This is a genomic window from Amycolatopsis sp. NPDC043889 (assembly GCF_056435645.1).
In genome coordinates this window covers 56,731-99,720 of record NZ_JBWKEC010000030.1, presented here as the reverse complement: position 1 = coordinate 99,720, position 42,990 = coordinate 56,731, and the positions used below count along the sequence as shown (strand labels likewise).

Here is a 42,990-nt window from a genome sequence, read left to right as displayed (position 1 = left end):
CCGCGCTCCCGCCCGAAGGCACGGTCCCGTTCGAGGGCAGGGTGCCGTCGGGATCGCGCGGCGGCGCGGGTTTCGAGGACCCGTCGTCGATGGCGAAGGTCACCGGATATCACGTCGGCGAGACGGTGCTCTGGGGTCTCGTCGTCGGCGTCACCGGCTCGCTGATCCCGATGGCCGTGATCGTGCGCGGCGCCCGGAAGGGCAAGTGGGACAGCCACCATGTCACCGATCGCGCCGGACGGCTCGTCCCGTTCGCGGTCTGCATCGGCTCGCTGACCGCCGGCTTCGCCGTCTTGATCGTCGGCGGTGCCCCGCACGAGATGATCGCGCTCGCGGCCGCCGAGCTCGTCTGCCTGGTCGCCGCGCTCGCGATCACCTTCGGGCTCGAGTTCAAGATCTCGATGCATGCGATGGTGGCGGCGGGTGCGGCCGTGATGCTGATCCGTGTCTACGGCCCCTGGCTCGCACTGGTCTTCGTCGGCGTCGCCTGGGTCTGCTGGTCCCGCGTCGAACTCGGAGATCACACCAAAGCCGAGGTCACGGCCGGGATGGCCGCGGGTGTCGTCCTTGGCGGTGGGGTTTATCTGTGCTTGACGTGGTTTTGGCCTGAGCCACGCCGTATAGGTCGTTATACATTTAACCTAATCGCCTGATGCCTTCGGCGAGTTCGGCGACGTCGGCCGCGGCGGCGAAGCCGAGCCGGAGGAACGGTCCGGCTGGTTCGGCGGCGAAGAACCGGTCCCCCGCCCCGACCACGACTCCCCGCTCCCTCGCCGCGCGGGCGACCGCGTTCGCGTCACTCCCCGCCGGTAGCCGCACCCACAGGTGGAGTCCGCCCTCGGGCAGCCGCGCGACAGTCCACTCAGGACGCTCCCCTGCCAGCGCCGCGGCCGCCTTTCCGCACCGCTGCCGTAGTTCGGAGCCCAGTTTCCGCACGTGACGTTCCCAGGACGGCGCGCTGAGCAGTTCGAGGGCGGCCTCCTGCAGTGGACGGGAGACGAAGAAGTCGTCGACCTGCCGGATCGCCTTCATCCGGTCGAGGACCGGCCCTCGCGCGATCACCGCGCCGATCCGAAGACTCGGCGCGGCGGCCTTGGTCACCGATGTCAGATGGACGACCGTGCCGTCCCGGTCGTCGGTGATCAGCGGACGCGGTGCGGTCACCCCATGGGAGAGATACCGGGCGAAGTCGTCCTCCAGGACGAACGCGCCCGCCGCCCTGGCGACGTCCAGCACCCGCGTGCGCCGTTCGGCCGCGAGCACCGTCCCGGTCGGGTTGTGGAAGGTGGGCTGGCAGCAGAAGAGCCGGGCGCCGGTCATCGCGAACGCCTCGGCCAGCAGATCCGGGCGGACTCCGTCGTCGTCGATCGGCACCGGCACCGGCCGGAGTCCCGCCGCCCGGGCGGCGGCGAGCGCTCCCGGATACGTCGGCGATTCGACGAGGACCGGGCTTCCGGGCGCCGCGATCGCCCGGAACGCCATGGACAGCCCACTCTGCCCGCCCGCGGTGATCAGGACGTCGTCCGGCGAAGCACCGGCCGGCCCCGCGAACACCGACCTCAGCGCGGGCAGACCGGCGGCCGGCGCGCGGTCCCAGGCGTCCGGACGGCGGCCCGCCCGCGCCAGCGCCGCACTCAGGAAGCGAGTCGCCTGCAGTGACCGGTGCGGATAGCCGCCGTCGAGGAGGATGGCGCCCTCCGGTGGCGGGCCGAGGGCGCCGGTGAGGGATCTGGTGTCGACGCTGCGATCGGTCAGCGCGACCGTCTGCCACGCCGTGTCGAGCGGTTCGCCCACCGTCGTCGCCTTCGGCGCCACGTAGGTTCCGCTCCCGGGGCGGGTCACGACCGTGCCCTCGGCGGCCAGCAGGGCGATCGCGCGAGAGACCGTTCCCGGGCCGACCCGGTAGCGCTCGATCAGCTCCCGGCTACTGGGCAGCCTCTCCCCTGCGGCCGCAGTGCGGATGAGCGAACGCAACTGGGCGACGAGCGCGGAAGTGCTACTATCCGACATGAAGCAACATGATAGTGCTACTGAGATTCTGGTGAGATCACTACTGGACGTCCCGGCCCTGCGAGCCGATACCCCGGGCAGCGAGAAGGTCGTCCACTTCAACAACGCGGGCTGCGGGCTCCTGGCGAAGCCGGTACTGGCCGCGATGCTCGATCACCTGAATCTCGAAGCCGAGACCGGCGGGTACGAGGCCGCCGCGGCGCGCGCGAGCGAGGTCACCGGCTTCTACGACGAGATCGCGGCCCTGATCAACGCGAGGCCCCGCAACATCGCCTTCGCGGCGAGCGCCACCCACGCCTACTCCACCGCGCTTTCCTCGATCCGCTTCGAGCCCGGCGACGTCGTGCTCACCACCCGCAACGACTTCATCTCCAACCAGATCGCGTTCCTGTCGCTGCGGAAGCGGTTCGGAGTCGAGGTCGTGCACGCACCGGACTCGCGGGAGGGCGGTGTCGACGTGGAGGCCATGGCCACCCTGATGCGCTCGAGGAAGCCGAAGCTGGTCGCCGCAACGCACATTCCGACCAACTCGGGCCTCGTCCAGCCGATCGCCGAGATCGGGCGGCACTGCCGGGAGCTCGGCCTGCTCTACCTGGTCGACGCCTGCCAGTCGATCGGCCAGTACCCCGTCGACGTCGAGGAGATCGGAGCCGACCTGCTCACTTCGACGTGCCGCAAATTCCTGCGTGGTCCGCGCGGTTCGGGGTTCCTGTTCGTCTCCGACCGGTTCCTCGACGCCGGGCACGAGCCGTTGTTCATCGACATGCACGGAGCCCGCTGGAGCGCGCCCGGCGCGTACGAACCGGCGAAGTCGGCTTCCCGGTTCGAAGAATGGGAATTCCCGTACGCCACCGTGCTCGGCTGCGCCGCCGCCGCTAGGTATGCCCGTGAGGTCGGTCTAGAGGCGATCTCACGGCGCACGCCCGCGCTCGCGGCGAGACTGCGGGGCGGGCTCAGCGCCATCCCGGGCGTCGAAGTGCTCGACCGGGGCCCGGAGTTGGGCGCGCTGGTGACGTTCTCCATCAAGGGCTGGGAAGCGGTGCCCTTCAAGGAGGCGATGGACGCCCGCCGGATCAATTCGGCGCTGAGCTACCGGGAGTTCGCGCAGTTCGACTTCGGAGACAAAGACGTCGAGTGGTGCCTGCGGCTGAGCCCGCATTACTACAACACCGAACGGGAAGTGGACGACGTGGCCGCTGCCGTCGCCGAGCTGGCCGCCTGAGCGCGGTTCCCCGCCTGGACACTGGGGGTGTCCGGGCGGGGAACCGTCGGGAGGTCAGGCGCCCGCGAGGCCGCGGCGCTTCAACAGCGGCTCGATCTCCGGATCGCGGCCACGGAACGCGCGGAAGGCCGCCATCGGGTCGACACTGCCGCCCCGCCCGAGGAGCTCGCGGCGGAAGTGGTCGCCGTTCTCCCTGCTGAGCCCGCCGTTCTCACGGAACCACTGGACGGTGTCGGCGTCGAGGACCTCGCTCCAGATGTAGGAGTAGTACCCGGCGCTGTAGCCGCCACTGAAGATGTGCGCGAAGTACGTGGTGCGGTAGCGCGGCGGCACGGCTTCCAGCGCGACACCGGCCTTGGTCAGCGCCTCGGCCTCGAACCGCTGGACGTCCTCGACGTTGTCCTCGGTGCCCAGCGCGTGCCACGCCTGGTCGAGGAGGGATGCCGCGAGGTACTCGGTGGTCGAGAAGCCTTCGCCGTACTGCTGCGACGCCAGGAGCTTGTCGATCTGCTCCTGCGGCAGCGGCTCACCGGTCACGTGGTGCTTGGCGTAGTTGGCCAGCACCTCGGGCCAGAGCATCCACATCTCGTTGACCTGCGAGGGGTACTCGACGAAGTCACGCGGGACGTTGGTGCCCGAGAACATCGGGTACTCGACATCGGAAAGCAGCGAGTGCAGCGCGTGCCCGAACTCGTGGAACGCGGTGACGACCTCGTCGAAGGTCAGCAGGGTCGGCTCCCCCGCCGGTGGCTTGGCGACGTTGAGCACGTTCACCACGACCGTCTTCGTGCCCAGCAGCCTCGTCTGGTCGACGAAGTTGTTCATCCAGGCGCCGCCGCGCTTCGAGTCGCGGGCGTAGTAGTCGAGCAGGAACAGGCCGAGTTCCGTGCCGTCGGCGTCGAAGACCTCGAAGATTCGGACCTCGGCGTGATACTTCGGCAGGTCTTTCCGCTCGGTGAAGCTCAGGCCGTACAGCTTGGACGCGGCGAAGAACACGCCGTCGGTCAGCACCCGGTTCAGCTCGAAATACGGGCGCAGCGCGGCGGTGTCGACCTCGAACCGGTCCTTGCGGACGCGTTCGGCATAGAACGCCCAGTCCCACGGCCGCAGGATCGCGCCGGGGATGTCGGCTTCGAGGTAGCGCTGCAGTTCTTCGGCCTCCGCCTTGGCGTTGGCGACCGCAACGGGCGCGAGCCGTTCCAGGAGACCGACAGCGGCCTGAGCGGTCTTCGCGGTCTCGTCCTCGATGACGTACGAAGCGTGGTCGGGGAAGCCGAGCACGGCGGCCCTTTCCGCACGCAACCGGACCAGCTGGGCCACGACCTCGTTGTTGTCGAACTCGTTGCCCCGGTTGCCACGGGAAACCGATGCGGTGAAGATCCGCTCGCGCAGCGCGCGGTCTTCCAACGAAGCCAGCGCGGCCTGCGCCGTCGGCAGGGTCAGCTTGAGGACGTACTTGCCCTCCTCGCCGGCGGTTTCGGCGGCCGTGGCGATCTCGTCCTCGCCGAGACCCGCGAGTTCCGCGACGTCGTCGACGACCACGGCCAGTTCGTTGGTGTCCTTGAGCAGGTTCTGCTGGAACCGGGTCGACAGCGTCGAAATCTGCTCGTTCAACTCGCGCAGACGCTTCTGGTCGGCTTCGGGAAGACCGGCGCCGGCGCGGCGCACGTCGGTGTGGTGACGCTCCAGCAGGCGTAGCGATTCGGCGTCGAGGCCGAGTTCGTCCCTGCGCTCGAACAGCGAGTCGATCCGGGCGAACAGCGCCGGGTTCAGGTTGATGGCGTCGGCGTGCGCGGCCAGTCGCGGTGCCATCTCGGCCTGCACGCGCTGGATCTCGTCGTTCGCGTTCGACCCGGCGAGGTTGAAGAACACGCTGGAGACGCGGGACAGCAGCCTGCCGGATTTCTCGAGCGCGACGATGGTGTTCTCGAAGGTCGGCGGCTCGGCCGAGCCGGCGATTTCCTCGATCTCGGCGGCGTGCTCGGCCAGGCCCGCTTCGAAGGCGGGAAGGAAGTGCTCGTCGGCGATCCGGTCGAACGGAGGAAGGGCGTAGGGCAGCTCACTCGGCGCGGCGAACGGGTTGTCCTGCGAAATCATCGGTGTTGCTCCCGGGTCGTCGAATCTGCTGGTCTGGCCACCTTACGGGCAGCGAGGGGCCGGTGGATGCCGTCCGTGGCGGTGACGCCACCGATGGCGGTGGTCACGCTCCGGTGGTACCGCCCACCACCGCGTCGGAGCTGCGTTTTCCCTTGCCGCGCTTGGCTTTGGCCTTCGGTTCGGGTGGGGCGACGCCGGCCAGGTCGCCGCCGTTGTCGTTGACGCGCAACACGAACGGACGAGTCTCGGTGTACCGGACGACCGAAACCGACGCCGGATCGACCACGATCCGCTGGAAGGAATCGAGATGCTGGCCGAGCGCGTCGGCGAGGATCGCCTTGATCACATCGCCATGGCTGCATAAGAGCCACACCGCGTTTTCGCCGTGCTTCGCGGTGATCCTCGCGTCGTGCGCGCGAACGGCGGCGACCGCCCGCGCCTGCATCTCGGCGAGCCCTTCCCCGCCAGGGAAGACCGCGGCCGAGGGATGCGCCTGCACGACGCGCCACAGGGGTTCCTTGAACAGATCCTTGAGCGCGCGCCCGGTCCATTCGCCGTAGTCCACTTCGGACAAACCGGGCTCTTTGAGCTTGTCCAGACCGCGTGCCTCGGCCAGCTTCGCGACCGTCTGGCGGCAGCGGAGCATCGGCGAGACCACCAGCTCGGCGAGCGGGACCGGCGCCAGGCGCTCGACGAGCGCGGCGGCCTGCGCCCGGCCGGTGTCGTCAAGGCCGACCTTGGGCGTGCGCCCGGCCAGGACGCCCGAACCGTTCGCCGTGGACTTGCCGTGGCGCAGAAGGATCACAGTACTCACGTGGCCCACCCTACGTGTCGTGCTTTGCCCGGCTACGCGATTCGTCCTCTGGATGCGGTCCTTGCGCGTGCAAGGACCGCATCCAGAGGACTAAATGCGTGAGGATCTACAGGTGCGGGCCCGCGCCGGGGTCCAGGACACCGGTGAAGATCAGCACGAACAGCAGGACACCGAGTACGAGCCGGTAGATCACGAACGGCACGAAGCTCTTGGTCTTGATGTAGGACATCAGCCAGGCGATGACGGCGTACCCGACGCCGAACGCGACCAGCGTCGCCAGGATCGTCGGCCCCCACTGCGCCGGGGCGCCGTCCTTGCCGATGTCGGTCAGCTTGTACAGCCCCGAGCCGAACACCGCCGGCAGCGCCAGCAGGAACGAGTACTCCGCGGCCTCCGCGCGGGTGTAGCCGAGCAGCAGACCGGCGCTGGTGGTGCCGCCGGAACGCGAGACACCCGGGATCAGCGCCAGCGCCTGGGCGAACCCGAAACCGAGGCCGTGCGGCACGGTCAGGTGGTCGAGGGTCCGCTGCTGCTTCCCGATGCGGTCGGCCACCAGGAGGATCAGGCCGAACACGATCAGTGTCGTCGCGGTGATCCGCAGGTCACGGAAGGTTTCGTCGATGGCGTCCTGCAGCAGCAGGCCCAGCACCACGATCGGCATCGAGCCGACGATGATCAGCCAGCCCAGCCGGGCGTCGGGGTCCTGGCGCCAGTCCTTCTTGTAGATCGAAAAGAACCAGGCGCGGAGGATCTTCCCGATCTTGGCCGAGAAGTACAGGATGACCGCGAGTTCGGTACCGATCTGGGTCACCGCGGTGAACGCGGCGCCCGGGTCGTCCCAGCCGGCGAGCGCCGCGGTGATCCGCAGGTGCGCGCTGGAGGAGATCGGCAGGAACTCGGTCAGGCCCTGGACGAGACCCAGGACCAGCGCTTCGAACCATCCCATCAGGCGACACCGGCCGTTTCGATGGCTTCGGCCGCGATCTCGAGGGCGCGTGCGGAGCCCTCCGGGTCCGGCATGGCGGGCGCGACGGTCAGCGTCGTGACGCCGGATCCGGCGAAGGCCTGCATCCGTTCGGCGATGCGCTCCTTCGGCCCCAGCAGCGACGTCGCGTCGATGAACTCCAGCGGGACGGCGGCCATGGCGCCCTCGTAGTCCCTGCCCAGGTACTTCTGCTGGACGTCGGCGGCTTCGCGCTCGAAGCCCATCCGGCAGGCGAGCTGGTTGTAGAAGTTCTTCTCCCGGCTGCCCATCCCGCCGATGTACAGCGCCGCGTACCCGCGGACAGCGTCGGCGCAGGCCTTCCAGTCGTCACCGACAACGAGCGGGACGGTGGGGACGACGTCGAAGCCGTCGAGGGTGCGTCCGGCCTTGTCCGCGCCGGCCTGGATCAGTTTCAGCTGCTCACCGGCGTGCTCGGGCGAATAGAACACCGGCAGCCAGCCGTCCGCGATCTCGCCGGTCAGTTCGAGGTTCTTCGGGCCGATGGCGGCCAGGTACACCGGAATCTCGTCGCGAACGGGGTGCACGGTCAGGGTCAGCGCCTTGCCGGGCCCGCCGGGCAGGGGCAGCTGGAAGTGGTCGCCGTCGTACCGGACCCGCTCGCGGCTCAGCGCCTTGCGGACGATCTCGACGTATTCGCGGGTGCGGCCCAGCGGCGACGCGAACTTCACGCCGTGCCAGCCCTCGGAGACCTGCGGGCCGGAAACACCGAGGCCGAGACGGAACCGGCCGCCGGAAAGCGTGTCCAGGGTCGCGGCGGTCATCGCGGTCATCGCCGGTGTCCGCGCCGGGATCTGCAACACCGCGCTGCCCACGTCGATCCGTGAGGTCTGCGCCGCCACCCATGAGAGCACCGTCGGCGCGTCCGAACCGTAGGCCTCCGCGGCCCAGACGACCGCGTAGTCCAGTTCGTCCGCCTTCTTCGCCAATGCCAGGTTGGCCGCGTCGTTTCCCGCGCCCCAATAGCCCAAGTTCAGTCCGAGTCGCACGGCGTGAATGTATCCATCGGAGTGTCACTCCTCCGTTCAGGGTGTTGACAGCCGATGACCCGCACGGTGGTACTCGATCACGACACGCTCACCTGCTCCGCGTCCAGCACTTGCCTTCCGGCTAGGCTCGCCCGTCGTGGAAAAGCGACAGCTCGGCCGGTCGGGACTTCGGGTCTCGCGGATGGCCCTCGGGACCATGACGTGGGGTGGCGACACCGACTCGGAGGAGGCGGCCAGCCAGCTGGTCGCGTTCGTCGACGCCGGGGGCACCCTGGTCGACACCGCCGACATCTACGGCGAGGGCGAGAGCGAACGCGTCCTCGGGGCGTTGCTCGGCGATCTCGTCCCCCGGGACGACATCGTGCTCGCGACCAAGGCCGTGGCCCGCCGTACCGACGGCCCGTTCGGTGGCGGTGCCTCACGCGGCGCCCTCTTGAGCGCGCTCGACGGCTCGCTGCGACGGCTCGGCACCGACCACATCGACCTGTGGCAGCTGCACGCGTGGGACACCACCGTACCGGTCGACGAGACCCTCGGCGCCCTCGAGTACGCCGTGACCAGCGGCAAGGTCCGCTACGTTGGTGTCTCCAACTACTCGGGCTGGCAGCTGGCGACCGCCGCGGCCCGCGGCTCCGCCGCCGCTCCGCTGGTCTCGACGCAGGTCGAGTACTCGCTGCTGGAGCGCGGGGTCGATCGCGAAGTCGTCCCCGCGGCGGAGCACCACGGCATCGGGCTCCTGCCGTGGGCGCCGCTCGGCCGGGGCGTGCTCACCGGCAAATACCGCAGCGGGACCCCCGCCGATTCGCGCGGCGCTTCGAGTGTTTTCGCGGGCTATGTCGAACATCACCGGACCGATCGCGCGGCCCGGATCGTGCAGGCGGTCGCGACGGCCGCGGACGGCCTCGGCACCTCGCCGCTGGCGGTCGCGCTGGCGTGGGTCCGCGACCGGCCCGGAGTGGTCGCGCCCGTGGTCGGAGCCCGTGACACCGGTCAGCTGACCGGTTCGCTGACGGCCGAGGAGATCACGCTCCCGCCCGCCATCCGCTCGGCGCTCGACGACGTCAGCGCGATCGAGGTCGGATACCCGGAACGCGGCCTCTGAGCCGTCTCGAATACTGGATTAGGTGACTGTTGGGTGACGCTGACGTGACGTGGTGGAGTTCCAGGAGGATGCTGGACAAGTCCGTTCGACGAGTAGCAGGTGGAGGCACCAAGGTGGGTCGGCTGTCCGCCGTTTCCCGGATCGCGATCCCGCTCGCCGGTGTCCTGGTGCTCTCGTCCTGTAGTACGGACGACACGCCGAACGACTCCTTGCAGATCGTGCAGAACCCCGTCGCGGCCACCGCGGCGGTCTCCCCCGCGGTGACGGTCAAGCCCGCGGGGTCGGTGTTCGCGGTGCCGGGTGTGAAGGCGCTGGTGACCGACGAGGCGAGCAAGACGCTGGTCGCCGCGGTTTCGGAGCCGCCGTCGCTGCGTATCTATGATCTCGCCGCCCTGGACTCCCCTAAGACGACCGTGGCCTTGCCGGGTCCCGCCGAGCGGCTCACCGTCTCCGGTTCCCAGGTGCTCGCCAGCGTCCCTGGCAAGAGCATGCTGGCGAAGGTCTCGCTGCCCGGTGGCGCGCTGGAGACGGTCCCGGTCGCGGGGCAGCCGTCGGCCGGTCTCGCCGACGGTGAAGCGACGCTGGTCTCGGTGCGGGACCGCAAGGCCGTCGAGGTGCTGTCGAAGAACGCGGGACCGAAGACCATCACCGGCCAGATCTACAGCGCCGACGACGTGCTGAACACCGGTGACGGCGTGGTCGTGCTCGACAAGCTCCGCACCGCCCTGTTCGCCGTCGACCTCGACGAGGGCAAGATCGGCGAGGGCCTGCGGGCGGGCGACGGCGCGGCCAACGCCGTCACCGACGATCTGGGACGCGTCTTCGTCACCGACGCGCGGGCGGGCGCGCTGCTGGCGTTCTCCACGACGCCGTTGCTGCTGCGCCAGCGCTATCCCGTGCCGGGCGGGGCGTACGGCATCGCCTACGACCGCACCCGTGGCCTCGTCTGGGTCACGCTCACCGAACGCAACGAGGTAGTCGGTTTCGACGTCCGCGGTGGAGAACCGATCGAGAAACACCGGTTCCCCACCGTGCGGCAGCCAGATTCGGTCACCGTCGACGAGCAGGGCGGCCGTGTGGTCGTCGGCTCGGCCATCGGAGAAGGGATCCAGGTGATCACGCCATGACAGTCGTGGACGAGGCGGTGGTCGAAGGGGATTGGGAGTACCGGCGGTTGCAGCTTCCGCCCGGTGTTTCCCGGCGGGCGGCGGCGACGCAGCTGTCGATCCACGCCGAGTTCGCGGGCTGGGAACTGTCGACCGTCCGGCTCTACTCCGATGGGACCAGGAGGGTGTGGTTGCGCCGCAAGCGCACCGCCACACCCCTGCCCGGCCTCATCACTTGAACACCCGGCCGAGCCACTCGGCCCAGAGCGCGTCCTGTTCCGCGGAGTCGACGTCGCCGAACAGGTGATGCATCGCGCACATCGGCCCGGCGAAGCCGCGGACGAACCTCAGTAGCGCGTCCGCGGTCCGGATCCCGACCGTCTGCGCGTTCGCGAAATAGACCTCGCCGTCCACAGTGGACACCGGGCCGGTGGACAGGCGGACCCGGTCCCCCGTCCGCGGCCGCCCGGCGAGGCCGAGTTCCCGGCCCAGCGTCGGCCAAGCGCTGTCCCAGTCCGCGATCATCGGCCCGAATACGGTCACCGGCACCGCTTTCCGGCCGGCGAAACGGTTGAGGTACTCGACGAGGGTGCGGAGGAACAGCTCGCCGCCCGCGGTCATAGCCTCGAACTCGTCTTCCCAGTCGTCGCCAGGCAGGAAGCCGCTTGTCACGGTCCGCAGCACGGTGCTGCCGCCGGACCGGCCCTCGATGAGGAACTCGTAGGCGACGAAGCGTCCGTCCGGCGCGGGTTCCGTGCCGTAGACCAGGCGTTCCAGCGGGTCCCACGCCGTGATCGCCGAGGTGGGTTCAAAGCCGCCGAAAGCGGTCTTCACAGTGCCGCCGACGCCGCCGTCGACCTCGTTGCGTCCCATGAACCATGACGTGATCCCCGGCCCGGTCGCGATGGCGTCCCAGACCTGTTCCGGCGTCGCGTCGATCTCGACGCGGTCGGTGATCTCGAATTCGTGGCCCATTCAGCGCTCCTCGGGCTCGGTGCGGACGCTCGGGTGGACGGCGACGACGATCCGGTGATCGCGGCCCTGTTCGGCGCCTTCGTCGTGGTACTTGCTCACCAGGTTCGTGATCGCGACGGTGAGCTCTTCGGCGAACGCGGCCCTGTCCGCTGCGGAGGAGAACCGCACCTCGCCGTCGATCGCGAAGGTCGCGACCCGTTTGCGTGCCTTGGTCGCTCCGGTGATCAGCAGGCCGACGTCGCGCACCAGCCTGCCGGCCACGGCCAGCAGCCAGCGTGCGGACAGGCGGTCCGGCGACTGGGCCGGATCTGGTTGCACGGCTGAGAGCGCCGTCGGCGAGATGACGTACGACGACGCCGTCGCGCGCATCATGCGCTCGGTGACGTTGCCCTTCCGCCGTTCCTCGACCAACTCCACGAGCCCGTGCTTCTCCAGCGCGCGAAGGTGGTAGTTCACTTTCTGTCTCGGCAGATCGACCCGCGCGGCCAGCATCGTGGCCGACGCCGGTTCGGCGAGTTCGGCGAGCAGCCGGGCCCGGACCGGATCCAGCGACACTTCGGCCGCTTCCGCGTCCTCGATCACCGCAACGGAGAACATGCCAAGAACGTGCCACCGAAAACAGATTTTGTCAAGACAGTTCGGCTTGTCGGCGGGCCTGGTTCGCCAGCGCGAGCAGGCGGGGAATGACCTGCGGGGCCGCCTCGAGCGGGACGACGTGCCCGACGCCGGGCAGGACCACGGCCGTCCCGTTCTCCACCGCGCCCGCCAGTTCCTCGACGTCCGCCGTCGGCACGAGCTTGTCCCGCTCCCCCACGATCGCCGTCACCGGCACAGCCCCGACCTGCGACAGCGCCGATTCCCGCGTGTAGGCGTCCAGTGCGGGGCGGAAGGCGGACACCGTCTGCGGCCAGTTGCCGCGGATCATCCGCACGGTCAGTTCGACGTCGGCGGGCACCGGGTCGTCGCCGAAGAGCCACCACCTCAGCCCGGCGGTCACCGCCTTGCTCGTGTGCTCCCGTACCAGGCCGATCAGTTTCGTCCCGAAGACGATCTCCAGGTCACGGCCGAGCTTCCCGAGCGCGTTCGGCCAGATCGCGTCCGGGGTGACGCCGCCCGCCGACATCGCGAGCAACCCGATCCCGGCCGCCCTCGCCGCGAAGACGTCCGGGTGGCGCTGGGCGAGCGACAGGATCGCGAGCCCACCCATGTCATGGCCGACCAGGACCACCTTGCCGCCGGGGACCACCTTGTCCAGCACCTCGGCCAGATCGTCGGCGAGCTTCCCCATGGTCGCCGACGACGCCCGGACCTCACCGGATTCTCCGTGGCCGCGCTGGTCGTAGGCCACCACGGCGAGAGGTTCCTCGGACGCCTCGGCGAGCACCGGCGCGATGGCACGCCAGCTGCGCCTGTCGAGGGCGTACCCGTGGAGGAGCACCACGGTCACCGGCGCCGACGGATCACCCCAGCGCTCGAAGTGCAGGGGTGTCCCGTCGGCGGCCAGCAGACCGGGCATCAGGCAGAGCGGAGGAAGCGGTCGAGTACGCGCACGCCGAACTTCAGCGCGTCGACCGGGACACGCTCGTCGACCCCGTGGAACAGCGCGGAGAAGTCTAGGTCCGCGGGCAGCTGCAGCGGGGCGAAGCCGAAGTTGCGGATCCCGAGCGACTGGAACGACTTCGCGTCGGTGCCCCCGGAGAGCATGTACGGGAGTGTGCGGGCGCCCGGGTCCTCGGCGAGGACCGCGTTGGTCATCGCGTCGACCAGGGCACCGTCGAAGGTCGTCTCGACCGGCGGCAGCTCCATCCACTCCTTCTCGATGTCCGGGCCGAGGATCTCCTCCAGTTCGGCGTTGAACGCCTCGAGCCTGCCAGGAAGGATCCGGCAGTCGACCGAAGCCTCCGCGACGGACGGGATGACGTTCGACTTGTAGCCCGCGGTGAGCATCGTCGGGTTCGCCGTGTCGCGCAGGGTCGCGCCGATCATCCGGGAGATGTTGCCGAGTTTGGCGACGGAACCTTCGATGTCGTCCTCGGGGAAGTCCCAGCCGGTGATCTCGGTGACGCCGTCCAGGAACTCGCGGACGGAGTCGGTCATGACCAGCGGGAAGCGGTGGTTGCCGAGCCTGGCGACGGCCTCGGACAGCTTGGTGACGGCGTTGTCGCGGTGGATCATCGAGCCGTGACCGGCGGTGCCGCGCACCCGCAGCTTCATCCAGCGGATGCCCTTTTCGGCCGTCTCGATGAGGTACGCGCGGACGTTGTCCTTCAGCGTGATCGAGAAGCCGCCGACCTCGCTGATCGCCTCGGTGACGCCTTCGAACAGCTCGGGCCGGTTCTCGACCAGCCACTGGGCGCCGTACTTGCCGCCCGCCTCTTCGTCGGCCAGGAAGGCGAAGACGAGGTCACGCGGCGGGACGATGCCGTTGATCTTGTAGTGCCGGGCCAGCGCGAGCGCCATGCCGCACATGTCCTTCATGTCCACCGCGCCGCGGCCCCAGACGTAGTCGTCCTGGATCGCACCGGAGAACGGGTGCACCGACCACTCCGAGGCGTCGGCGGGGACGGCGTCGAGATGACCGTGGATCAGGAGCGCGCCGCGCGACGGGTCGGCGCCCGGCAGCCGGACGATCACGTTATGGCGGTCCTTGCCCCCGGACTCGACATAGGTGATCTCGTAGCCCGCGTCGGTGAGCTTCTCGGCGACGTACTCCGCCGCGGCGCGTTCACCGACCAGCGTGTCGGGGTCACCCGTGTTGGTGGTGTCGATGCGGATCAGTTCACTGGTGAGGGTGACTGCCTCTTCGGCGGCTGCTTCGATCAAATTCGGTTCGGTCACCAGGCATTCCTACCATTGGCGGAGCCCGCCGACCCGCTGCCACCGCCTGGTGGACGGCGTGTGAAGACCCACTCAGGCGGCTGCCGCCGCGTCATGGGCAGGCAGCGGGTGATCGCGCGCAAGCAGACAAGCACCTTCGCCGCTGAACGATCACGGCACCGTAGCACCGCTGTGCGCGAGATGCGTCAATCCGACCCGAGCTTCTGGGGCCGCTGCCCGACCTGCCAACAGACGTGGCAGTTGAGCCTGAGTCCTTGCCTGCGTTGCACCCTCGGCCAGCGAGTACGCAGCCTCCTCGGCGACCGCGCCGAGCTCGCGGCACCGCACCACGCGATCACCCACGTCGAACGGCCCGACACTGCCATGGGCTGGCTCGCACGCCCCAACGTCAGCGCGCTACTCGCCGCACTTGGCCGGGATGACCGCCCGCTCACCCACGAGGTGCTCGACGAGCTACCCGCCAGCGAGACCCTGGCCCACCTACGCAGTGTCCCGGCCGCCACCGGCACCCTGCCCTCCGCGGGACGAGCGCCTTGTCGTCCTGGAACGCTGGATCGGCGACCGGGTGGCGCGCTGACCGACTGGACGGATCGAGGTCACGGCGGCGGCCCGCCTCCACCCGAAGCACTGACCGGCAAGCGGCAGTTTTGGCGCGCGGGGGTCACAACCGCACCGCATTCTGTGACACTTTGACGGGCTGTGTCCCGCTGTGACAGCGCGAGAAGGGAATCTGCTGTGTCCGGAATGCTCAACAGACGCAAGGCGCTCGCTCTCGGTGGTGGTGCCGCGCTCGGCGTCCTGGCCGCCGGTGCCGACACGGCTTCCGCCGCGACGGGATGGATCCGGCTGCCGATCGTCACCGCCAACATCGGCCGCGACAACCTCGGGGCGCGCGAGGCCGCGATCGACGCCGTCCGCAACTGTGACCCCCTGGTGCGGCCTCTGGTCGGCTGGCAGGAGATCAACGAGGGCGACACCGGTGAGCCCGCGATGATCGACCACTACTTCGGGCCCCTGTACAACAACGCGTTCCTGCGGCACAACACGTCGTTCCGGATCCCGATCTCGATCCCGCAGCCGTGGGCGGTGGCGAGCGCGAAGACCACGTATGTGCACGGCGGCATCAGCGGGGTGACCCCGCCGCGCTGGATCAACGAGGTCGTGGTGCGTCACCAGAGCTACCCGACGCTCCAGTTCGCGCTGATCAACTCGCACTACATCGCCAACGCGTACAACGGCGACCAGCGCACCGACCTGCGCGACGAGTGGAACGAGCACAAGAGAATCCACGCCAGTCGCGTGCTCGCACACCACAACGTCGGGCGCCTGGTCTTCTGGACCGCGGATACCAACAACCCGAACTACTACAAGGCCACCAGCCTGGACGCGGAGCGCCGGTGCTTCGGCACCGGTATCGACCGCATCAACTGGCTGGCGGGCAACGGCGTCGTCCAGGAGCAGTTCATCGACACCAAGACTGTGGACATGCGCGTGGACGGGCATGACGCCCGGGTCGCCGTCTTCCAGGTCCGCCTGGCCTGACGGCACGCACGGGCCGGGCGCCGCCCCGCCCGGCCCGTGCCATGGCTGAGGTCTCGAAGGGGCAGAACCCTCGTCCGCGGCGAGCCGGTCTATCCGGTGTTCGCCGGATAACGGCCGTGCAGGAGTGCGTTGACTGTTCGCGCCTGAAGGCGGGGCTGTAGCGGTCTGAGCGTCGTGGCCGATATCGACGGTTGACGGTCGTGGCGACGTGAGGGGTTCGGTGTGATCGAGTCGGTCGAGCTGGTGGTAGCGGCGTTGGCCGCGGGTGCGGCGGTGGGGGCGCGTGAGACGGCGTCGAACGCGGTGAAGGACGCTTATTCGGGGGTGAAGACGCTGGCCCTCCGCACGTTGCGCCGTGGCGATTCCGTGCCGCCCGAGGTGGTGGAGGCGGTCGAGTCCGACGCGATCACGCCGATCGAGGACGGGGCCGCGCGGCGACGCGAACTCACCGCGGCCTTGGCCGCGGCGGACGCGGGGGCGGATGACGAGCTTGTGGCGGCGGCGCTCAAGGTCCTGGAGCTGACCGATCCCGCCGGAACCCAGGAGGGAAAGTACCGGGTGCTGATGCACGGCAACAAAGGCGTGCAGGTCGGCGACCACAACACTCAGACCAACACCTTCGGCTGACACCGTCGCCGATGCCCTCGAACCCCTACGGTTCCGACGGAGAACCGGCCGCCGCGTACGAGATCCGCGGCGGCCAAGGCGTGCAGGTGGGAAACCACAATGTCCAGCACAACACCTATGCGCAGCACGTCCACGTACCCGCGGTCGTCACGCCGATGGAGCAGATCGACACACCGGCCGGTCTGGTCAACCTGCCGAAACGGTCCGCGATGTTCGTCGGCCGTGGCGGGGACCTGCAGCGGCTGCGGGAGGCGATCACGGCGTCCTCGTCGGGATCGGTGGTGGTGACCGCGGTGCACGGCTTGGGCGGGATCGGCAAAAGCACGCTGGCCGCGCACTACGCCGACACGCACCGCGCCGGCCACTCACTGGTGTGGTGGATCACCGCCGACGCCCCCACGTCCATCGAGACCGGCTTGGCGCGCCTGGCGGTCGCGCTGCAACCCGCAGTGGGAACTCTGCCGCTGGAGCAGCAGACCGAGCACGGCCTGCGCTGGCTGGCCACCCACAGCGGCTGGTTGCTGATCCTGGACAACCTTCCTGGACCGAATGACGCGGCGACGCTGCTGGCTCGCCTGCCCGGGGGCCAGGTGCTGATCACCAGCCGGCGCACCACCGGCTGGCACGACATCGCCACCACGCCGCTCTCGCTCGACGTCCTGGAACCCGGCCAGGCGCACGAACTGCTCACCCGGATCCTGACCCACCACGACCCCGCCGCCGGCACCGACGGCACGGACACCTTGTGTGCCGAACTGGGATTTCTGCCGCTGGCCATCGAGCAGGCCGGCGCCTTCATGGCCGAAACCGGTTCCACGGCCGGCGAATACCTCGACCTGCTCGGCCGATACCCGGCCACCATGTACGGCGAAACCGCCGAGGGCGGGAACACGCAGCGGACCATGGCCCGGATCTGGCGCGTCACCCTTGATCGGCTCGCCGACACTCCGTTGGCGGGCAAGGTGTTGCGAGTGCTGGCCTGGTACGCCCCCGACGACATTCCCACCACGCTGCTGAACGAGATCGATGACGAGCTCGCCGTGACCAAGGCGTTGGGACGCCTGGCCGCCTACGCCATGATCACCCGCAACGGTGCAGTGATCAGCGTGCACAGGCTCGTGCAGGCGGTCACCCGCACCCCCGACCCCGATGACCTCCATCGCAGCCCGGTCGACGTCGCATACGCACGCGACCACGCCACCAGCGCTCTGAGCCGGGCACTCCGACCGCTGAATCCCGAGGCGCCCCAAGACTGGCCAGGGCTGCGGGTCCTGGTGCCCCACGCTCAATCACTCATCGGCAACACCGCCCCTGAGGACGACACCGGCGACACCATCTTCGTCCTCGGCCAGTTGGGGCGATTTCTGGGGAACCAGGGAGCAGTGGCGATGGCGACGGGATACTTGGACCGTTGCCTCATAGACTGTGTGCGGGTGCTGGGTCCTGACCACCCCGGCACTCTGACCTCCCGCAACAACCTCGCCGCCGCCTACGAGTCGGCAGGGGATCTCCGACAGGCGATCCGGCTGTACGAGGCCGCTCTGGCCGATCGCGAACGGGTGCTGGGCCTCGACCATCCGGACACCCTGACCTCCCGCAACAACCTCGCCTACGCCTACCGGTCGGCGGGGAATCTCGAATACGCGATCTCGCTGCATATAGGCACCCTCGCCGATCGCGAGCGAGTGCTGGGCCTCGACCATCCGGACACCCTGACCTCCCGCAACAATCTCGCCGGCGCCTACGAATCGGCGGGGGATCTCCGGCAAGCGATCCGGCTGTACAAGGCCGCTCTGGCCGATCGCGAACGGGTGCTGGGCCTCGACCACCCGGACACCCTGACCTCCCGCAACAATCTCGCCGGCGCCTACCGGTCAGCAGGTGATCCCGGGCAAGCGATCCCGCTGTGCGAAGCGACCCTCGCCGACTGTGAACGGGTCCTGGGCCCCGACCACCCCAGGACGTTGACGTCCCGTAACAATCTGGCGGGCGCCTACGAGATGGCGGGGAATCTCAGGAAGGCGATCCCGCTGTACGAGGCCAACCTCGCCGACCGCGAGCGCCTACTGGGCCCCGACCACCCCAGTACTCTGACCTCCCGCAACAATCTCGCCGCCGCTTACGAGATGGCGGGAAAACTCGAGCAGGCGATCCCGCTGTATGAAGCGACCCTCGCCGACTGTGAGCGGGTGCTGGGCCCGGACCACCCCGACACTCTGATCTCCCGCAACAACCTCGCCTACGCCTGCTGGCTGGCAGGAGACCTCGGGCGGGCGATCCCTTTGCACGAGGCCACTCTCGCCGCCCGCGAACGGGTACTCGGTCCCAGTCACCCGCACACTCTGTCCTCTCGACACAACCTCGCCGGCGCCTACGAATCGGCGGGGGATCTCCGGCAAGCGATCCCGCTGTACAAAGCCACCCTTGCCGCCTACAAGCGGATACTGGGGCCCGGCCACCCCGAAACCCGGGCCGTACGCGCCAATCTTCGCCGCGCCCGCGGAAGGTGACACCTCGAAGAACGGCCCAGTGATGCGCTCGTGTCCCGTCGGACCGGCGGAAGTGGCCGGGAGCGGGGCACGCTTTCGGCCACCGATCTGCTACGCGGGCGGGGTTTGGTCCACTCGGCGTTGATCCGCGTGCCTGGGCAGGTCGCCCTCGTGCTGCGCGCGACCCGTGGTTTCGGGCTGTCGATACTGACCAAAGTTCTTCCCCCACGCTCAGGTTCCGAGGATCTGCCGTCGGCCTTCAACGACCCCGAAGCCATGATCGGCTGGGTATCCTTGCGTGAAAACGGCTGAGTCCGACGGGACCGATGGCGGTTCCAGGAGTCCGTGGGACCGATACCTGCGGACGCCGATTCGCGAGACCGCCGCTCATTGGGAGCGACTGGACGGCTGTGCGTCTCGAGTTCGCCACGGAGCAGTGTGGTTTGTCGCTGCCATCCCACAGCCGCCGGAGTGGCAGCGCGTGTTCGTCGGAGGTGACGAGATCATGGTTGTCTCCTCGCCCGAGAGGATGCGCGACATGGGCTTCGGCGACACCACATTCCTTTAATAGTTCAGTTACACGCTCGACGGCATGAGCAGACAGTGGCGGGAACACACGACCCGCGGCATGAGCGGACGTTTGACTCAGTGAACGGGCCGGAGGGGAAACCGCGATGCCGGCCACCCCGCAGCCGTCAACGCGCCTTGTTTGTCAGAACCAGAGCCTGCTTTCGCATGATCAGGGCCGATGGACGTGGTGGACCTAAAGGACGTTCGAGTACGGCGATCAGCAACGGGCGACGAAGTACCGCACGGGTGACGGGATTTCGAGGACGCCAGATTCCGTCACGAACTCGGCTGCTTCGGCCGCGATCTCTTGTGCGACCGTCTCGTGGTGCTCCGCGGGCATCGTGTCCCACATCATCCGCATACCGTGCGTCCAGGTCCAACTGACGAGCTGATCCGGTGAGTCCGCCCGCAGGAGGACGTCCTCGACGTGGACGGCGACATCGGAGAAACCGGCGCGCCGGAGGTCCGCGGTCGCCTTTTCCGCGCCACCGAAAGCTTCCTCTTGCGGGTAGACGCGGGCCGAGACAGAGAACCTGGCTGCGGCCGCCGCGATGGACCGCAGCCCGAACACTCGGGGCTCGGGTTCGAGTACTGACGCCGGCGCACAGACCGCCAGGCGTCCGCCGGGAGCCAAGAGGGTCCGGTACCGGCCGTAGGCGGATTCCAGGTGCGGCACCATGTGCACACTGTTGCTGCCGATGACGGCGTCGAAGTAGCCGGGTCCGAAGCCGGGAGCGGCGCCATCCATGACCGCGACGACCGCTCCGGTGGCGTGTCTGCTTCGCAGATTCGCCGCCGTCTTCGCGACCATGGCCGGAGAGACGTCAATCCCGACGACCTGCCCGGAGGGGCCGACCGCATCGGCCGCCGCGAACAGCGCCGCGCCACGGCCGCAGCCGATGTCCAGGACGTACTCACCGGCACTGAGCGCGGCCAGCTCGACGAGCCGTGCGGCGATCGGGCGGAAGTACTCGACGCCGTTCTGGTCGTAGGCCCCTGCCACCGTGTCGAAGGTCTGCCGCATCGCTGTGTCGGGTGACGACGTGTTCATGGGCTTGTTCCTTTCGCAACCGTGAGCGGGTCGGGCCTCAAGCGAAGGTCAGCATGGCCACACCACCCATCACAACCAGCGCGCCGGTGACCCGGCGGCGAACATGGCCTTCCCCGAGGAAGTACCAGCCGAAGATGACCGCGGTCACGATGCTCAACTCCTTCACTGGAGCGATTACGCTGACCGGTGCCCACCGGATCGCGAAGAGCACGAGGACATACGCGGTCGGCACCAGCGTGCCGACCACCACGATTTCGCGCCGGTGCGCCGACCAGAGCTCTCGCAGTGCCCGGGTGCGCGCGAGCGCGACCGGAGCCAGGACAAGCACCTCCCCGACCGACACGCCCCAGAAGACGAGCAGCGGTGAAAGACCGAAGCCGCTGACGACGTTCTTGTCCCACAATGTCGCCAGCGCGTTGGCAAGACCGATCAGCACCCCGAACCCGGCCGCGGACACCCTCGCGGCGCGGCCGATCGGGCCGGGCGACCGGTCCACGGTGATGACCAGGACCCCGCCGATCACCGTGGCCGCGCCGAGCAGGGCCAGCGGGCTCGGCCGCTCGCCGAGCAGCAGCACGGCCGCGGCGATCGCGAATACCGGTGCCGCGCCACTGGACAGCGGGTAGACCACTGACAGATCCGATGTACGGTAGGCGCGTTGCAGCAGCAGGTAGTAGCTGAGCTGCAGGCAGGTGCCGACCACGGCCGACAGCGCCCAGTGCCCGAGGTCGACCGGACCGCCGAGGATGAGGGCACCGATCCCCAGCGGCAGTATCAGCACACTGCCCACGGCCATATAGGAGAAAACGAACAGCGAACCCGACATGCCCATTCTCTTCGCGATCACGTTCCAGCCCGCATGGGCGAACGCCGCGACGAGCACGAGCAGCACAGCCAGAACTATCAACGGGGCACCTTTCGCGGTTTTCGATGCGGGGCGCCACCTGCCCCCAGGTACGGCCGACGCGGCCGATCATGCGCTGTGACCGGCCGCGCCGGCCTGGTCGGCTAGACCGAGACCAGCTCGTAGACACCGGCCGACGCGCACAGCGCCCGGTCCGAAACCCACTCACTGCGGTCCGAGACCCAGTTCGCCCGGTCCGAGACCCAGTTCGCCCGGTCCGAGACCCAGTTCGCCCGGTCCGAGACCCAGTTCGCCCGGTCCGAGACCCAGTTCGCCCGGTCGGACACCCAGTTCATCTCCATTGTTCCTCCTTTCACTGAATCGAATCGGCTCCCGGCCGCCAGCCCCGGCACGAGGAGTGCGGGAATGGTTTCCCGTCAGGCGGACGGGAACGAAGGCGCCCGGCAGTGGCGCGAGCGCGGAATTCCTTTATGGACGAAAGGCGGTGGGCGCAAAAATGGCCGTCAGCCCCCCAATCCTCGCTTCCGGTGGATCGCGCCTCAGCATTTCTAACACGCGGATTTGGTGTCGATCAATCGGCCGCCGGTGCCCGACTTCGTCGCCCTCTGTCGTCAGCAGGCGGATCCGTTTCCACCAAACGGGTTCCGACACACCGGTCCGCGGGCCTGGCGATCGGCGTATCCGCGCTACGGATTCCGCCTTGCCGCAGAAACAAAACTACCGATTTGTGCTACGAAAGGAAAAACAAGCAAGCACTTTCCAATCGATGATCGTCCACTCGATCAGCGGATTCCCCCGCCTTTCGTGGTCTGCTTCCATGGAGAAGGTAAATTCTCGCCGGTGTCACCCTGGGGGGCTGGACACCGGCTCTCACAGTGAGTTCCCCCGAGGATCGATATGGCTTCCTACAAGGACGTCCTCGTCACCGGCGGCGCCGGATTCATTGGACGCAACATGATTGCCGGGATGGTCCGTGACGGGTACACCATCACGGCGCTGGACAACTACAAGATCGGCGGGAAGGAGTTCGTCGACGACGAGATCCGCAACGAGGTCAATTGGGTCGAAGGCGACTCCCGCGACTATTCCCTGGTGGCGAAGCTGACCAAGGGTATGGACGGGGTCATCCACCTCGCCGCGCCGTCCTCCTTCCTGATGTACGAGGAAGACCCCACCGACGGCGCGTCGGTCACCACACAAGGCTTCCTCAACATCCTGGAGGCCGTGCGCCGCAACGAGGTCGGCAAACTGGTGTACGCCAGCACGAGCGCGGTGTACGAGGGAAACCCGGTGCCCTACACCGAGGAGATGACCCTTGCCCCGCCGGATCTGAAAGCGCTTTCGAAGAAGTGGAACGAAGAGGCGGCCCGGCAGTACTCCGACCGCTACGGCATCACCGCGGTCGGGCTGCGCCCGTTCAGCGTCTACGGGCACGACGAGTTCAGCAAGGGCGGCTACGCGAACGTCATCTCGCTGTTCGTCTGGGCCGCGCTCAGCGGGCAAACGCCCGTCCTCTGGGGGAACGGGCAGCAGACCCGCGATTTCATCTACGTCACCGACGCCGGCCGCGCCTTTCAGCTCGCGCTGGAAGGCGACCTCAAGACCGACGAGTTCAACGTCGGGACCGGGCTGGAAACGACGTTCAATCGCACCCTCGACCTGATCGGCGCCGAACTGGGCATGGACCTCACGCCCCGCTACGTACCGACGCCCATCGCGATCTACGCGGAGCGGCTGTGGGCGGACACGCGCAAGGCCGAGAACCTCCTCGGTTTCCACCCGTCGGTCACAGTCGAGGAGGGTATCCGCCGGGTGATCGCGTCCGCCAAGGAAGCACGCGATCGCTGGCCGGAACTCGGTACTCGGCAGATGTACTTCGAGAGCCTGCCGGCCTGACGGCGCGGGTGGGACGGGATGACGACGATGAAGCGGGTACTGGCGCTGACCGACGCGCCTGACGACGTCAGTATCTTCTGTCAGGACACGGAACTGCTGATGTTCCGGATCGAGCAGCTGCCGGCGGCCAGACACGACTTCAAGTTCTTCGAGCAGGTGTACACCAGACTGCGCGAGGCCTGCGATCTGTCCACCGTGGACATGGTCGTGGCGGAGTACACCGAGGCGCTGCCTTTGCTGTACCTGATGAGGCGGGACGGCCACTCGTGCCCGGCGCTGATCATCCCGCACACGAATCCGTACCCGCTCAATATCCTGTGCCACCTGATGCTGGTCGCCGAGACCGCGCATCACGGCGACCTGGTCCTGTGCGGCTCGACCAATGCCGCGGCCGCCTACGAGCAGGTCGCCGGGATCCCCGCCCGCAACATCTGCACGTTCGGCATCCGCGACATCTACCGGCCGGGAGACCGTACGGCGGCCAGGGCCCGGTTCGGGCTGCCACCGGACCGGCCGATCCTGCTCTATACCGGCCGGTTCATGACCGACAAGGGAATCGGCGCCCTGCTCGAGGCGTACCACCTGCTGCGCCGGAGCGTGCCGGACGCATTGCTGACGATGTCGGTGACACACATCGACGCGGTGCTGTACAACCAGCTCGCCGTACAGCTCGAGCACGTGGTGCTGTTCCAGCGTCTCTCGCGGGAGGAGACGGTGAGCCTGTACAACGCGGCGGACCTCTACGTCTCCGGTGCCACCAGCATCTTCGAGACCTACGGGAAAGCGCCGCTGGAGGCGATGGCCTGCGGACTGCCCGCGGTGCTGCCGCGCTGGGACGGCTTCCCGTACTTCGTCGGCGAGCACAACGGCGCACTGGCCGCGGTCCAGCACGGGGATACCGGCCGGACCAGCCCGTTCGACTTCGCCGCCGTCGACCCGGCCGACCTCGCCCGGCAATGCCGCCGGGTGCTGGACCGCGGCAAGCTGACGGACTACCGGACGCCTGCCTGGGCCACCTACGAGGAGACCATGCGCGTACTCCGCGGCGTGGTCGGTGAGCTCACCGACCACCCGCGGCTGGCGGTACCCGTGGCCCCGTCCGCGGCGTTACACCGTGAGCGCTACTCACCCGCCGTCCGCGCCTTCCTCGACCATTACCGGTTGGAAACGCTGGAAGACCTGACCGTCCGGACGACGGAGCTGGGCCTGATCGACCGCCGCGATCCGGGTGACCGGACTGTCCTCAGTGGACTGCATGATGAGATCTTCGGCATCATGGCCGCCGATCCCGGCCGTGCCGGTGACGACGAGAAGGCCGGGGTGACCGGATGACCGCAGGACTGGGACTGGCCGACCAGCGCAGCGACTACGCCTCCCTGGTGCGCTGGTGGACACGGATGCGGGACTCGAAGCCGGTGCATTACGACGCGGAGCTGGGGAACTGGCACGTGTTCCGCTACGACGACGCGGTGCGCGTCATCGGCGACCACGAGACGTTCTCGTCGGACCTGCGCTCGGCTGTCCGGCAGCCGGAGCAGTTCGCGATCGTCGCGCGCGGCGCGTTCAACGGCTTCGACCCGCCGGAACACACGAAACTGCGGTCACTGGTCAGGACCGCGCTCACGCCCCGGATGATCGCCGGTCTCGCGCCCCGCATCACCGCCATCGCGCACGAGCTGCTCGACTCGATGGCCGGGCGGCGCCGGGTGGAGCTGGTCCGCGATCTGGCCTACCCACTGCCGCTGATCGTGATCGCCGAGCTGATGAACATCCCGCTGGCCGATCGGTACCGCTTCCGCGCCTGGGCCGACGCGCTGTTCTTCCAGGGCCGCGGGGACAAACCGGTGGTGGTGCCGACCGAGGAGATGTTGCGCTCGGTCGAACCGCTGATCGGCGAGATGAACGCCTATTTCCTCGACCACATCCGTTACCGGCGGCGGCATCCGGGCGGCGACCTGATCAGCAAGCTCGCCGCCGTCGAGGTGGCCGGTACCCGGCTTGCCGACGAGGAAGTGCTGGGCGTCTGCGGCTTCCTGCTGGTAGCCGGGCACATCACCACCACACTGGTGCTCGGCAACGCCGTGCACCTGCTGGCCACCCGGCCGGACCTCGCTGCGGCACTGCGGTGCCAGCCTGGCCTGATCCCTGCCGCCGTCGAGGAGGTCCTGCGCTTCCGGGGGCAGCTGCCCGCGACCCCGCGCCGGACCACCCGCGAAGTCACCCTCGGCGGCCAGGCCATCCCGGCGGGTGAGGTACTGCTCGTCTGGATCGCCTCCGCGAACCGGGACGAACGCCAGTTCGCGCAAGCGGATCGCTTCGATCCGCGGCGCGAACCCAACCGCCATCTGGGATTCGGGCGGGGTATCCACTTCTGCGTCGGTGCCCCATTGGCCCGGCTCGAGCAGCGCATCGCCCTGCGCGCGGTGCTCGAGCGGTGGGACTCGTTCTCACTGGACGGCCGCGTGCGACCCGAGGACGTGCGCAAGGCCATCGGGTTCCGGACTCTTCCCCTCGAAGTTTCCTGGGCCGGCTGAGCCTCCTGCCGGCAGTCAGCCGACGTCGAAGCAGACCAGGAACAGACCCTGCTCCGGCAACAGCCCGGCGACGCCGTCCGGCCGCAGCCCGGCTTCCCGGCCGAGCCGGGCGAACTGTGCTTCGGTGCGCTCGGCAGCGTCCAGCAGGAGCAGCATGGCCAGGTCTCGCTGGCTCGCCACGAACTGACCAGGATCGTCACCGGCTGCGGGCACCTCGTCCAGCACTCGCTCGACGAGCACGACCTGCCCGCCCGCGACCACCGCTGCCCCGCAGCGGCGCAGGATCGCGACCGCGGCCTCGTCGGGCCAGTCGTGCAGGATGTTCGCCAGCAGACAGACGTCCGTCCCGCCGGGCAGCGGATCGAAGAAGCTGCCGCCCACCACCGTCACCCGATCCGACACCCCCGCCGCCCGCAACACCGGGTCCGCGGCGCTGACGGTGCCGGGCAGATCCACCAGCGTTCCGGCGAGCCCGGGGTGAGCGGCCAGTACGGCCGCGAGGACGTGCCCGGTCCCGCCGCCGACGTCGGTCACGTGCCGGACACCCGACCAGTCGTACCGTCGCGCCACCTCGGGGCCGAGCGTGGCGGCGTGCGCGGCCATCGCCGTGTCGAAGGACCGGCCGAGCACCGGATCGGCGGCCAGGTCGTCCCAAAAGCCGCGTCCGAACAGGCCGGCCCACACGCTTTTGCCCGTGCGCACCGCTTCGGGTAGTGAGGCGATCGCCTCGTCACCACGACGGGCAAAGGCTTCGCGCTGGTCCAGTGCCTTCGCCAAGCCTGCCGGGTGGCCGCTGCACAGGACCGCCCCGAGCTCTCCGAGTTCGACGCGATCTGCGGCGGGCGCGCGGAACACCTCCAGCAGCACGAGATACCGGACCAGCCGCCGAAGGGCAGTCACATCCGCGCCGGACCCGCGCGCCAGGCCGGCGAGGTCATTGACGCCGTCGGCCACCAGGTCCGGCAGTCCGAGCGTAACCGCGGCCCGCAACGCCCACGGGGTGAACAGGGTCGCGCCGCGGGCCACCCTGACCACCGCATCCCGGTCGGTATCCCTGTTGCTCAACGTCTCTCCGTTCAGGTGTGGTTTTTGATGATCCGGTCCAGTGCCTCGGCTCCGCGGTCGACGTCGCCGAAGTCGTTCAGCACGCCAGGGGCGAACCGGACCGCGCTGCTGCGATACGGCGTCTGCCCGGCGACGACCCCTTCGGCGAGCAGGAGGTCGACGACGGTGGCCGGGTCGATGCCGAAAACGTCGAAGCACACCATCCCGGACGTCAGCCCGCCCACGTCAGGCGTGCGCACGTGGACACCGGCTACGTCGGCGAGCGCACCGCGGCAGTGCGCGTTCAGGTCGTGGATGCGGGCGGCCACCCAGGGCTTTCCCAGCTCCTGTTGGAAGTCGAAGGCTTCGGCGAGCGCCCACCGGTGCTCGTAGGCCGGGAACCCACCCGGGGTGCAGAACCGTGCCGCCGGCGCCTTGCCGTCCGGCACGGAACCCAGGTACCACGGCCAGAACACTTCGACGTCGAACGAGGTGATGATCGGCCGGATCGCGGCCCAGCCCCGCTCACTGCCCCAGACCAGGCCCGTTCCCCGAGGCCCGAAAAGCCATTTGTGGCAACCTGTGGCAAAGAAGTCGCAGCCGAGCTCGGTCACCTCGAAATCCTCGACGCCCATACCGTGCACCCCGTCGACGCAGGTCAGGACCTCGGTACCGGGTGTACGCCCGGCGTTGACGGCCGCGACGACCTCCGCGATACGGGCCAGCGGCAGCTTGACCCCGGTCCCCGAGTGCACCCAGGTCAGTGCCAGCAGCCTGGTCCGGTCCCCGATGCCGCGGGTCACGGCATCGACAATCTCGTCCTCGGTCGCCGTCCGAGGGTCCTCGTAGAGCTCGATGGTCCGGTGGGAGGCGCCGCTCGATTCGGCCTTGAACCGCAAAAGTTCCCTGGCCGCGTAGTGCTCGTGCGAGGTGCTCAGGATCTCCTCGCCGGGCCGCAGCATCATGCCGGTGAACACGACGGCGAGGCCCATGGTGGTGCTTTCGGTGAGCGCGATCGTGTCCGGCTCAGCACCGAGGTAGCGTCCCGCCTTCTCCAGGACCCGGCGCTGGAGCTCGTCGCGATGGTGGAAGTACAACGCCGGGTTGCTGTCGAGGCCCTGCCGGTGCCGTTCGATCGCCTCGCGGACCGGCCGCGGGTGTGGGGCCAGCACTGAGAGTCCCAGGTGCACGTAGGCCGGGTCGAGGTCGAACTGGGCCCGCAGCTCGGGCCAGTGGGGCTCGGCCGTCACTTTTCGATGCCCCAGCGGCGGGACTCGACCGGTGTCAGCTCGATCAGCTTCGCTCCGCGCCGGATCGCCTCCTCGTCGAGGGTGGCGATGTTCGCGGGCGACGGGTTGGGCGAGAGTCGCTGCTCGTGGGCTTCGGCGATCTGGTAGATGTCGAAACCGTACTGATTGCGCATGATGCGGTAGCCGAGTTCGTTGATCATGCAATTCGTGCTGCAGCTGCCGGTGTTGTGGGGTACCTCCCAGCCGATGGCCTCGAGGTCGGCGATGATGCGCTCGGTCGGCGGCTTCGGCACGAACTCGTAGAAGGGCACCAGAGCGGTTCCGCTGTCCCCGGCCCGGAGCAATTCCGCGGCTTCCGGCGCCTTGCGTTCGGCGTGTCTGCGCAACAATGAGACCTGGTCCTCGACGACGTCGGCCAACGGCGTCAGCCCGTCTACCTTCACGATCGGCCGATCACCGGCGGTAGTGCGGTTCTGGCCTTTGTGTGTCCCGACGAAACATAGCGGTATCGAATTTTCCAGACAATATACCGACGCCTGGGCGAGAATGGTGGAAAAACAAGGCCAGCACGCCGACCCCCACGACATCGCCGCGCGGAGAAGATCCGAGTCATCCTCTTCGTTCATCGCGAAACCGAGCCGGAACAGAGTGTTCATCGGATCGCGTTCCGGACGCACGATAACCAATTCGATGTCGAGTTTCTCGCACAGTGAACTGGCGTTGCGGATCGCCAGCGGCGATTGATATCCCTGGTCGAGCATCCAAGCCACGACCCGCACGTCCCTGCCTGCCAGATCGTGCAGCATCCAGCTGGAATCCTTGCCGCCACTGTAGAGAACCAGCGCGTCGGCCTTCGCCTGCGGCCGCCGCGCCGGCACGCTGGCGACAAGTTCGTCGAGTTCGGCCGGTACTTCTCCCGCCACTTCGCCGCGGGCCACTCGGAAGACCAGATCAAGTAACCTGCCGCGGTCTTCCTGGGCAGGCAATTCCGCTGGATCCGGCGGATTCAAACAATGGGTGCACAGTGCGGGATCAGGCGATGGATCCCTGCCATCGAGGCAGGCGATGAATTTGTCGTACCCCATGGGCATACCGCATCGAGTGCAGACCGAACCGTCCGGAGCGACCGACATAACCATTCCTTTCGCGCGACTGGCAACATTTGTCCCCACGGCCGCCGTGCCTGCGAAAACCCCCGACAGGCCGGACGCCGGAGTGCGACGAATTTTCACGGCCGTGTAACTACCCTAGAAATGGGTGAGGTGCACGACAAGGGACCACTCGGGTATCGTGTGATCACAGCGGGTGGGCGCTGACAAAGGGGCGCCTGACACATCTTGGATCTCTTGATCTTGCCGTGCGAGCGTGGGCACCTGGACGATCGAGCTCGAAGACCAGCGTTGATCGAGTCGCGATCCACCGCGGGAAGCGGACAGTCACGTACGTAGGAAGGTGTCCTGCAGGGCGAAGGACGGTTGAGTCTGCACGCGCGTCCGGCCGCGGCAGCCTTCTGCGTAGTACTCCAACGCGACGACGGGCCCAGTCTCGTGAGCCTCAATCGTGAGAAGGGTTGCCTGTTCGCGGTAGACATCGACGATGACCTTCGATGACTGCTCGTATCGGACGCGGACGCTCTGCCCGATCACATCCCAGGTGATGTGAAGCTTTTCGGTCACGGAGACGGAGACGCGCACCTCTCGTACCCAATCGTCGCCCGACGCCTTCTCAGCCTGCGGGAGAACGCCGAACGCGGTGAGCCACACCTCGTCCTCGGCAACCACGAACTCCACGCGGGCAGCCTGCCCATCCGCCTGAGAAACACCCTGATCGCGCCCTGTGCGAACGTTCAGCGTGCTCCCGCCGCGGTCATGGTGGGGCGCGTCCGTCAGGCCGTCCCCTCTCTGCGTTCCAGGGGGCGCGGGTCGTGGCTGGGAAGATCGCTCCCGATCAAGAGCGCATCACCGCCGCGCTCGAGCGCGGCGGGATCGACCACCTCTATGCCCTGTTCGTGGCTCACTCCCACCACGACCACGTCAGGGATGCTCCCGACGTCGTCCGCCTTCGTGGTGGCACCTTGTACGGTTCGCCGTCCACGCTCAACGTCGGCCGCGGAGCGGGCCTGCCCGACGACTCCATGTGCGTGATCGCTGACGGCGACCAGGTCAAGCTGGGAGACTTCACCGTTCGCGTCTTCGAAGGGCTCCACAGCCCGGGCGATCACTACCCGGGCACGATCGACGAGCCCTTGACCACACCGACCAAAGCGTCCGCCTACCGCACCGGAGGCTGCTACTCGTTCCTGCTCACCCACCCCGCTGGACGAATGCTCGTCCACCCGAGCGCCGACTTCGTCCCTCACCAGTTCGACGGGCTCGACGTCGACTTCCTCTGCCTGGGAGTCGGAGGTGTCGGCGCCCAGGGCAAGCAGTTCCAGGACGACTACTGGCATCACGTCGTCGAGGCCGCCAGCCCGTCGTTCATCGTTCCGGTGCACTGGGACGACTTCTCGCGCCCCCTCGACCGCCCCCTGCGAACCATGCCGTTCTTCCTGGACAAAGCGGCTCGCACCAAGGACGTCTTGATCCGCAAGGCCGGCGACTCCCGCATCCCCTGGCGGTTCCAGGACGCTTTCGAGATCATCCGGCCCTTCGACGGGCCCAACGCGGCGAACGACGCCTGACCAGGGCCTCTCGACGAGCAGCCGCCCCGACCGGTTATGTGCCGGTCCACCGACACGTCCGCCAACCAGCGCACGACCGTCGGCAAGACAGTGCGTCAGGCGTCAGGTTGCGGACGCCATGTACGCCGCCAGGATGTAATTCGGGTGCCGGTCGAGGTTTTTGCGGGCGCGGTCGTAGCGCATGGTCGTGCGCGGGTCGGCATGGCGGGCTGCGATCTGGACGTCGCGTAGGTCGACCCCCGCGTCAAGCATTGTGGTGATGAAGGTGTGGCGGAGCATGTGCGGGTGCATCCTCGGGAGCCGCACCACCGCGGCCCCGGCCAGCCGGCGGGTTGCGCAAAGCCGGTCCATGCGGACGCCTCGTCGGTTGAGCAGGATCGGACCGTGATCGCGGTCGCCAACGGCTCGGTCGATAGCCCGTCCGACCGCCGGCGGTAGGGGCACCAGCACGACCTTGCTGCCCTTGCCGACCACCCGCAGCACCCGGTGTCCGTGTTCCTCGCCGAGGTCTCCGATGTCTGCGCAGCAGGCCTCGAATACCCGGAGGCCGAGTAGGCCGAGCATCGCGACCAGTGCGAAGTCGAACGGGTTGACCGATTCCCGGGCCGCGGTCAGTAGGGCCTCGAACTGCAGGTGTGACAGGCCGAGGGTCGGTGACTCGTTGGGCACCATCGGACGCCGGACGTACTCCGCTGGCGAGTGCTCGAGCACGGTGTCGATGACGCAGGTGCGGTAGAAGCCGGTGACCACTGACATCCTGCGCGACACCGTGGAGGGCTTGAACCGTCGCACCTCCTGCATCCAGCGCACGTACAGCTCAATCTGCGCCCGGCGCGCTGCCAGCGGAGCGAGGTCGCGTTCGCCGCACCAGGTGAAGAAGATCCGCAGGTCCGACTCCGAATGCGTCCGCGACACGCCCGAGTAGCGTGCGAGGTACGCCGCAGCCGCCAGTCGTAACACAGTTTCGTCCAGGTCTGAGGGCTCCATGACCTTCGATGCTGGGCGAAATCGCTCCTTACACAAGGCCGGGGAGCGCGCCACCCGCGGCATGAGAGCGCGATAGATCGCCGAGGTGAATGCTTCGCAGGTGGCGCCGGGCCGGCCGGCTGATCAGTTCTCGAAAGGGTCATGCGGCGGGCGCAAGTCCCACGACAGTCGCTCAGCCGCCGCAGCCTGCACCCGCAGTACTCGATCTCGGTTGTTTCCGTCCGCCTCGAGGATACTCACGATTTCGAAGGCGTAGGAGGCGGCGGCCGATTCGGACTGTCCCGCCAGCACCTCACCATAGAACGTCCATAGCCCTGTCCGGGCCAGGTCACGGCACTCCGCGACAGGATTCCTTCCCTCGAACAGACCGGACGCGTGCCCATTGTCCCCGATGAGACAGAGGATGACGTGGAAGAACTTGGCCCGCGACTGCCCCATGACGCCGCTGGTGATCGCAGCCAGTGACACGGCCAGAGCGGGCAATGACACTTCGATGAGGATCTCGCCTGGGGCCACCACGTGGTCGACCAGATCCAGGCCCTCCGCTCCCCGCGCCAGCGCCACAAAGTCACCAGCGAGGTGCTCTGAGGAACGACGGCACCCACATTCCATCGCGGCCCAGTCGTACCGCTCGATCTCCAGTTTCATCAGTTCCATGTGGACTCTCACCTCCGGCACCCGAACCTACTGAATCGCGCAACCTGCAGTGCTCGGACCGCCGATCACGCACATCGGCATGACCGCGCGCGACTCGGGGCAGAAGCGTGCGCCGTCAGCGACGGCTCATGCCATAGGCGGGAGTTGCGTGGACGCCTATGCCGTACTCGTACTGCAAGCCGGCGTCCGCGATGAAATGCGCCGCGTGCGCCAGTACCGGGTGCGAGCCGATCTTGCTCACGGCCATCCGGCGAATGGCTCGGTTGAGCCGGCCGGAGGCGCTGGTGACCGCCGCCCAGTTCCACTCGGCGGGGTCACCGAGTCGCTGCACAGTCGCGGACCACGCCGCGGCCCGTTTCTCCGTGTTGTGGTTCGTATGGCTCCATCGCAGCTCCCGGGTCCCGGCCGCCGCGCCGTGGTGGAGCTGGATGAGTCCCCAGCCTTCGCAGCTGTAGCGGAAGGTCGCGGTGGGATGCACTCCTGGAAGGAAATCTATCCGTTTCGCGATGGGCCCCGGGCCCGACCCGATGGCGAACAACGCCAGGCTTCGTCCCTGTCGACCGTCAGGGACCTCCGTGAGGGCGTGAAATTCGCGCAGTTCGCGGTCCGGCTCTGAGTCGGATTCGAAGACACGGAACAAGCCGAGATCGAATACGGTCTCGAGGACCGCGGACCAATCGTCGTCAACGGCGTAGAAGTCGAGATTCGGCACGATCTCACTATCCCTGCCGGGGCAGTACCAGCGCCAACGACCACCTCCTCTCATCGGCATGACCGCGCGCCTGGTCGTTGCGCGTAGCGACCGCCTCGCGGCATGAAAGGACGTTCGTCTGTTCTTGGGCTTTGGGACGGGCATAGGTACGGCTCGGGCGGGCTGCCGCCGTTGGTAGCGGCGGGCGGACGCGGACGTGAGTTCGTCATCTCGAGGCACAGGTATGTCGACGGGCAACTCAGATCGACACGCGCCGAGATCGATGTCGCAGACAGTGATGAACTGCCAGCCTCGATCAGCGACTGTGCTTCGTCCGGACTGGTGGATTCGCCGGCGGGAACGTTGACGGTGCACCTAATGGGATCTGTCACCGAACCCGGTCCGAGGTCCGCTGATCGGGTGTCTTATCTCGTGCCGATGGCGGCATCCACGAGCGTACGACGGCTGTGCCGACGAAGCCGAGAACTGCGACCAAGACAGCGCGAGCGCGACTTTCACGCCGCGGCGGCGCTTCTTCGGCGGCTGCGCGTCGGGAAAGTGATGGGGCGGGGATGGCTGCAGGCTATGCGGAGGAAAAGAGAAGCGCGCTGCGCCTGGAGGTGGCATGAAACCCTGTTGCGGGTGCCGATTCGCGGGCCGTAGCTTGCAGGGCTCCGCGTGCTGCTGGTCTTCTCCGGCAGCGGCGGAACGAAAAGGTACTCGGCGCCGATATAAGACCCGTGGACGAGCGGCGGGAACGGTGTGAACGGGCGGCCCGGTGACGGGTAAGAAGGTCACGGCCAGCGGTCCAGGTGCCATCGCTGCCGGCGAGTCCCTCACCCATGCCAGCACGCGAGTGGGCGACGACCACTATCACGGTGTCGAGATCCTGCCGCTGTCGGTGGCCACGCTGAACTACTCGCAAGTACTCGCCGCTGCGGGGCTCGACCGGTTCGTCGGTCGTAAGTGGTTGCTGGACACCATTGAAAAGCGGCTGAGCGGGCGCGAGGGCCGCTATGTACTCGTGGCGGCGACGGCAGGCGTCGGCAAGACGGCGTTCGCCGCATGGCTTTCCGAGCGCTGGCGGTGCCCGCGTCACTTCACCCAGGTGGTCGGCGGCGGCGACACCAGGACAGCGTTGCAGAGCCTCGCCGCCCAGCTCGTCACCCGCTACGGGCTCGAAGAGGAGTTCGCGCCGGGAGGCCGCCTGCCCGGCTGGGCGGGCGATCCCTCCCGTTTCCCCGCGATCCTCGCTGCGGCGGCCGAGGTGGCGGCGACGGCCGGCGAACCCTTGCGCATAGTCGTCGACGGCCTGGACGAAGCCACGGGAGCCGAGCGTGCCCTAGGGCTGCCCAGCACGCTGCCGGATGGGGTGCAGATCGTCGCGACCTACCGCGAGGGCGTCCCGGCGACCCGTCTGCCCGCAGGTGAGCAAGTGTCGGTGGCCCGCTTCGCCGCCGAGGATCCCGCGAACCTCGAGGATGTCCGCCAGTTCCTGGCCGTTCGGGCGCGCACCGAGCCACTCTCCACCCGGCTCGCTGCCGCGGGCATCACCGAGTCGCAGTTCGTCGAGCGCCTGCTCGACCGGTCCGGCGGTGTCTGGGTATACCTGCGGTACATGGTGCTGCGGCTCGAGGACGGCGAGTTCGACGCGTCCGCCCTGGACGGATTGCCGAAGGGCCTCACCGCCTACTACCGGCGGGAAGTCACCGCGTCCTGGGACAACGCGCTCTTCCACACCCAGGACCTCGTGCTGCTGACGACCCTTGCGACCGCCGCCCAGCCCGTCACCGCCGCCCAGCTCACGCGGCTGACCAAGCTCGACCCGGGCGTAGTTCGGCAGCTGTGCAACCACAGGTACCGGCCCTTCCTCGCCATCGACACCGCTGACCTCGATCGGGCGCCGAGCTACGCCATCCACCACTCGAGCCTCCGCGAGTTCCTTCATGGCGACACCGACCCGGCCGATCCGGAGGCGAACCCGGTGGCGGAGGCGGATCTGCGGCAGGCTGCGCGGGAGGCGCACCACCGGTTCGCCGACCTCTACCTCACGGAGTTCGGCGGCCTGGCCGGAGGCCTGCCTTCGCTGCAGGCGAACCGCGAACTGGCGGACGTCGACGACCGGTATCCGCTCTACCACCTGCCCATGCACCTGCACCGAGCCGGACGGCACGACGACCTGCAACAGCTGCTGACGTGCGTCGACCGGTTCCCGGCCATGACCACGGGCACACTGTGGGCCGACGTCCACGACCGCGCCGGCACACTGGACGACTACCTGGCGAGCATCGCCCTGGGGCGCGCCGTCGCGGAAGAGCGGACCGACGCTCAGATCGCGGCGGGCGGGCCGGCTCGGGACATCGCCCTCGAGAACGAATACGCGATGCTGGCCGCCGTGCTGGTGGGACGCGCGAAGGCGGTGCCGACCGCGTTGCTTCCGGCGCTCGTGCGCGTGGGGATGTGGGACACCCGCCGCGCACTCGCCCACGTCAACCGGATCGCCGACCCCCAACGCCGGGCGAAGGACCTGCTCGCCATGCTGCCCCTGCTCCAGGACCCCGACGAGGCCCGCGACGCCCGGGACGAGGTCCTCGCCGCGGTGCAGGCGGTCGAAAGCGAGTGGAGCCGGGCAGACCTGCTCGCCGAGCTGTCGCGGTTCCTCACTGGCGATCAGCTGGACCACGTCCTGGATCTGATCCGGGAGGACGAGCACGAGGAGACCAAGGCGGTGATGCTGGCGCGGTCAGCGGCGACAGCGCCGTTGGACGACGCCACCCGCTCGGCGCTGGTGGACGAGGTGCTCGACCTGACCGCCGGTCTCGAGTACCACGCTTCCGAGACACAGGCGAAGGTGCTGGCACTGGTGATCGACCTGCTCGACGACGCCCAGCTCGAACGAGCCGTGGACATCGCGAGGAACGTGTACTTCTCCGACCTCCGGGCTGAGGCGTTGGCCGTGGTGAGCCGACGGCTGACCGGCGAGGCCGGTGAACGGGCGATGCGAGAAGCCGTCGAGATGGCCGGCCAGATCTACTACCTGCACCGCCGCGGACGTGTGCTCGCCGGAATGTTCGCGTTCCTCCGTGGTCCTTTGCTGGAGCAGGCATGGCAAGCCATCACCGAGATCGACCATGTCCCCTACCAGGCCGAAGCAGCCACCCTCGCCGCCGGGCATCTGAGCGGGCCATTACGCGACGAAATGCTCGACCTCGTCGTCGCAGCCTACGACCAGGTATCGAGGATCGGCGAATTCAACCGGGAACCACTCGCTCTGGCCGCCACCCTCCTGACGGAGCCGGCCAAGACGCGCGAACTGACCCGCGTGCTGAACTCACTCGACCGCGAAGCCCTCACGGAAATGATCACGAGCGAAGACCAACGCCGCCACGGCGTCCGCGTGCTGCGCACGATTTCCGGCCACCTGAACGCCGATCAAGTCGAGAAGCTCATCAGGACCATCGTGAGCCTCGAGTACGAACAGCACAGAACGGCACGAGCCGAAGCACTCATCAGAATGGCCGCACATCTCGGCGGCCCACGCCGCGCGCACGCCGTCCACCGCTCGGCCGCCGACATCGCCACCATCTCGGACCTGAGGTTCCGGGCACCACTGGGAATCGGTGTATCCGCGCACTTGACCGGTCCCGCCCGCGACCGCGCCCTGGACCAGGCGCTGGACGACATCAGCAGTTTCATGCTGCGGGACACGCGACTGACGCTGCTGGCCGCGGTCGCGCCGCACGTGGACGCCGGACGGCTGGAGCGGGTGATGATCAGCGCCGCCAACGCGGACGCCACCGGTTCGACCGCCGATCGGCTGCGTGAGTTCCGCGACCTGCTGGACGGCCCGGCCGGCATCCGTGTCCTCGACGACGGCGAGATCCGGCGCGCTATCGGAGATCCCGGCGTGCAGATGCGGGAGTCGACGCTGGCCGACATCGTCGCGCCCCTGGGAGCCGCCGCCCGAGGGGATCTGCTCAACCTGGCCGTCCAGGCCGCGATCGCCGTCGACGACGCGCGATTCTGGTCGTGGGTGGTCACCGGACTGGCGGCCCAGGACAACGCCGCCGAACTGCTGGATCGAACTGTGGAGACCGCGCGGGCGATTCGGAGTGAGCGGTCACGGGCCGGGGCCCTCGCCGCCCTCGCGCCCAGCCTGCCTCCCGCTGCCCGCACCCCCCTGGTGGACGAGGTGCTCGACGCCGCCACGGAGCCGTCCACCGTCCTGCTGGTTCTGCCGGTGGTGCAGGAGGCCCAGCTGGGTCGTGCGGTGGAAGTCGTGAAGTCCGCGCCGAACTCCACCGAGCGTGCCGAAGCGCTCGCCGTGCTGGCCGCCCGCGTGACCTCCCCCGAGATCGAAGCCCTCGCACTCGACGCCGTCGACTCGCTCACCTTCGACCACGACCGGACCACCGTGATGGTCAGGGCGATCGCGCGCCTGGACCGCCACCAACGCCCTCAAGCTGCGGAGCACGCTCTGGGCCGGATCCGGGACGAAGGGAACGAGATCGTCGCGGTGAAAGCGCTGACCGTGCTGGCGGCGCACCTCAGCGCCGATCAGCTCACGGCGGCCGTCGAGCTCGCCATGGCCTTGAACGACAAGGCCGTGTTCACCGCCGTCGCACTGCGCATCGGGGCTCTCGCGTCCGAGATGACCATCGATCAGATCGCAGGCCTGCTCCGCCGGTTGTGGCGTGCCGTCCCCCGATACGAGGACCTGGTGGCGATCATCGGAGCCGCAGCACCGGCCACGCTCGCGATCGGCGGACCCGAAGCGCTGGCCCACCAGGCCACGTCCCTTACCTGAGAAAAACCCGAGATCGAATCGGAGGCACCGATGAGTCCAGGCGGCCGCAAACGCGTGGTGGCGGTAGTGGCATCGGTCGTGGTGGCCGCGGCGACCGGCGTGGTGACCAACGTGCTGAGCGACAGCTGGTCACTGACATGGTGGCTCGCGCTCGGGGTCCTCGTCGTCCTCAACGTGGTGCTGCAACTGGTCCTCAACTCGCCGGGCAGGAAGGAGCCGACGGTGGGGGCGTCCGGGGCGGGGTCGGTCGCCGTCGGAGGATCGGCTTCGGCTCCGATCACGACGAAGGTCCGCGGCACTGGGAGCACGCAGCCGCCGTCGTCCGCCGACGTCGCGGCCTCCGGGCCTGGAGCTGTCGCCGTCGGAGGCGACGCGGAGGGCGAGATCCGGACAGACGTCTCCTAGCTCCCGACGGCATACTCTGGTAGTGACCGATCTTCCGGCGACGTGGAGACGCACTACCGACGTCTGGCAGCACAACGGCGCTGGCCGCTGGAGACTGAAGCCGCATTCCGGGCAAGCGTCGCGTGGCATCGGGCGTTCGATGAGGGTCGACCACGAGACAGTGGCCATCAAGCAAATCGAGCAGGATTCGTCCGGAGCTGCGGCCACGAGCTGACCGATGACGGCCCTGCGCGTCACCATCGACACCGCCAGCGGACTCCCGCCGTGGCGGCCGATCTACGACCAGATCGAGCGCATGATCGCGGGCAGGACGCCGGCCGCGGGCACCCGGCCGGCGCCGATCCGCCAGCTGGCACGTGGACGCGCGACTCGGTCACTTCGTTCCGGACTCCGGTCAGCGGTGCACCAGGCGTCGGAGTCCGCGTAGCGTCGTGGCCATGTCCAAGGGACAGAAGCCCACGCTGGTCCTCACCCGTCCTCGCCGTACTACAGCGGCGCGTAGGTCAGGCAGTCCGCGTCATCCTGACGATGGCCGACCTCGATGGCAGGTGCCTGGCACTCCAGGTCGACATTGTACCGACAGTCGGACATTTTGCAGGCGCCGACATGCCCGACGGCGGCTGGATCCCCGCCTTTGAAGGAGGCGTGGAAGAACGTGTCGCAGTGGGCATGCAGGGGGTCGCCGATCGTGATGGCCAGGGCATGGCAGCCACGGTCGCGGTTGTAGGAGCACGTGTCGACCTCACACGTGGTCACCACGGGCATCTCCATGAGAATCTCCTGATGGTGTGTCGTGGCGCGGCTCGAATGCCGGTACCGGCAAGCCTTCCCGGCTCGTGTCCGGTGCGTGCCACTCGAAGTCGCCGGCTGTCCTGTGGCGGCGGTGCGCAGGAGCCGGCTGCGAAGGGCCTGGCTTCGGTGCTGTAGCCCGAGCGACGAACAGGGGCGTCGTCTTGGAAAATGAGCCAGCACAAAACCGATCAGCCTCCCTCGGTCGATCTCAGGTGACCAAGGCAGCTGATCCGGCTCCTCCTTGGAGAACACCAACGTGGCCATGCGCACCACCCCGCCGAGACCAGGCTAGGCAGCCAGGACGCGCCCGTCACGAGGCCACAGCAGGCGAATGCACGACACGGGCGTATTGTCGTCAAGCCTGACTGCCGATCACTCGACCGAACGCTGATTTCCGGCCATTACCGTTGACCGCCACTAGAGGGGTCGAGTTGCTCAATCGGTGCGCTCACGCGGCACGGAACTTGAGCCCCGTGTTCTCGCAGTGGAGCGCGAAGGTGCCGAGAACCCGCGCAAGGACCTGCGCAACCGATCGGACTTCCGGTTCGCCTACTGGTTCTTTGCCCGACTGTTCGCCCCGCTGTCCGGTGCCGGCGATGAGCGGCTCACGCCCCTCGGGGGCGGCGCCCGAATCCGAATCATCGCCCAGGCGCGTTGCAGTCGGGCCCGGGAATACCAACAATTGCCGGGTACTATGACCTGGCACGTGTCAGCGCCGGCCGGCCGGACATGCGGATACGCGGCGCGGTCGACGCCGGAGCGGTCGGCGGTGCCGTCACCCGGCACCGCCGACCGTGTGTCAGAACACCTTGACCGAGACCGTTTTGTCGTTCATCTGGTCGCCGACGTAGGAAAGGCTGCCGGTGTGATCGAGAGCCGGCGCGCCGGAATCCGTCCAGCAGTTGGCGCGCGAGTACAGGATCCACCGGGCGTTGGACCGGACCGAAGAAATCGTGTTGACGAAGTAAGTCGGGAGGTTGTAGCACCGGCCGCCGTCGCCCGGGTCGTAGATCGAAGAGCAGCAGTAGTTGGCGTTGTCGAAGAACTCGGCGTAGGTGGCCGAGGTGGCGGCCTGGGCCGAAGTGGCCGGCGTGAGCGCCACCGCCGCCACTGCGGCAGCGAACGCCGCGATTCCCTTGGCGCGAGAAATCATGTCTTTCTCCTCTATTTCGTCGGAAAGGAACGATCGTGTCGAGAGCAGCCGGGAAGGTATTCCGGCCTCGACGGTATCGTCGTGCAACTGAACTCAGTGATCGACTGCGGCTGCCGCCATTCGAGTGCGACTGCGCATAAGGCCACCCCATTCAGATCCAGCAGGCGGACCAGTTACCACTGGCGCTGCAGATGATATCTCCAGCTGTTCGCAGATCCACTCTGATGGGCGTTCGAGTAAAAACGATCAGGATCGTTTCTCAAACCGTAGCGGGGCTAAAACTGTGTCGTAAACGTCCTTCAAACTGCATTGAAACCCCCTAGACCCTGACGACAGCCTCGGTTCAGCGTACGGATGGCGGACGACCGCCCTCTATCCGTTATCCGCCGAGTGATCTGCGTGTATCGGCTTGCCGGCACGGCCCGGACCCGTCTCGCTCCGGCGGATAGGCCCGGAAAGAAAACGGACCCCGGGAATCCCGGGGTCCGTTACTGAAACGGTCGTGAGTACGCCTCAAGCCGGCGGGCTGTAGCGCCTTTCGGCGGTGTGGGACGGCACCTGTCCGTACGCCTCGCGGTAGTAAGCGGCGAACCGGCTCAGGTGGGTGAAGCCCCAGCGCGTCGCGACCTCGGCGACCGTCCCGGACGCGGAACCGTCCGCGATGCGCAGCAGGTCCTGGTGCACCCGGTCCAGTCGTACGCGCCGCAGGTAGGCCGCCGGGGTGGTCCCGAAGTCGATTCGGAAGCGCTCCTGGAGAGTGCGGGGGCTGACCCGCGCCGCCGCGGCCATGTCCGCGACCGACACCGGCTCACCCGCGTGTTCCTCGCAGTACGCCATGGCCCGTCGCACGGCACGCGGCAGCGCCGGATGGGCGTACGCGGGAAGGGCGGTGAAATGGTCGTGCGGCTGGAGGTCCACCAGACCGTGCACGAGGACCTGTTCGAAGTGCGCGGCGGCCAGCGGTGACCGGGCCGCGAGGGGTGACGCGGTGAACTGCGCGAAGGCTCGCGCGGTCCCCAGCCACGCGGCCACCGCCGGGTCGCCGTCCGCGAGGGCGGGGGCGAAACGCACGGCGGCGGCGGGCGGTTCACCGGTCTGCGCGGTGACGGCGTTGTCCACCACCGCCTGCGGCAGACACAGGATGAGCGTGTCCGCCCTGGCCGACAGGGACATGTCCAGGGTCATCCCGGGCCCGGCGACCGAGCACGACGCGGTGACTTCGCGGCCCGCCACCCGGACCGTACCTTCACCCGCGAGCGGGATGTGAACGTTGTAGAAGTCGGGCAGTTCGCCTGCCGCGACCTCAACCGGGACGCCCCACCCCAGCTCGTACAGCGCCAGACCCCGCCGGTGCAGGCGGCGGAAGCGGCCGGGCGACCGGTGCCCTCGGCCGACGCGCAGACAATGGGGCGAGAACTCCCCGGTCACTACCTCGTCCAGCGCCTCGACATCGTCCCCCTCGAACAGTATGTGCGGCGTGCCTGCCCCCGGTCCGCCCCGGCCGACGTGTCCAGCTCCCCGTTCCCGTACCGCCGCCCCGCGCGTGCGTCCCCCGTATCCGCCCTGCATCTCGTCTCCCCCAGGCTCCGGCCGGTGGTCCGCAGGTCGGCCCCGGCTTTCCGCCGAATTTACAGCTACAAGGAAGCACCGTCCCGTGAGATCGACGATCCGCTCCGGACCAGCCTCGCGTGCGCGGGGACGACAACGCGTCGGCCGGGGCCGCGTAGGGCCTGTATCGAAGTCGGCGGAGATGGTTTGACTCGACCGACGCTCAATGGGCGGCGCTGGAGCCGTTGCCGCACATCGCCCGCATCGGTCACGTCGGCACAGCCATCACGCGCCCAAGGTCACTGTCGAAGGCGAGAAGCCGCCGAACCGGGTCGTGAAGGACGATGCGCGGCAGAGGCTGTGCAGAGCACGGTGGCTTCGCCTCATGATGCTTCCGTCTCGCCCTTGCCCCACTGGATGTCGTGCGATCATGGGTGTGGCATGAAGCCACGCCGCTGGAACCCTCCGGCAGTCGCACCGCCGTTCGGGCGGTACAGCCCTCTCGCGGAAGTGCCGCCGGGCCACCGGCTCGTCTTCGTCGCGGGCCAGCTCGACGTCAACCCGGACGGCACCCTCGCCGGCCCGGACGCCGAAACGCAGACGCGGCGGATCTTCGCCGACATCGAGGCCCTGCTCGCCGCGCAGGGCGTCGGGCCGCAGCACCTGGTCAAGCTCGTCACCTTGCTCGCGGGCACCGAGCATCTGGCCGGCTACCACTCGGCGAAGGCCGAGACTTTCGCGAAGTGGTTCCCGGACGGCGACTTCCCGGCCCAGACGCTCGCAGTCGTCGCCGCACTGGCAGGGCCGGACTACACGGCCGAAGTCGAGGCGATCGCGGCGATTCCGGCCGGCTGATTCCCGGCTCTGGCTCCAGTTGACCTTGCGGGATGACGGCGGCCTACGCCCGCCTCGGGTATGGCCGCGCTCTAACGAGGCGCGTTCGGGCGCAGCGCGCGGGGCCCACGCATCGCGGAACATCATCAACTGGTAGTCGAGCCGTTCGAGCCCGGTTCTCGACGGTTGGACGCTGATGTTCGGCACTCCGCCCGGATCCGCGCATCCGGCTTCTGGGGGGCCGCCTGATACCTTGCCGAACACGGCTATCTGCTGCCTCATGAAGAATGCGGGTTTCCGAGGGGCTGGACTGAGGGGCTCGACCTCTCCGACACAGCAGCGGTCCGGGAGCTCAGCGGGCAGGTCAGACGCGACTTCGCGTTTCCCGGTACCTATTCACCTTGAGGCTCGA

Annotated in this window: 40 protein-coding genes (1 of these 40 only partly in view); 17 read left to right on the top strand and 23 right to left on the bottom strand. The window is 68.3% G+C overall.

The window, feature by feature from the left end; all coding sequences use genetic code 11:
* The first annotated feature begins 41 nt into the window (after window positions 1-41).
* The gene (locus tag AC0685_RS35445) at window positions 42-653 is read left to right on the top strand and encodes a hypothetical protein (RefSeq protein WP_478229483.1); all 612 of its coding nucleotides are present in this window, start codon (window positions 42-44) and stop codon (window positions 651-653) included.
* Here the strand turns inward: AC0685_RS35445 and AC0685_RS35440 are convergent.
* Window positions 637-2,010 (bottom strand): aminotransferase-like domain-containing protein, encoded by a 1,374-nt coding sequence (locus AC0685_RS35440; protein WP_478229480.1) that lies wholly within the window; start codon window positions 2,008-2,010, stop codon window positions 637-639. The genes AC0685_RS35445 and AC0685_RS35440 overlap by 17 nt on opposite strands.
* A 31-nt stretch (window positions 2,011-2,041) precedes the next feature.
* Between AC0685_RS35440 and AC0685_RS35435 the strand changes: the two genes are divergently transcribed.
* Window positions 2,042-3,232, top strand: coding sequence for an aminotransferase class V-fold PLP-dependent enzyme (locus tag AC0685_RS35435; RefSeq protein ID WP_478229479.1), 1,191 nt, complete (start codon window positions 2,042-2,044; stop codon window positions 3,230-3,232).
* Window positions 3,233-3,286: 54 nt separating this feature from the next.
* On the opposite strand, the gene AC0685_RS35430 is transcribed toward AC0685_RS35435, so the two are convergent.
* The 4 genes from AC0685_RS35430 to AC0685_RS35415 form a co-directional block, all read right to left on the bottom strand.
* Complete coding sequence (locus tag AC0685_RS35430) at window positions 3,287-5,329, bottom strand: M3 family metallopeptidase (protein ID WP_478229478.1); 2,043 nt, start codon at window positions 5,327-5,329, stop codon at window positions 3,287-3,289.
* A gap of 103 nt (window positions 5,330-5,432) precedes the next feature.
* Entirely contained in the window at window positions 5,433-6,143 is a 711-nt protein-coding gene (locus AC0685_RS35425) for a histidine phosphatase family protein (RefSeq protein ID WP_478229477.1), read from the bottom strand.
* A 106-nt stretch (window positions 6,144-6,249) separates the two neighbouring features.
* The gene (locus AC0685_RS35420) at window positions 6,250-7,089 is read right to left on the bottom strand and encodes an undecaprenyl-diphosphate phosphatase (protein ID WP_478229476.1); all 840 of its coding nucleotides are present in this window, start codon (window positions 7,087-7,089) and stop codon (window positions 6,250-6,252) included.
* Window positions 7,089-8,135, bottom strand: coding sequence for an LLM class F420-dependent oxidoreductase (locus tag AC0685_RS35415; RefSeq protein ID WP_340681781.1), 1,047 nt, complete (start codon window positions 8,133-8,135; stop codon window positions 7,089-7,091). Before AC0685_RS35415 ends, AC0685_RS35420 begins: the two co-directional genes overlap by 1 nt.
* 136 nt (window positions 8,136-8,271) lie before the next feature.
* Here AC0685_RS35415 and AC0685_RS35410 point away from each other — a divergent pair, with 136 nt between their 5' ends.
* The 3 genes from AC0685_RS35410 (at window position 8,272) to AC0685_RS35400 (ending at window position 10,582) form a co-directional block, all read left to right on the top strand.
* On the top strand, window positions 8,272-9,237 hold the full coding sequence (locus AC0685_RS35410) for an aldo/keto reductase (protein ID WP_478229475.1): 966 nt from the start codon (window positions 8,272-8,274) through the stop codon (window positions 9,235-9,237).
* Window positions 9,238-9,350: 113 nt separating this feature from the next.
* A complete protein-coding gene (locus AC0685_RS35405; RefSeq protein WP_478229474.1) occupies window positions 9,351-10,364 on the top strand; it encodes a YncE family protein in 1,014 nt (337 codons plus the stop codon).
* Window positions 10,361-10,582 carry a DUF5703 family protein gene (locus AC0685_RS35400; protein ID WP_016334446.1) on the top strand — a complete coding sequence of 74 codons (222 nt, stop codon included), beginning with the start codon at window positions 10,361-10,363 and terminating at the stop codon, window positions 10,580-10,582. The genes AC0685_RS35405 and AC0685_RS35400 overlap by 4 nt, the downstream gene beginning before the upstream one ends.
* Here the strand turns inward: AC0685_RS35400 and AC0685_RS35395 are convergent.
* Genes AC0685_RS35395 through AC0685_RS35380 form a run of 4 tightly spaced genes read right to left on the bottom strand, consistent with a single transcriptional unit; the run spans window position 10,575 to window position 14,156 of the window.
* On the bottom strand, window positions 10,575-11,318 hold the full coding sequence (locus AC0685_RS35395; protein WP_478229473.1) for an SRPBCC family protein: 744 nt from the start codon (window positions 11,316-11,318) through the stop codon (window positions 10,575-10,577). The genes AC0685_RS35400 and AC0685_RS35395 overlap by 8 nt on opposite strands.
* Window positions 11,319-11,915 (bottom strand): winged helix-turn-helix domain-containing protein, encoded by a 597-nt coding sequence (locus AC0685_RS35390; protein ID WP_007029600.1) that lies wholly within the window; start codon window positions 11,913-11,915, stop codon window positions 11,319-11,321.
* A 31-nt stretch (window positions 11,916-11,946) separates the two neighbouring features.
* Window positions 11,947-12,834, bottom strand: a complete 888-nt coding sequence (locus tag AC0685_RS35385) for an alpha/beta fold hydrolase (protein ID WP_478229472.1) — start codon at window positions 12,832-12,834, stop codon at window positions 11,947-11,949.
* Window positions 12,834-14,156 carry a M20/M25/M40 family metallo-hydrolase gene (locus AC0685_RS35380; RefSeq protein ID WP_037338283.1) on the bottom strand — a complete coding sequence of 441 codons (1,323 nt, stop codon included), beginning with the start codon at window positions 14,154-14,156 and terminating at the stop codon, window positions 12,834-12,836. Before AC0685_RS35380 ends, AC0685_RS35385 begins: the two co-directional genes overlap by 1 nt.
* A 744-nt stretch (window positions 14,157-14,900) precedes the next feature.
* Here AC0685_RS35380 and AC0685_RS35375 point away from each other — a divergent pair.
* The 4 genes from AC0685_RS35375 to AC0685_RS35360 all read left to right on the top strand — a co-directional run bounded on the left by AC0685_RS35375 (window position 14,901) and on the right by AC0685_RS35360 (window position 19,126).
* Window positions 14,901-15,698, top strand: a complete 798-nt coding sequence (locus AC0685_RS35375; protein ID WP_478229471.1) for a hypothetical protein — start codon at window positions 14,901-14,903, stop codon at window positions 15,696-15,698.
* A 222-nt stretch (window positions 15,699-15,920) separates the two neighbouring features.
* On the top strand, window positions 15,921-16,325 hold the full coding sequence (locus AC0685_RS35370; protein WP_478229470.1) for a hypothetical protein: 405 nt from the start codon (window positions 15,921-15,923) through the stop codon (window positions 16,323-16,325).
* Between the two features lie 11 nt (window positions 16,326-16,336).
* Window positions 16,337-18,835: a tetratricopeptide repeat protein gene (locus AC0685_RS35365; protein WP_478229469.1), complete on the top strand. Its 2,499-nt coding sequence runs from the start codon at window positions 16,337-16,339 to the stop codon at window positions 18,833-18,835.
* A 150-nt stretch (window positions 18,836-18,985) separates the two neighbouring features.
* Window positions 18,986-19,126 carry a hypothetical protein gene (locus tag AC0685_RS35360; RefSeq protein ID WP_478229468.1) on the top strand — a complete coding sequence of 47 codons (141 nt, stop codon included), beginning with the start codon at window positions 18,986-18,988 and terminating at the stop codon, window positions 19,124-19,126.
* A gap of 475 nt (window positions 19,127-19,601) precedes the next feature.
* On the opposite strand, the gene AC0685_RS35355 is transcribed toward AC0685_RS35360, so the two are convergent.
* The 3 genes from AC0685_RS35355 to AC0685_RS35345 all read right to left on the bottom strand — a co-directional run bounded on the left by AC0685_RS35355 (window position 19,602) and on the right by AC0685_RS35345 (window position 21,641).
* Window positions 19,602-20,435: a class I SAM-dependent methyltransferase gene (locus AC0685_RS35355; protein WP_478229467.1), complete on the bottom strand. Its 834-nt coding sequence runs from the start codon at window positions 20,433-20,435 to the stop codon at window positions 19,602-19,604.
* 37 nt (window positions 20,436-20,472) lie between these two features.
* Window positions 20,473-21,342 carry an EamA family transporter gene (locus AC0685_RS35350; protein WP_478229466.1) on the bottom strand — a complete coding sequence of 290 codons (870 nt, stop codon included), beginning with the start codon at window positions 21,340-21,342 and terminating at the stop codon, window positions 20,473-20,475.
* 101 nt (window positions 21,343-21,443) lie between these two features.
* Window positions 21,444-21,641, bottom strand: coding sequence for a hypothetical protein (locus AC0685_RS35345; protein ID WP_478229465.1), 198 nt, complete (start codon window positions 21,639-21,641; stop codon window positions 21,444-21,446).
* Window positions 21,642-22,197: 556 nt separating this feature from the next.
* Between AC0685_RS35345 and AC0685_RS35340 the strand changes: the two genes are divergently transcribed.
* Genes AC0685_RS35340 through AC0685_RS35330 form a run of 3 tightly spaced genes read left to right on the top strand, consistent with a single transcriptional unit; the run spans window position 22,198 to window position 25,730 of the window.
* The gene (locus AC0685_RS35340) at window positions 22,198-23,196 is read left to right on the top strand and encodes an NAD-dependent epimerase/dehydratase family protein (RefSeq protein WP_478229464.1); all 999 of its coding nucleotides are present in this window, start codon (window positions 22,198-22,200) and stop codon (window positions 23,194-23,196) included.
* Window positions 23,197-23,214: 18 nt separating this feature from the next.
* Window positions 23,215-24,528 (top strand): glycosyltransferase family 4 protein, encoded by a 1,314-nt coding sequence (locus tag AC0685_RS35335; RefSeq protein WP_478229463.1) that lies wholly within the window; start codon window positions 23,215-23,217, stop codon window positions 24,526-24,528.
* Window positions 24,525-25,730, top strand: coding sequence for a cytochrome P450 (locus AC0685_RS35330; protein ID WP_478229462.1), 1,206 nt, complete (start codon window positions 24,525-24,527; stop codon window positions 25,728-25,730). Before AC0685_RS35335 ends, AC0685_RS35330 begins: the two co-directional genes overlap by 4 nt.
* Before the next feature lie 15 nt (window positions 25,731-25,745).
* On the opposite strand, the gene AC0685_RS35325 is transcribed toward AC0685_RS35330, so the two are convergent.
* The 4 genes from AC0685_RS35325 to AC0685_RS35310 form a co-directional block, all read right to left on the bottom strand.
* Window positions 25,746-26,795, bottom strand: coding sequence for a methyltransferase (locus AC0685_RS35325; RefSeq protein ID WP_478229461.1), 1,050 nt, complete (start codon window positions 26,793-26,795; stop codon window positions 25,746-25,748).
* An 11-nt stretch (window positions 26,796-26,806) separates the two neighbouring features.
* Window positions 26,807-28,024: an aminotransferase class V-fold PLP-dependent enzyme gene (locus AC0685_RS35320; RefSeq protein ID WP_478229460.1), complete on the bottom strand. Its 1,218-nt coding sequence runs from the start codon at window positions 28,022-28,024 to the stop codon at window positions 26,807-26,809.
* Window positions 28,021-29,109, bottom strand: coding sequence for an adenine nucleotide alpha hydrolase family protein (locus tag AC0685_RS35315; RefSeq protein WP_478229459.1), 1,089 nt, complete (start codon window positions 29,107-29,109; stop codon window positions 28,021-28,023). Before AC0685_RS35315 ends, AC0685_RS35320 begins: the two co-directional genes overlap by 4 nt.
* Window positions 29,110-29,460: 351 nt before the next feature.
* Window positions 29,461-29,814 (bottom strand): hypothetical protein, encoded by a 354-nt coding sequence (locus AC0685_RS35310; protein ID WP_478229458.1) that lies wholly within the window; start codon window positions 29,812-29,814, stop codon window positions 29,461-29,463.
* A gap of 134 nt (window positions 29,815-29,948) precedes the next feature.
* Here AC0685_RS35310 and AC0685_RS35305 point away from each other — a divergent pair, with 134 nt between their 5' ends.
* Window positions 29,949-30,704, top strand: coding sequence for an MBL fold metallo-hydrolase (locus AC0685_RS35305; RefSeq protein WP_478229457.1), 756 nt, complete (start codon window positions 29,949-29,951; stop codon window positions 30,702-30,704).
* 102 nt (window positions 30,705-30,806) lie between these two features.
* On the opposite strand, the gene AC0685_RS35300 is transcribed toward AC0685_RS35305, so the two are convergent.
* From AC0685_RS35300 to AC0685_RS35290, 3 genes are all read right to left on the bottom strand, one after another.
* Complete coding sequence (locus AC0685_RS35300; protein WP_478229456.1) at window positions 30,807-31,691, bottom strand: tyrosine-type recombinase/integrase; 885 nt, start codon at window positions 31,689-31,691, stop codon at window positions 30,807-30,809.
* 123 nt (window positions 31,692-31,814) lie between these two features.
* Entirely contained in the window at window positions 31,815-32,348 is a 534-nt protein-coding gene (locus AC0685_RS35295; RefSeq protein ID WP_478229455.1) for a hypothetical protein, read from the bottom strand.
* Between the two features lie 115 nt (window positions 32,349-32,463).
* Window positions 32,464-32,826: a hypothetical protein gene (locus AC0685_RS35290; RefSeq protein WP_478229454.1), complete on the bottom strand. Its 363-nt coding sequence runs from the start codon at window positions 32,824-32,826 to the stop codon at window positions 32,464-32,466.
* 991 nt (window positions 32,827-33,817) lie between these two features.
* Between AC0685_RS35290 and AC0685_RS35285 the strand changes: the two genes are divergently transcribed.
* From AC0685_RS35285 to AC0685_RS35275, 3 genes are all read left to right on the top strand, one after another.
* Window positions 33,818-37,846, top strand: a complete 4,029-nt coding sequence (locus tag AC0685_RS35285) for an AAA family ATPase (protein WP_478229453.1) — start codon at window positions 33,818-33,820, stop codon at window positions 37,844-37,846.
* A gap of 30 nt (window positions 37,847-37,876) precedes the next feature.
* The gene (locus tag AC0685_RS35280; protein ID WP_478229452.1) at window positions 37,877-38,251 is read left to right on the top strand and encodes a hypothetical protein; all 375 of its coding nucleotides are present in this window, start codon (window positions 37,877-37,879) and stop codon (window positions 38,249-38,251) included.
* Window positions 38,252-38,468: 217 nt separating this feature from the next.
* On the top strand, window positions 38,469-38,678 hold the full coding sequence (locus AC0685_RS35275) for a GntR family transcriptional regulator (protein ID WP_478229451.1): 210 nt from the start codon (window positions 38,469-38,471) through the stop codon (window positions 38,676-38,678).
* 59 nt (window positions 38,679-38,737) lie between these two features.
* On the opposite strand, the gene AC0685_RS35270 is transcribed toward AC0685_RS35275, so the two are convergent.
* The 3 genes from AC0685_RS35270 to AC0685_RS35260 all read right to left on the bottom strand — a co-directional run bounded on the left by AC0685_RS35270 (window position 38,738) and on the right by AC0685_RS35260 (window position 41,765).
* Window positions 38,738-39,022 (bottom strand): DUF1540 domain-containing protein, encoded by a 285-nt coding sequence (locus tag AC0685_RS35270; RefSeq protein WP_340681766.1) that lies wholly within the window; start codon window positions 39,020-39,022, stop codon window positions 38,738-38,740.
* Window positions 39,023-39,842: 820 nt separating this feature from the next.
* A complete protein-coding gene (locus tag AC0685_RS35265; RefSeq protein WP_478229450.1) occupies window positions 39,843-40,196 on the bottom strand; it encodes a hypothetical protein in 354 nt (117 codons plus the stop codon).
* A gap of 513 nt (window positions 40,197-40,709) precedes the next feature.
* The gene (locus tag AC0685_RS35260) at window positions 40,710-41,765 is read right to left on the bottom strand and encodes an AraC family transcriptional regulator (protein ID WP_478229449.1); all 1,056 of its coding nucleotides are present in this window, start codon (window positions 41,763-41,765) and stop codon (window positions 40,710-40,712) included.
* A 420-nt stretch (window positions 41,766-42,185) separates the two neighbouring features.
* On the opposite strand from AC0685_RS35260, the gene AC0685_RS35255 reads away from it, so the two are divergent.
* Window positions 42,186-42,599, top strand: a complete 414-nt coding sequence (locus tag AC0685_RS35255) for a RidA family protein (RefSeq protein WP_478229448.1) — start codon at window positions 42,186-42,188, stop codon at window positions 42,597-42,599.
* A gap of 371 nt (window positions 42,600-42,970) precedes the next feature.
* Here the strand turns inward: AC0685_RS35255 and AC0685_RS35250 are convergent, their stop codons facing one another.
* Window positions 42,971-42,990, bottom strand: partial view of a beta/gamma crystallin-related protein gene (locus AC0685_RS35250; RefSeq protein ID WP_478229447.1) — the end only. It continues 289 nt past the right edge of the window; 20 of the gene's 309 nt are visible here — the last part of the coding sequence; the start codon falls outside the window, past its right edge — the gene reads right to left on this strand; the stop codon is at window positions 42,971-42,973.

What these genes read in the sequence shown, in the direction of transcription:
- AC0685_RS35375 (WP_478229471.1), top strand. Translation starts at nt 14,901, where the DNA reads ATGCTCAACAGACGCAAGGCGCTCGCTCTCGGTGGTGGTGCCGCGCTC.
- AC0685_RS35330 (WP_478229462.1), top strand. Translation starts at nt 24,525, where the DNA reads ATGACCGCAGGACTGGGACTGGCCGACCAGCGCAGCGACTACGCCTCC.
- AC0685_RS35385 (WP_478229472.1), bottom strand. Translation starts at nt 12,834, where the DNA reads ATGCCCGGTCTGCTGGCCGCCGACGGGACACCCCTGCACTTCGAGCGC.
- AC0685_RS35440 (WP_478229480.1), bottom strand. Translation starts at nt 2,010, where the DNA reads ATGTCGGATAGTAGCACTTCCGCGCTCGTCGCCCAGTTGCGTTCGCTC.
- AC0685_RS35345 (WP_478229465.1), bottom strand. Translation starts at nt 21,641, where the DNA reads ATGGAGATGAACTGGGTGTCCGACCGGGCGAACTGGGTCTCGGACCGG.
- AC0685_RS35315 (WP_478229459.1), bottom strand. Translation starts at nt 29,109, where the DNA reads ATGGGGTACGACAAATTCATCGCCTGCCTCGATGGCAGGGATCCATCG.
- AC0685_RS35420 (WP_478229476.1), bottom strand. Translation starts at nt 7,089, where the DNA reads ATGGGATGGTTCGAAGCGCTGGTCCTGGGTCTCGTCCAGGGCCTGACC.
- AC0685_RS35265 (WP_478229450.1), bottom strand. Translation starts at nt 40,196, where the DNA reads ATGATTTCTCGCGCCAAGGGAATCGCGGCGTTCGCTGCCGCAGTGGCG.
- AC0685_RS35270 (WP_340681766.1), bottom strand. Translation starts at nt 39,022, where the DNA reads ATGGAGATGCCCGTGGTGACCACGTGTGAGGTCGACACGTGCTCCTAC.
- AC0685_RS35255 (WP_478229448.1), top strand. Translation starts at nt 42,186, where the DNA reads ATGAAGCCACGCCGCTGGAACCCTCCGGCAGTCGCACCGCCGTTCGGG.
- AC0685_RS35395 (WP_478229473.1), bottom strand. Translation starts at nt 11,318, where the DNA reads ATGGGCCACGAATTCGAGATCACCGACCGCGTCGAGATCGACGCGACG.
- AC0685_RS35335 (WP_478229463.1), top strand. Translation starts at nt 23,215, where the DNA reads ATGACGACGATGAAGCGGGTACTGGCGCTGACCGACGCGCCTGACGAC.
- AC0685_RS35390 (WP_007029600.1), bottom strand. Translation starts at nt 11,915, where the DNA reads ATGTTCTCCGTTGCGGTGATCGAGGACGCGGAAGCGGCCGAAGTGTCG.
- AC0685_RS35260 (WP_478229449.1), bottom strand. Translation starts at nt 41,765, where the DNA reads ATGCAGGGCGGATACGGGGGACGCACGCGCGGGGCGGCGGTACGGGAA.
- AC0685_RS35365 (WP_478229469.1), top strand. Translation starts at nt 16,337, where the DNA reads ATGCCCTCGAACCCCTACGGTTCCGACGGAGAACCGGCCGCCGCGTAC.
- AC0685_RS35280 (WP_478229452.1), top strand. Translation starts at nt 37,877, where the DNA reads ATGAGTCCAGGCGGCCGCAAACGCGTGGTGGCGGTAGTGGCATCGGTC.
- AC0685_RS35340 (WP_478229464.1), top strand. Translation starts at nt 22,198, where the DNA reads ATGGCTTCCTACAAGGACGTCCTCGTCACCGGCGGCGCCGGATTCATT.
- AC0685_RS35355 (WP_478229467.1), bottom strand. Translation starts at nt 20,435, where the DNA reads ATGAACACGTCGTCACCCGACACAGCGATGCGGCAGACCTTCGACACG.
- AC0685_RS35300 (WP_478229456.1), bottom strand. Translation starts at nt 31,691, where the DNA reads ATGGAGCCCTCAGACCTGGACGAAACTGTGTTACGACTGGCGGCTGCG.
- AC0685_RS35430 (WP_478229478.1), bottom strand. Translation starts at nt 5,329, where the DNA reads ATGATTTCGCAGGACAACCCGTTCGCCGCGCCGAGTGAGCTGCCCTAC.
- AC0685_RS35295 (WP_478229455.1), bottom strand. Translation starts at nt 32,348, where the DNA reads ATGGAACTGATGAAACTGGAGATCGAGCGGTACGACTGGGCCGCGATG.
- AC0685_RS35275 (WP_478229451.1), top strand. Translation starts at nt 38,469, where the DNA reads ATGACGGCCCTGCGCGTCACCATCGACACCGCCAGCGGACTCCCGCCG.
- AC0685_RS35400 (WP_016334446.1), top strand. Translation starts at nt 10,361, where the DNA reads ATGACAGTCGTGGACGAGGCGGTGGTCGAAGGGGATTGGGAGTACCGG.